The 57,671-nt window shown below is 52.8% G+C and carries 55 protein-coding genes; 19 read left to right on the top strand and 36 right to left on the bottom strand.

Translation table 11 applies throughout. The annotated features are described in order from the left end of the window. Positions 1-312 precede the first annotated feature (312 nt). The 3 genes from carA to NT140_05520 all read left to right on the top strand — a co-directional run bounded on the left by carA (position 313) and on the right by NT140_05520 (position 3,834). Entirely contained in the window at positions 313-1,455 is a 1,143-nt protein-coding gene (gene carA / locus NT140_05530; GenBank protein MCX5831335.1) for a glutamine-hydrolyzing carbamoyl-phosphate synthase small subunit, read from the top strand. Between the two features lie 142 nt (positions 1,456-1,597). Continuing rightward, the gene (guaA, locus tag NT140_05525) at positions 1,598-3,127 is read left to right on the top strand and encodes a glutamine-hydrolyzing GMP synthase (protein MCX5831334.1); all 1,530 of its coding nucleotides are present in this window, start codon (positions 1,598-1,600) and stop codon (positions 3,125-3,127) included. 11 nt (positions 3,128-3,138) lie between these two features. Then, positions 3,139-3,834 carry a TVP38/TMEM64 family protein gene (locus tag NT140_05520; GenBank protein MCX5831333.1) on the top strand — a complete coding sequence of 232 codons (696 nt, stop codon included), beginning with the start codon at positions 3,139-3,141 and terminating at the stop codon, positions 3,832-3,834. A gap of 59 nt (positions 3,835-3,893) precedes the next feature. On the opposite strand, the gene NT140_05515 is transcribed toward NT140_05520, so the two are convergent. The 11 genes from NT140_05515 to NT140_05465 all read right to left on the bottom strand — a co-directional run bounded on the left by NT140_05515 (position 3,894) and on the right by NT140_05465 (position 13,690). Next, entirely contained in the window at positions 3,894-4,805 is a 912-nt protein-coding gene (locus NT140_05515) for a radical SAM protein (GenBank protein ID MCX5831332.1), read from the bottom strand. Next, a complete protein-coding gene (gene bioD / locus NT140_05510) occupies positions 4,802-5,527 on the bottom strand; it encodes a dethiobiotin synthase (protein MCX5831331.1) in 726 nt (241 codons plus the stop codon). Before bioD ends, NT140_05515 begins: the two co-directional genes overlap by 4 nt. Beyond that, a complete protein-coding gene (locus NT140_05505; protein ID MCX5831330.1) occupies positions 5,496-6,689 on the bottom strand; it encodes a pyridoxal phosphate-dependent aminotransferase family protein in 1,194 nt (397 codons plus the stop codon). The genes bioD and NT140_05505 overlap by 32 nt, the downstream gene beginning before the upstream one ends. After that, positions 6,617-7,117 (bottom strand): hypothetical protein, encoded by a 501-nt coding sequence (locus NT140_05500; protein ID MCX5831329.1) that lies wholly within the window; start codon positions 7,115-7,117, stop codon positions 6,617-6,619. Before NT140_05500 ends, NT140_05505 begins: the two co-directional genes overlap by 73 nt. 12 nt (positions 7,118-7,129) lie before the next feature. Further along, complete coding sequence (locus NT140_05495) at positions 7,130-8,386, bottom strand: beta-ketoacyl-[acyl-carrier-protein] synthase family protein (GenBank protein ID MCX5831328.1); 1,257 nt, start codon at positions 8,384-8,386, stop codon at positions 7,130-7,132. Beyond that, on the bottom strand, positions 8,383-9,015 hold the full coding sequence (locus tag NT140_05490) for a nitroreductase family protein (GenBank protein MCX5831327.1): 633 nt from the start codon (positions 9,013-9,015) through the stop codon (positions 8,383-8,385). The genes NT140_05495 and NT140_05490 overlap by 4 nt, the downstream gene beginning before the upstream one ends. Next, positions 9,002-9,349, bottom strand: coding sequence for a phosphopantetheine-binding protein (locus tag NT140_05485; GenBank protein MCX5831326.1), 348 nt, complete (start codon positions 9,347-9,349; stop codon positions 9,002-9,004). Before NT140_05485 ends, NT140_05490 begins: the two co-directional genes overlap by 14 nt. A 4-nt stretch (positions 9,350-9,353) precedes the next feature. After that, positions 9,354-9,644 (bottom strand): hypothetical protein, encoded by a 291-nt coding sequence (locus tag NT140_05480; protein ID MCX5831325.1) that lies wholly within the window; start codon positions 9,642-9,644, stop codon positions 9,354-9,356. Between the two features lie 5 nt (positions 9,645-9,649). Then, on the bottom strand, positions 9,650-10,999 hold the full coding sequence (gene bioA / locus NT140_05475) for an adenosylmethionine--8-amino-7-oxononanoate transaminase (GenBank protein MCX5831324.1): 1,350 nt from the start codon (positions 10,997-10,999) through the stop codon (positions 9,650-9,652). A gap of 8 nt (positions 11,000-11,007) precedes the next feature. After that, positions 11,008-12,024 carry a biotin synthase BioB gene (bioB, locus tag NT140_05470; protein MCX5831323.1) on the bottom strand — a complete coding sequence of 339 codons (1,017 nt, stop codon included), beginning with the start codon at positions 12,022-12,024 and terminating at the stop codon, positions 11,008-11,010. A gap of 172 nt (positions 12,025-12,196) precedes the next feature. Then, complete coding sequence (locus tag NT140_05465; protein ID MCX5831322.1) at positions 12,197-13,690, bottom strand: PEP-utilizing enzyme; 1,494 nt, start codon at positions 13,688-13,690, stop codon at positions 12,197-12,199. Positions 13,691-14,395: 705 nt separating this feature from the next. Here NT140_05465 and NT140_05460 point away from each other — a divergent pair. From NT140_05460 to NT140_05445, 4 genes are all read left to right on the top strand, one after another. Beyond that, positions 14,396-16,240, top strand: coding sequence for an FAD-binding protein (locus NT140_05460; protein MCX5831321.1), 1,845 nt, complete (start codon positions 14,396-14,398; stop codon positions 16,238-16,240). A gap of 63 nt (positions 16,241-16,303) precedes the next feature. Further along, entirely contained in the window at positions 16,304-17,713 is a 1,410-nt protein-coding gene (locus NT140_05455; GenBank protein MCX5831320.1) for a glutamate synthase-related protein, read from the top strand. Next, positions 17,710-19,191, top strand: a complete 1,482-nt coding sequence (locus NT140_05450; GenBank protein ID MCX5831319.1) for a glutamate synthase-related protein — start codon at positions 17,710-17,712, stop codon at positions 19,189-19,191. The genes NT140_05455 and NT140_05450 overlap by 4 nt, the downstream gene beginning before the upstream one ends. 17 nt (positions 19,192-19,208) lie before the next feature. Further along, complete coding sequence (locus NT140_05445; protein ID MCX5831318.1) at positions 19,209-21,842, top strand: glutamate synthase; 2,634 nt, start codon at positions 19,209-19,211, stop codon at positions 21,840-21,842. 21 nt (positions 21,843-21,863) lie between these two features. Here the strand turns inward: NT140_05445 and NT140_05440 are convergent, their stop codons facing one another. Further along, complete coding sequence (locus tag NT140_05440) at positions 21,864-22,169, bottom strand: hypothetical protein (GenBank protein ID MCX5831317.1); 306 nt, start codon at positions 22,167-22,169, stop codon at positions 21,864-21,866. A gap of 191 nt (positions 22,170-22,360) precedes the next feature. Here NT140_05440 and NT140_05435 point away from each other — a divergent pair, with 191 nt between their 5' ends. After that, positions 22,361-22,657 (top strand): helix-turn-helix domain-containing protein, encoded by a 297-nt coding sequence (locus NT140_05435; GenBank protein ID MCX5831316.1) that lies wholly within the window; start codon positions 22,361-22,363, stop codon positions 22,655-22,657. Here NT140_05435 and NT140_05430 read toward each other — a convergent pair. The 17 genes from NT140_05430 to clpS form a co-directional block, all read right to left on the bottom strand. Next, positions 22,598-23,188: a DNA-deoxyinosine glycosylase gene (locus NT140_05430; GenBank protein MCX5831315.1), complete on the bottom strand. Its 591-nt coding sequence runs from the start codon at positions 23,186-23,188 to the stop codon at positions 22,598-22,600. The genes NT140_05435 and NT140_05430 overlap by 60 nt on opposite strands. A 7-nt stretch (positions 23,189-23,195) precedes the next feature. Further along, positions 23,196-24,263 (bottom strand): ribosome small subunit-dependent GTPase A, encoded by a 1,068-nt coding sequence (gene rsgA, locus NT140_05425; GenBank protein MCX5831314.1) that lies wholly within the window; start codon positions 24,261-24,263, stop codon positions 23,196-23,198. 101 nt (positions 24,264-24,364) lie between these two features. Then, positions 24,365-25,411 carry a Fic family protein gene (locus NT140_05420; GenBank protein MCX5831313.1) on the bottom strand — a complete coding sequence of 349 codons (1,047 nt, stop codon included), beginning with the start codon at positions 25,409-25,411 and terminating at the stop codon, positions 24,365-24,367. A 10-nt stretch (positions 25,412-25,421) separates the two neighbouring features. Next, positions 25,422-25,589 (bottom strand): hypothetical protein, encoded by a 168-nt coding sequence (locus NT140_05415; GenBank protein MCX5831312.1) that lies wholly within the window; start codon positions 25,587-25,589, stop codon positions 25,422-25,424. A gap of 116 nt (positions 25,590-25,705) precedes the next feature. Then, positions 25,706-25,960, bottom strand: coding sequence for a hypothetical protein (locus NT140_05410; protein ID MCX5831311.1), 255 nt, complete (start codon positions 25,958-25,960; stop codon positions 25,706-25,708). Further along, a complete protein-coding gene (locus NT140_05405; protein ID MCX5831310.1) occupies positions 25,950-26,219 on the bottom strand; it encodes a BrnT family toxin in 270 nt (89 codons plus the stop codon). Before NT140_05405 ends, NT140_05410 begins: the two co-directional genes overlap by 11 nt. A 69-nt stretch (positions 26,220-26,288) precedes the next feature. Further along, positions 26,289-28,049, bottom strand: a complete 1,761-nt coding sequence (locus NT140_05400; GenBank protein ID MCX5831309.1) for a DGQHR domain-containing protein — start codon at positions 28,047-28,049, stop codon at positions 26,289-26,291. Positions 28,050-28,058: 9 nt separating this feature from the next. Then, the gene (locus NT140_05395; protein MCX5831308.1) at positions 28,059-29,333 is read right to left on the bottom strand and encodes a site-specific DNA-methyltransferase; all 1,275 of its coding nucleotides are present in this window, start codon (positions 29,331-29,333) and stop codon (positions 28,059-28,061) included. Between the two features lie 456 nt (positions 29,334-29,789). After that, positions 29,790-31,268: a class I SAM-dependent DNA methyltransferase gene (locus NT140_05390; protein ID MCX5831307.1), complete on the bottom strand. Its 1,479-nt coding sequence runs from the start codon at positions 31,266-31,268 to the stop codon at positions 29,790-29,792. 90 nt (positions 31,269-31,358) lie between these two features. Beyond that, on the bottom strand, positions 31,359-32,243 hold the full coding sequence (locus NT140_05385; protein ID MCX5831306.1) for a nucleotidyl transferase AbiEii/AbiGii toxin family protein: 885 nt from the start codon (positions 32,241-32,243) through the stop codon (positions 31,359-31,361). Position 32,244: 1 nt separating this feature from the next. After that, positions 32,245-33,045, bottom strand: coding sequence for a hypothetical protein (locus NT140_05380; protein ID MCX5831305.1), 801 nt, complete (start codon positions 33,043-33,045; stop codon positions 32,245-32,247). Between the two features lie 156 nt (positions 33,046-33,201). Next, positions 33,202-34,479, bottom strand: coding sequence for a restriction endonuclease subunit S (locus tag NT140_05375; protein MCX5831304.1), 1,278 nt, complete (start codon positions 34,477-34,479; stop codon positions 33,202-33,204). A gap of 58 nt (positions 34,480-34,537) precedes the next feature. Continuing rightward, the gene (locus NT140_05370) at positions 34,538-37,285 is read right to left on the bottom strand and encodes a DEAD/DEAH box helicase family protein (GenBank protein MCX5831303.1); all 2,748 of its coding nucleotides are present in this window, start codon (positions 37,283-37,285) and stop codon (positions 34,538-34,540) included. A 169-nt stretch (positions 37,286-37,454) separates the two neighbouring features. Next, a complete protein-coding gene (locus NT140_05365) occupies positions 37,455-37,805 on the bottom strand; it encodes a cupin domain-containing protein (GenBank protein ID MCX5831302.1) in 351 nt (116 codons plus the stop codon). Positions 37,806-37,895: 90 nt separating this feature from the next. Continuing rightward, the gene (aat, locus tag NT140_05360; GenBank protein ID MCX5831301.1) at positions 37,896-38,579 is read right to left on the bottom strand and encodes a leucyl/phenylalanyl-tRNA--protein transferase; all 684 of its coding nucleotides are present in this window, start codon (positions 38,577-38,579) and stop codon (positions 37,896-37,898) included. Further along, complete coding sequence (clpA, locus tag NT140_05355) at positions 38,580-40,832, bottom strand: ATP-dependent Clp protease ATP-binding subunit ClpA (protein ID MCX5831300.1); 2,253 nt, start codon at positions 40,830-40,832, stop codon at positions 38,580-38,582. It abuts the gene before it with no gap. Positions 40,833-40,856: 24 nt separating this feature from the next. Next, positions 40,857-41,180, bottom strand: a complete 324-nt coding sequence (gene clpS / locus NT140_05350; protein ID MCX5831299.1) for an ATP-dependent Clp protease adapter ClpS — start codon at positions 41,178-41,180, stop codon at positions 40,857-40,859. A gap of 198 nt (positions 41,181-41,378) precedes the next feature. Between clpS and NT140_05345 the strand changes: the two genes are divergently transcribed. From NT140_05345 to trxA, 3 genes are all read left to right on the top strand, one after another. Further along, entirely contained in the window at positions 41,379-42,056 is a 678-nt protein-coding gene (locus NT140_05345; protein ID MCX5831298.1) for a TMEM165/GDT1 family protein, read from the top strand. 69 nt (positions 42,057-42,125) lie between these two features. After that, the gene (locus NT140_05340; protein ID MCX5831297.1) at positions 42,126-42,512 is read left to right on the top strand and encodes a helix-hairpin-helix domain-containing protein; all 387 of its coding nucleotides are present in this window, start codon (positions 42,126-42,128) and stop codon (positions 42,510-42,512) included. Between the two features lie 239 nt (positions 42,513-42,751). After that, complete coding sequence (gene trxA / locus NT140_05335; GenBank protein MCX5831296.1) at positions 42,752-43,315, top strand: thioredoxin; 564 nt, start codon at positions 42,752-42,754, stop codon at positions 43,313-43,315. Positions 43,316-43,333: 18 nt separating this feature from the next. On the opposite strand, the gene NT140_05330 is transcribed toward trxA, so the two are convergent. The 3 genes from NT140_05330 to NT140_05320 are packed head-to-tail and all read right to left on the bottom strand — an operon-like array spanning position 43,334 to position 46,999. Next, positions 43,334-43,936 (bottom strand): hypothetical protein, encoded by a 603-nt coding sequence (locus NT140_05330; protein MCX5831295.1) that lies wholly within the window; start codon positions 43,934-43,936, stop codon positions 43,334-43,336. Then, complete coding sequence (locus NT140_05325; GenBank protein MCX5831294.1) at positions 43,929-45,293, bottom strand: diguanylate cyclase; 1,365 nt, start codon at positions 45,291-45,293, stop codon at positions 43,929-43,931. The genes NT140_05330 and NT140_05325 overlap by 8 nt, the downstream gene beginning before the upstream one ends. Continuing rightward, a complete protein-coding gene (locus tag NT140_05320; GenBank protein ID MCX5831293.1) occupies positions 45,290-46,999 on the bottom strand; it encodes a transglutaminase-like domain-containing protein in 1,710 nt (569 codons plus the stop codon). The genes NT140_05325 and NT140_05320 overlap by 4 nt, the downstream gene beginning before the upstream one ends. A gap of 542 nt (positions 47,000-47,541) precedes the next feature. Here NT140_05320 and NT140_05315 point away from each other — a divergent pair. The 7 genes from NT140_05315 to NT140_05285 all read left to right on the top strand — a co-directional run bounded on the left by NT140_05315 (position 47,542) and on the right by NT140_05285 (position 53,766). Continuing rightward, complete coding sequence (locus NT140_05315) at positions 47,542-48,708, top strand: ABC transporter substrate-binding protein (GenBank protein ID MCX5831292.1); 1,167 nt, start codon at positions 47,542-47,544, stop codon at positions 48,706-48,708. 72 nt (positions 48,709-48,780) lie between these two features. Next, the gene (locus NT140_05310) at positions 48,781-49,662 is read left to right on the top strand and encodes a branched-chain amino acid ABC transporter permease (protein ID MCX5831291.1); all 882 of its coding nucleotides are present in this window, start codon (positions 48,781-48,783) and stop codon (positions 49,660-49,662) included. 25 nt (positions 49,663-49,687) lie between these two features. Beyond that, entirely contained in the window at positions 49,688-50,545 is an 858-nt protein-coding gene (locus NT140_05305) for a branched-chain amino acid ABC transporter permease (protein MCX5831290.1), read from the top strand. Beyond that, positions 50,545-51,300, top strand: a complete 756-nt coding sequence (locus NT140_05300) for an ABC transporter ATP-binding protein (protein ID MCX5831289.1) — start codon at positions 50,545-50,547, stop codon at positions 51,298-51,300. The genes NT140_05305 and NT140_05300 overlap by 1 nt, the downstream gene beginning before the upstream one ends. Continuing rightward, positions 51,293-52,021 carry an ABC transporter ATP-binding protein gene (locus tag NT140_05295; protein ID MCX5831288.1) on the top strand — a complete coding sequence of 243 codons (729 nt, stop codon included), beginning with the start codon at positions 51,293-51,295 and terminating at the stop codon, positions 52,019-52,021. Before NT140_05300 ends, NT140_05295 begins: the two co-directional genes overlap by 8 nt. Positions 52,022-52,099: 78 nt before the next feature. Then, positions 52,100-52,984 (top strand): ATP-binding cassette domain-containing protein, encoded by an 885-nt coding sequence (locus NT140_05290; GenBank protein ID MCX5831287.1) that lies wholly within the window; start codon positions 52,100-52,102, stop codon positions 52,982-52,984. Further along, positions 52,981-53,766, top strand: coding sequence for an ABC transporter permease (locus NT140_05285; protein ID MCX5831286.1), 786 nt, complete (start codon positions 52,981-52,983; stop codon positions 53,764-53,766). The genes NT140_05290 and NT140_05285 overlap by 4 nt, the downstream gene beginning before the upstream one ends. Before the next feature lie 107 nt (positions 53,767-53,873). On the opposite strand, the gene NT140_05280 is transcribed toward NT140_05285, so the two are convergent. From NT140_05280 to NT140_05265, 4 genes are all read right to left on the bottom strand, one after another. After that, positions 53,874-55,178: a pyridoxal phosphate-dependent aminotransferase gene (locus NT140_05280; GenBank protein ID MCX5831285.1), complete on the bottom strand. Its 1,305-nt coding sequence runs from the start codon at positions 55,176-55,178 to the stop codon at positions 53,874-53,876. Between the two features lie 96 nt (positions 55,179-55,274). Next, a complete protein-coding gene (locus NT140_05275) occupies positions 55,275-55,547 on the bottom strand; it encodes an HU family DNA-binding protein (GenBank protein MCX5831284.1) in 273 nt (90 codons plus the stop codon). A 102-nt stretch (positions 55,548-55,649) separates the two neighbouring features. Further along, complete coding sequence (locus NT140_05270; GenBank protein ID MCX5831283.1) at positions 55,650-56,192, bottom strand: hydrolase; 543 nt, start codon at positions 56,190-56,192, stop codon at positions 55,650-55,652. Between the two features lie 211 nt (positions 56,193-56,403). Beyond that, entirely contained in the window at positions 56,404-57,021 is a 618-nt protein-coding gene (locus NT140_05265) for a hypothetical protein (protein ID MCX5831282.1), read from the bottom strand. A 102-nt stretch (positions 57,022-57,123) separates the two neighbouring features. Here NT140_05265 and NT140_05260 point away from each other — a divergent pair, with 102 nt between their 5' ends. Beyond that, on the top strand, positions 57,124-57,498 hold the full coding sequence (locus NT140_05260) for a hypothetical protein (protein MCX5831281.1): 375 nt from the start codon (positions 57,124-57,126) through the stop codon (positions 57,496-57,498). Positions 57,499-57,671: the final 173 nt, after the last annotated feature.

Here is a 57,671-nt window from a genome sequence, read left to right as displayed (position 1 = left end):
ACGAATTTGCTTTCCACCGGACAGCAAATTCTAACTCACTAATAAGTTTACGTCCCGGCTCGCTTGCGAGCCGGGACTAACTTACTAAATCTCCCTTTACAAAAAGGAGATTTGGGGATAGAACTTCCCTGCCATTACTATTATCCAAGCTACGAGAACTTTGAATTTGTCTTAAGCCTGATAAATCGTCATTCCGGTGAAAACCGGAATCCAGTATTTTCAATACCTTCTGGATTCCGGATCAAGTCCGGAATGACAAAATGAAAACAGTTCCAAATATCTCGCTACTTACATCACTCTTGGGGAGGCAGCATGTCGCTCTTGCGACGACAAAATCCGGCCCTGCTGGTCCTGGAAGACGGAAGCATTTACCGCGGGTTTGCGTTTGCCAGCCAGGGGGAGTTTCTCGGCGAAGTCGTTTTCAATACGGGCATGACGGGCTATCAGGAAATCATTACCGATCCTTCGTACAAGGAACAGATCGTAACCATGACTTATCCCCTGATCGGCAATTACGGGATCAATGAGGAAGACATGGAGTCGGAAGGCGTCCATCTATCAGGGCTGATAGTTAAGGAATATCAGGACTTCCCAAGTAATTGGCGCAGCCGGAAAAGCCTTAAGGCCTTTCTGGAGGAGCGCGGAAAACTGGGGATAGAGGGTATAGATACCAGGTCCTTGACCCGCCGCCTCCGCATTGCCGGCGCCATGCGCGGCATCCTCTCCACGGAAACCAACGATGTGGGAAAACTCCTGGAACGCGTGCGAGCATATCCGGGCCTGGTGGGCAGAGATCTGGTGCAGTCCGTCACCTGCCGTGCGCCCTATGCCTGGCGGGATGATGCGCCGCAGCCGATAACCACTGAAAATCAGAGCAAAGACGAGCGCCTGCGGGTCGTTGTTCTTGATTGTGGAGTCAAATACAATATCCTGCGCCATCTGGATAACCGGGGTTGTGAAGTTATAGTGGTGCCGGCCGCCGCGACGGAGGGTGAAGTTTCTGCCTACCACCCCGACGGGGTTCTCCTTTCCAATGGTCCGGGAGATCCGGCGGCCTTGCCTTATATAGTCGAGACGGTGCGGCAGCTTTTGGGCAAGCTGCCTGTATTCGGGATCTGCCTGGGTCATCAGATCCTGGGGCAGGCCTTGGGAGGCAGAACCGCCAAACTGAAATTCGGTCATCACGGCATAAATCAACCCGTCAAGAATATAACCACCCAACGCGTCGAAATTACGTCACAAAATCATGGTTTTGTGGTGCTGCCGGAGTCGCTGCCCGGTGGACAGGAACAGACATACCAGAATCTGAACGATAGCACATCCGAAGGGCTACGCACGTCGGCAAAGCTGGCCTTCAGCGTCCAATACCATCCGGAGGCGGCGCCTGGTCCTCACGACGCCACATACCTTTTTGATGAATTCATAACCATGATGACACAGGTGAAAAGCGTATGACGGTGACGGTACGCCGGCACAAACGATAACGAAAATCTCCCCTAACCCCTCTTTGCCAAAGAGGGGAACAACAAATTCCCCCTTTAGAAAAGGGGGATGAAGGGGGATTTGAGGAGTATTTTCGAGTGAAAGGAGCAACCCGGTGATCCTGATCGTTGATTTCGGTTCCCAGTACAACCAGCTCATTGCCCGGCGGGTGCGGGAGCACCATGTTTACTGCCAGATTGAGCCCCCGGAAATTACTGCCGACCGGATAAAAGCACTGCATCCCGAAGGCATCATCCTTTCGGGAGGACCGGCCAGCATCTATGAGAAGGGGAGTCCCCGGGCGGATAAAGGAATTTTGACCCTCGGCATCCCGATTCTCGGCATATGCTACGGTCTGCAGTTCATGGTGGATGCCTTGGGCGGGCAGGTCGTCCGCTCGGAAAAGAGAGAGTACGGTTTTGCCGAGCTGACGATTCGGGAAGGCGGGGCAATCTTTAGCGATATCGCGAGTCCTACCCGCTGCTGGATGAGCCATGGGGACTCGATCGGCAAACTTCCCGTTGGCTTTCATAGTACGGCGTCCACTGCCAATACTAAAGTAGCGGCCGCCGAGAACAAGGCCCAGCGCCTCTATGGTCTGCAATTTCACCCGGAAGTCGCCCATACGGCGGAGGGCAGCCGGATGTTGAAAAATTTCCTTTTTGACGTCTGCAACTGTCGCAAAGCATGGACGATGAAGTCGTTTGAGAAGGAAACTACCAAAGAAATCAGGGCAATAGTGGGTAAAAAGTCCGTCCTTTTGGGCTTGAGCGGCGGCGTGGATTCGTCCGTAGCGGCCCTCCTCATCCATCGGGCCCTGGGCGACCAACTGACTTGCGTGTTCGTGGATAACGGCGTCTTGCGCCAGGGCGAGGCGGAACGGGTCCGGGAAGTGTTCAAGAAAAATTTTCAGATCAACCTGCGTTTTATCCGGGCCCGGAAAATATTTTTGGATAAATTAAAAGGGGCCACCGATCCGGAGAAAAAAAGAAAGATCATCGGCCATACCTTCATTCAGGTTTTTGAGAAAGAAGCCCGCCGGATCAAAGGTATGGAATATCTGGCCCAGGGGACGCTTTACCCGGATCTGATTGAATCGCGTTCCGCTTTCGGGGGGCCCAGCGCCGTGATTAAATCCCATCATAATGTAGGCGGACTGCCGAAGAAAATGAATCTGAAGCTCCTGGAGCCGCTGAAGCACCTTTTCAAGGACGAGGTGCGGCTGCTGGGCAAAGAGATGGGCCTGCCCGACGATGTCGTCTGGCGGCAGCCGTTCCCCGGCCCGGGACTCGCGATCCGCATCATCGGCGAGGTAACTGCCGGCCGCCTGACTATCCTGCGCCGGGCTGATGCCATTCTCCAGGAAGAAATCCGGGCCCATAATTTATACCGAAAGCTCTGGCAGGCCTTTGCCGTGCTCCTGCCGCTCAAGAGCGTGGGCATCATGGGCGACCAGCGGACTTATGAGTACATAATTGCCATCCGGGCGGTGACAAGCGACGACGCCATGACGGCCGACTGGGCGAGGCTGCCGCAGGAGCTGCTCGGCATCATTTCCAACCGTATCATCAACGAGGTGCGCGGCGTCAACCGGGTGGTCTATGATATCAGCTCCAAACCGCCGAGCACGATAGAGTGGGAGTGAGGAGAATTGCCGTGCTAAACCGGATAGATCGCCAGATTGTTATCAACTTCATCTTGATCCTCCTCTTGCTGGCGACGGGAACCTACGCATTTATCCATTATGATCTCTCCGCCTATTTTCTCCAGAAGGAACGGGCCATTGCGTTAATCCGCTCTTATCATCCCTATGATGAGGTTGTATTCATTACCCTGCAAATCCTGCAAGTTGTCCTGGCTCCCATACCGGGGGAATTCACGGGCATTATTGGCGGCTATCTGTTCGGTCCTCTGCTGGGTACCATCTACTCCACTATCGGACTCACAATCGGTTCCTGGCTGGCCTTTGTTATCGCCAGAATCTTTGGCCTGCCACTGGTGGAACGTGTTGTAAAACAGGAAACCATCCGGAAGTATGACTACATCCTGGAGCATCAGGGGGTAATGATTTCCTTTGTCCTTTTTCTCATCCCCGGTTTTCCCAAAGACTGCCTCTGTTATATTCTGGGCCTGAGCCACATGAAGACGTGGAAATTTCTCGCAATTTCAACGATCGGGAGATTACTGGGCACGGTTATGCTTTCCGTCGGCGGTGGATTGGCACGCAACGACCACTACAAGACGGTGTTGGTCATAAGTATTGTCTGCGTTGCATTCGTGGTCTTAAGTTACATATATCGCGATAAGTGGATGGAAAGTCTGAAAAATGGTAAAGCAAAGGGACAAGACTAGCGAAATACGGGGACACCATACTAATTATTTCAGAAACCAGTAGATTCTAGTACATCCCGTTACAGAAAAACCAGGCAGCCGGCCAGCAGGGAGCCGGGGTACAGGTCAAGGGCGCCGGAGGCTTCTGCCACGGCGGTGAAGCCGCAGTCGGGGCAACTGACGGGGCCGCGACTCTTGGCATAGCAGCCCCTGGTAATCTTGCCGTCCGGGTCCACATTGATGAGGATATCGTCATGGCAGCGCCAGTCGTTGGCGATCATCGCCTGCAGACTGCGACGGGAATTCAGGATCGGGTACTTGCTTTTAAGCCGCAGGACGTTTTGCAGGGCGGCACGACGGTCTGCCGGCGGGAGACTGAGAGGCGCCTCCCCCTGCCCGTAAGGATAGAAGAGCTGCACGGTTACGCCCCGGACAATCGGCAACTCAGCCAGCATAACCAGCAGTTCCTCCAGGTCCCGCCAGTTTTCACTGTTCAGCGTGAAATGGATAAAAATCCCGGGATGGTGCGCCGTTTTCAGATTTTGCCAGACCCGGGCAAAGGAATCGCTGCGCAGACGGTTCTGGATTGCCGGTGGACCGTCCAGACTGATCCACAGAATGTCGGCCGGGACATCAAGGGGCAGGGTGCCGTTGGTCGTGACGGCCACGGTGGAGAAACGCTGTTTCGCGTAAAGGACGAGCTCATTCAGGGTATGCCCGCCATCGCTCCAGAGCAGGGGTTCGCCTCCTTCGAAAACGACGATGCGCGTGCCTCTCTCCTTGAGAATAGCGAGGGCAGCCAGCGCCTGTTCCCATGTAATGTGGGAATCGGCATCCTGGGCTCGCAGGTGGAAAGGGCAGGCTTGGCAGTTTATGTTGCACCGGTAGGTCAACTTGAAACTGGCCAAAAGCGGAATTTTTCGCCTGAAGACTTTTCTTTGCCAGAAAAAATTGCAGAGATCGAGGCCCCTGATAATTCTTCTTCCCGTCACGTAAATGATATTCCTTTCGTCTGGAGAAGAAATTTCAGGATACTAAAACATTCCTCGGACGGATGGTTGAAATCATGCACTTTCCCAATCACACCGGCCACGGCAATCCCGGAGTATCGCTGCACCGCTTCCATATTTTCGGCAATCATGTCCTCACGCGTACCGACAGCATCGAGGAACACAATCCCCGCCGGCTCCACGTCCCTGGCGCGCAGGGCCTCCACGGAAAGCAAGGTATGGTTGATCGTTCCGAGGCCGGCCCGGGCGGCAAGCAACACCCGGGCGCCGCTTGTCTTGATGATATCCACCATCAGTGTTTCTTCTGTGACCGGCACCAGGAGACCTCCTGCTGCTTCCAGAATCAATGGATTATGGCGATGTCGCTTCCCGGCCACGATCTCATCAATGCGCCGCAGGTCAATTTCCTGGCCTTCGTCACGGGCGGCAAAGAACGGTGCCTTGGGATTCCGGAAACAGTAAATGACCGAGTCCGCCGGGTCCTGATTTATCAAAGAAGTCACATGCCGGTAAACGAAGGCCGCATCGCTGTCCTGGTCATAGGCATCCTGACAGCCCGTTTGCAGGGGTTTCAGGTAAAAGGGCCGATAGCTGCGGGCCTCAAAAAACTGCATCAAAAGCAAAGAAAGCACCGTTTTCCCCACGCCCGTATCCGTGCCGACTATGTAGATGTCAGCGATTTTCTCCGATTTTGTTTCCGGCATTTTCTCCAACCTTTGGTCCGACCTCATGTCTGCTTATGTCCCTTACTGCATTGATAAAAATTGTGACGTCCTCCTCCGTATGCAGAGCAGTCATCCCGAGGCGCAGCACCGCCCGGCCCAGCGGCACCGTAGGATAACGGGCGGCAAAGGCGAAGATATCCCGGGCCAGCAGTTGCTGTGACATGGCGACGGCACGCTTTTCATCCCCGATTTCCCAGGCAATAATATGGGCGTCGCCTGTCGCATGGAGACCATCGGCCAGCAGGGCAGACTTCATGAGGCCGCTTATTTCCCGCAGGTGATCTCGCTCTTTATCGGCAGCCGCTAAGGTCGCCAGGATGTCTAAGGCCGAGGCGGCGTGGGCTTCCGGCAGGGCGGTGCTGTAGATGAGGGGCGAAGAATAATTACCCAGATATTCCTTCAAGAGCGCCGGCAAGAGGACAAAGGCGCCGAAGAGCCCCAGGGCCTTGCCGAATGTTCCCACGGCGATATCCGCCACCGACCGGGCCAGGCCGCGGCCCTGTTCGCCCAAGACACCGAAGGCATGGGCCTCGTCAACAACGCTGAAAAAGCCGAACTCTTTTTTGAGACTGTCGAATCCCTGGATAGCGAGGAAATCACCGTCCATGCTGAAGAGCGACTCCGTCAGAACGGCCGCCTGTTCCTGCCTGGCGCCTGCCAGCCGCTTGCGTAGGTGGGACATGGAGTTGTGGTTGTAACCATGACAGTCCGCGCCGCTTAAGGCCATCCCCTTGACGCTGCTGGCGTGCAGGTGTTTGTCGAAAAGCACTACGTCGCCCTTGGCAAAAAGCGTCGAGATGAGGCCGACATTGGCCTGGTAACCGCTCGGGAAAAAAAGCGCGGCCTCATAACCAAAGTAGCGCGCATAGGCCTCTTCGGCACGGACGATGGTCGCGAGGTTGCCGGCAACCAGCCGCGAGGAGGATGACGATGTCCCGTATTTCTGAAAATTCCTGGCTACCTGTTGGCGCAGCGGCGCGGAAACACCGAGCCCCAAATAGTCATTGGAGGAAAAATTCAGCACCCGGCGGCCACCGATCAGGAGGTATTTCCCCTCTCTGCCGGCAATTAAAGGAGGGGTGCGGAGGAGCCCGCCCTCTTGCCGGCGCCGGAGCCGTTCCCCGTAGCGTTCTGCAAACATCTGAATATCCTCAGGTAATGATTACGCAGCCTTGACTCGGTAAATGTATCATCATAGTCCACCGCTGCATATAGGAAATTGCCGCTAAACTCAAGCATCTTCCCCTTTATCGCCTGCAACTCGTAAACAAAGGCCGCCCTGCTGCGGCTGACGAGTGTACCCTGAAGAATATAGCCCCCCTGCAGGGTCACTGATGGTGGCAGAAGAAAGCGGTTTATTTTTAATAAGAAGGCATGTTTTTGAAAATTCGTGCGCTCACGCACATGGAAGGCGCCCAACTGGGCCAGGGATTCGATCCCCAACCAGGGGAAATCCTGGTAGAATTCCCGGGCGCCGACAATGGTGTTTTCCTCCACGCTCGTAATGGCATCAAGAAGCAAAAAATCCGGAAGTCCCGAATTTATTTTAATAACCTGCTTTTCTCCCACGCTTAACCTTTTTTAAGTTGCGCGCTGTGCCTGCACAATCAGCGCACAATTCTGGCCGCCGAAGCCGAAATTTTCCAGCAGGACCGTCCCCGGCGAGGCGGTCTTACTTTCGGTGACGAAGTTTATACCGGTCTGGCAGGGATTAGTCAGGTTCCGGATCTCCGGCAGATAGCCGTTTTGCATCAAGATGAGGCAGAGGGCCAGTTCTACGGCGCCGCAAGCTACGGAAAGATGGCCGATCCATGACTTCAAGGCAATCACGGTCGGTGTCTGGCCACCGTAAATGCGGGCCAGGAGCTTCGCTTCCATGGCATCGTTAAGAATCGTACCCGTGCCGTGCGCAGCCACGAGGCCGATCTCCGCCGGCGTCAGTCCTGCTTCTTTCAAGGCCGCCCGTACGGCTGCTTCCTGCCACCGGCCGGACGGATCGGGGGCCGTCAGGCTGTGTCCATCCAAAGAAGTTCCAAACCCGCGAACCTCGCCGTAGATTTTGGCGCCGCGGCGCTTAGCATGCTCCCGTTCCTCAAGCAGAAAAAAAGCGCCGCCCTCACCCGGAACAAAGCCTTTTCTATCCTGGTCAAAAGGACGGCTGGCCCGAGTTGGATCGCCCTCACCCACAAAAATGGCCTTGGCCTTCTTGTACGCCAGGATGCTTCCCTTGTTCATCCGCGAATCGCCGCCGCCGGCAAAGGCCAGATCCAGATGCCCATCCCTGATCTTCCGGAAGGCCTCCCCTATGGCCTGGAGCGTGGCCGTACAGGCCGTGGCGACGGTCAGGTTTTCACCATGCGCACCGATCAACAGGGAAATCGTGGAAGCGGCCGTATTGGGCAGAAACCTCAATATCCAGAGGGCCATGAGGTCTTCCTCGTCAATGACTCCGTTGTCAATGCGGCTAAATTCACCGCCCACATCCAGATTCGGTCCGGCGCCGACAAAGAGACCGGCGCGGGCGGCCGTCTCCGTATCGAGGCCGCCTGCTTGCCGGGCAGCAACGGCAGCGGCACCAGAGAACTGGGCGCCACGATTCAGGTAGCGCCTTTCTTTGCAGGAACCCGTAAAATCCCGCAGGTCGAATCCTCTTACCGGGGCCGTGACGACGTTTTCATCAAAGTCCGGTCGGCAGAAGGTGGTACGCCCTGATTTAAACCCGGCCATGATCTCCTCGGGCGTGGAACCCAAGGCGCAGATCAGACCCATTGCAGTAATAACCACCCTTCGATGTTGCTCAGGACATGCTTCTCTCGGCCTGATCTCGTCTTTTTTCATAGGACACGGTAAAGCTGCGGAAGATCTTTTTTAGGCGGCGTGGGGGGCTTTTCATCGGCAAAACCCAAGGTAAGGAAGCATTTAATTTTCACATCCTCGACACCGAGAATATTTTCCACTCCGGCGATGAAGGCCAGCGGCGCCGTCAGAACACAGGAAGCGATGCCCAGCTCCTGCCCTTTCAGGATGACGGCCTGCAGGACCATACCGAGGGCGATATCGGCGTCTGTTTCCCAGCGATTATCGGTAGCAGCTACACCCGCCTCGGCCAGAATGCGGGTAAAACCCGCCGGGGCGGCGATAGTGCCTATGGCCAAAAGCCAGGGGGCGCCGAACATGAAAGCGGAATAGCGGTAGTAGGTGTTGATCCAGTTGCGCAGATTTTTAGGGTTTTCGGCCTTGGCGGCCAGTTGCAAAAATCGCTCGTGTCCCGCCTCCATGGCCTTCTGCAGGGATGCCTTGATGTTCGGGGAAGCGATCCTCATGAGCCGAACGGGCTGACGATTACTCGAAGACGGCGTCATCGCGGCCAGGCGGAGCATCTGTTCCAGCCATGCTTCCGGTGGCGTTTCGGTTTGATATTTTCTGATACTCCGGCGTTCGATCAAAAGTTGATCAAGGATGGACATGATTCTCTGCCTCCTTTTGCTGCCAGGCCACGTAACTCACCAGGTCTTTTACCTTGACCGCCGGACCGTCGTTATGATCGGCCGCAATTTCCCTTAAACGCTGTCCCGTCAGGAAGGGATAGGATTCTCCTAACCGGGTCCCGATGTCTTGAAGAAAGATATCCTCTTCGCGGACCTCGATCTTGAATCTGGCGTTCAAGGCCGCAGCCAGTTCCAGAAGGTCAATTGACTCGACACCGAGTTCCTGCATCAAGAGACTCTCCGGCGTTACCGTCTGGCCTTCCAGATCGAGAATTTCCATGAGGATTTTTTTAATTTCCGTAAAGATATCCATTTATTCACACTGCCGGCAGCAAAAGACCGGACACCACCGTTATTCCTTCATGGTAAAGGCGACATTGCCAACCCTTTTCAATATCCTCTATCGAGAAGGCATACGTTCCGGGGGCGACAAATTCCTTAAAACGGAAATTTTCCATCCCCCCCCCGGCACTGCTGAATCCAATCGCCTTCCCCGCCTCCAGGAAGGCCTGGACAATCAGGCTTCCCGGCACTACGGCCCGGCCCGGAAAATGATCCTCATAAATCCGGTCTTGAGGATCAAAGAAAAAAGTGCCCTTGATGGACATAGGATTTAGCCCCGCACTCCATCAGTAACTTCCCGGATCGAGGCGCTCGTGATATCGCAAAGCCGGTCCAGCTCTTCCTTGGTTATGCTTAGCGGCGGCATGAGGACAATCACGTTTCCGAGCGGCCGGATGATCAGACCGCGCCTTCTGGCCGCCAATATGACTCTGTGGCCGATTTTTGCCTCCGGCGGGAACTCTGCCCTGCTATCTCTATCAGGCACGAGCTCGATGCCGACCATGAATCCCCGCTGCCGTATCTCGCCTACATGCCTCAGTAAACTTATTGCTCCCAATCGTTTCTGCAAATGGACAATCTTACCCGCCAATTTATCAAGCGTGCCTTCAGCGGCAAAAATTTCCATATTGGCGATGGCCGCCGCACAGGCCAGCGGATTGCCCGTATAGGTATGTCCATGAAAGAGTGTCTTGAATTCCTCATAGCGACCCAGAAAACCCTCATATATCTTTTCCGTGGTCAGCGTGGCCGCCAGCGGTAGATAACCGCCCGTGATGCCCTTGGCCACAGCCATGATATCGGGTCGCACATCCTCATGCTCGCAGGCGAACATCCGGCCTGTTCGACCGAAACCAACCGCCACCTCATCGGCAATCATGATGATGTTGTGCTGCGTGCAGAGTTCCCGCACTCTCTTTAAATAACCCGGTGGCTGGACGATCATGCCGGCCGCCCCCTGCACCAGGGGTTCGATCACGAGAGCCGCCACCTCGGGTGCATGCTCCTCCATAAGCGCTTCCACCTGACGCAGACAGGCCAGTCCGCAGTCCGGGTAGGTCTGACCGAAGCTGCAGCGATAACAGTAAGGCGATGCAGCCTTGAGGGAGGTAAAAAGAAGCTGCCGGTAAGTGGCATGAAAAAGATCAATGCCGCCCAGACTTACAGAACCGATCGTATCGCCGTGATAGGCATTGGTCAGGGAGATGAATTGCGTGCGCTGCGGGCTCCCCTCCCGCGCCTGTCGCTGGTACTGGAAGGCCATCTTGAGGGCAACTTCCACGGCGGTGGAGCCGCTGTCGGAATAAAAAACCCTGGTTAAACCCTCCGGGGCGATGGCCACCAGCTTTTTGGCACACCTGATAGCCGGCACATTGGAGAGGCCCAGCAGGGTCGAATGGGCAATTTTCCCGAGTTGTTCCGTAATCGCCGCGTCTATTTCTGCCTTGCGGTGACCGTGGACGTTGGTCCAGAGGGAAGAGACGCCGTCGAGATATTCTTTCCCCCCAATGTCCTTGAGCGTACAACCGCGGCCGGATTCGATGATAAGCGGCTCTTCCTGAGCATAATCCTGCATCTGGGTAAAGGGATGCCAGAGGTAACGATGATCGTCGTTGGCCAGCGCCCGGTTTAGTGTTGCCGTGGTGTCCGTACTGAAACTCCCTCCACGGCAGTAAACCCCAAGTCCTTAATCATTGCCATGTCGGCCTTGATATCTCTGCCCTGAGTAGTCAGATAATTGCCGACGAGCATGCCGTTGGCGCCCGCCGCAAATATCCAGGACTGCAGGTCGCGCAGGGTGATCTCGCGGCCGCCACAGATCGTAATATCCTTCCGGGGATTGATCAGGCGGAAAAGGGCAATACATTTGAGCGCTTCCATGGGTGACAAGAGCGGCCGACCGGCCATCCGGGTGCCGGCAATGGGATTGAGAAAGTTGATGGGAATCGAATCCACGTCCAGATCCCGCAAGGTAATGGCCAGTTCCACCCGCTGTTCCCAGCTCTCGCCCAGCCCCAGAATACCGCCGCAGCACGTCTTGAGCCCCGCCGCCTTGGCTATTTTTACCGTCTCCACATCGTCTTCGTAGGGGTGGGTCGTGCAGACCTGGTCAAAAAAACTCCGGGCGGTTTCCAAATTGTGATGGTAGGCGGAGACGCCGCTTTCCTTGAGCTGCGCGGCCCGCGACTCCGTCAGAACTCCCAGGGAGGAACAGATCGCCAGGTCGGTTTGCTTCCTGATCTGGTTCGCTGCCCGCCCGATCGTGGCCATCTCTGCATCCGTCAGCATATAACCGCTGGTGACCATGGAAAATTCCGTGGCGCCGCTTTCGTAGAGACTGACAGCATCTTCCACCAGCCGCTCTGCACTGAGCAGGTCATGGGAGGCGATATCCGTTTCATGATAGGCTGATTGCGCGCAGAAGGCGCAGTCCTCCGTACAGCAGCCCGACTTGGCGTTGGTGATGGAACAGTTTACAATGTGGTTTTGTTTGAATTTATGACGAACCTTGTTGGCGCACATGATGAGGTCGGTTGTTTCATCTTCCGGCAGGGCGGCCAGACGGCAGGCATCTTCATAGGAAATCCGGAAACTATCATCGGCCAGAATTTTTTCCGTCACATCAATTAACAGCTTGTTGAACATATTTGATATCTTCTTTCACCGTTGCAGAGATATTTCGCCCTGTTACTCTCATCTGCAGGAGACACGCGGTAATCGCGCCAGGCTTAGGGGTTATTAACGTTAGTTATGCTACCTCGGAGTACGAATGCCCGGACGCGATAAGTCCGGGCATTCGTGCCTCTCGGAAAACCTTTTACAACTTAAATACTAATCCCCTGGTTCCGTCGATCCTGATCATGTCTCCGTCCTTGATCAACTGCGTTCCAGTGATACAGTTCGCTACCACAGGGATGTCCCATTCCCTTCCGACAATCGGACCATGGGACAGACTGCCTCCGCCATTGCATACGACACCCTTAAGCAACGGGAATACCGGTGTGTATGATGACTGGGACGATGGACAAACCATGATGTCCCCAACTCTCAGCTTCTTCAGGTCGGCAGAGGTAATAACGATACACGCAGGTCCCTCGGCCACGCCGGGGCTTCCAGGGTTACCATAGCAGAGCGCACCCAACGACGTATCCGGCTGTATGAATTCACCAATCGTGATCTTCGCGATGATCGGATCTTTAGCTGCTACCATAAAGGCGCCTGCCTCGGGGGGCGTCATGTTGGGATCTCTCGGCATTATCGGTGGGCGCGTCAGGTATTCCTTATTGGCAGTCCACTCTGCCCTCCTATCCCTGGCGATGAATCCGCTCTGGTAGTTCTCGGGCATAGCAATCATGGTCTGAAGCTCTTCCGGGATGAAGAAGAAGATGTCATCTGCATTATCAATTGTCCCAACCTTGGCAAGACGCTCGCCAATCTTCAGCATGGCAAATCTGAATGCCGAGAAGCATCTGTGTTCATACAGGAAGTCATGGCCCTCGCTGAAGGAGCTCGTCCTCTGAGAAAGTCTCATGAGGGACTTGAACCATTCCATATCCTTGCATCCAGCGGCCTCAGCCTTCGCCACAATCTCCTTCTCCACTACCGCTCTGTCTTTAGCAAGACGCTCTCGTATAGCATCCAGCGGGAACGGCTTAATAACCCTGTCTTCCAACAGGTACTGCTTCACATGCAGGATAGCGTTTTCCGGCGCTTCCCACCACGTCGGTTCTACAAACTCCATCATACGGATCATACGCCAGCCGTAGCCCAGCTCATGCATAAAATGGTAGAGATCTACATCAACCCACTTTTTACCCTGGGGTGTCTTGTTCAGCTCCTCAACCACCTTTGCCGACGGGTTGTTGAAGATGATGTTGTCAATCCCATACTCGATCGCCTTATTCCGGAGTTCCCACATGACCTTGTCCTGCCGGAAAAGCATATTATCAAACCCTCGGATCAGCCGGTGCCAATCCGTTGACGTTTCCTTAATCCCAACGTACTGCTTGCAGAGGTCCTCAAAATACCAGTATGCCCCATATAGCGCATACATAAATAAGAAATGGTCTTCCCACATCCTCTTATGCGTCTCGATAGCAAAATTAAACTGTTTGTACAGCTCGTAGAACGTCGCTTTATCATAATCAAAATCCTTCAGCGTGTCATAACGGCCGAGCATCTCGCTTTTACTCTTCTCCCAGTATTTGTCGTAATTCGGTTCGAAATCGTTCTTGGTGCGATCGTAAAATTTCGCATACCTGAAATCACGCTCTTCCTTGGTGGGAACCGGTGTAGCTACACACACAGCCATACCATCAATCTCCCTCCAGTCGGAAGACCTCGTATCGGGAATCCACGCCTCATTGCAACCGTAGATGTGACCATTGACCAGATTGAAGACCCACGACCATTCAAATAGCGGCGTCCATGCCGGATAGGAATGAGAAAAGTCCACAAACCTAGTGTTTCTAACATCTGGAACTACCTCAGTCCGGGTTACATGAAACCTTACCTACGCCGCCTTAATTAAACAATCTAGTTATGATTTTTTACAACAATACGTTTATTTTCTTGCCATCCCCCCTTTCATTTATCAAATATGATAGCCTCGTTAAAGTCGAAAATGGGCCTTTTCCACAATTATCGCCTAATTATTGCAACAGGTTACAAAACGGCTTGGGCAAATTTTAGCTTCCACGAGTTTTCGCGACGATAGCGAAAATTTTTCCATGTGTCAAGCCTTATCATGCTCGGCCGCTCTGGGCAGCTTCTGCTATTCAACCAGCGACAAATCGCTGATTAAATGGCAGAGATTTATGGAGGCGTGGTGGTGGATTTTTTAACATCATGACCGGCAATTTGAAAAATATGCTGCGTTCGTCTGCCGAAGTTTTCGTCGAATTTGAATTTCATCCAAATATGGATCCAAATATGGATTGACAAATAAAAACAGTCCCCCTATACTCCGGCCCGTCAAAAGCAATTACTTATAAAGAACTGAAGAGAAGTATAACACATGCAGTCAGTAGATGAATTCAGAAAGATCGCGGGCGATATAAAAATACTCGGCAAAATGGCTGAAAGAGAGATGTACAGCCATGATATTGGTGATGTTCCCGATATCATGACCAAAGCATTTTTTAAAACACAACCCGATTTTATCATTCAGCCTAAAAACGCGGACGAGATAAAAAAGGTCCTGGCGTTTGCCAATGACTGGAAAATCCCCGTGATACCGAGAGGCGCCGCATCGTGGGGCTTCGGCGGCGTCATCCCGACCAATGCCGGGATCGTCATTGACCTGTCTCCTTTCCGGAAAATCCTGGAGCTCAACACCGCAGCCAAGACCGTCACCGTTGAAGCGGGCGCCCGGTGGAGCGATATTGATATCATGGCCAAGAAAGAGGGCCTGTGTCTGATGACCTACCCCTCAAGCAAGTTTTCCACGGTTGCCGGTTGGATTTCGACGGGCGGCTACGGGATTAACAGCTTCAAATACGGCCACTTATCAAAGCAGATCGTGTCCCTGAAGGTTATCACAGGCGTCGGCGAACTTAAAATGTTATCCCCTTCCGACCCTGATTTCGCCTTTTTTGTATCCACCGAGGAGGAGTTTGGCATCGTGGTTGAGGCCACCCTCAAACTTCGTGATATGCCCGAGGCGTCATACGCCCATCTTCTGTATTTCCATGGCGACAGTGAGGCTTTCGCGTTCATCGCCCGGTTCGTAAAAAGCAGAATCTCAGAGAACCTCAACCCCAACGTCATCCGGTTTTTGGATGCAAATCATCTGCAGGACACAAACGCAGTCATGCGGGCCGGCATATTCAGGAAGAGCGCCGGCGTTTTCATGGAGTTCGGCAGCGCCAAAGATGAAGAGTGTTTTGTGAAATTCATGTCACAGACTGGCAACATTGAAGAAGCGCCGCGTTATGCCGCAAGTTACCTGTGGAACGAGCGCCTGTTCGGGATGAAGACAAAGCGACTGGGACCGACCATCCTGGCAAGCGAAATTATTATCCCGATTACAGCCGCCCCCGCCTTTATTGAAAAAGCAAAGATACTGGGCATCCGTTTCGGCGTTGAAATATGCATAGACTCTTATATCCTCGACGAGAAACAGGCACTCATCATGGCCACCTTCCTTTGCGACTCCAGGAATATAAAATATTATATCAATATGCCCCTGGTTTCCATGCTTACCAAGACGGCTGTTACATTGGGCGCCGAGCCCTATGGACTTGGCCTCTGGAATGCCGCTTTTATCAATGCCCTATACAGCGGTGAAAAACAGCGTGAGCTTAAGGCATACAAGGCCAAGGTAGATCCGAACAATATCCTGAATCCGGGGAAATTCTTCGGTGTTAATTCAACGGGATTCTCCGCCCTTGTCTTCCATCCGGCTGTTTTTGGCTTTTCTATGAATATCATGACGCTGCTGTCACCGATCATCGGTAAGGTGGCCACATCGCTCCTTGGAAAGGATGAAAAAATCGCCAGCCTCGATTTCGAGCTAAGCATCCATGCCTGCGCCAAGTGCGGAAACTGCATGGCCGTATGCCCCGCCTATCTTATCACGAAAGATGAAGGGGTAACTGCAAAAGGGAAGATAGCGCTGGCCAAGAAACTCATTACCGGCAAAGAAGTGACACGGGAAGAAGCAGCAAACGCTTTTATGTGCATGCACTGCAAGGCCTGTGAGGAGATATGCCAGACCAATCTCGAACTCATGATGTTCTGGGATGCGCTGGAAAAAAGGATTGAAGACAAGTTCGGCCGTCCGGAAGCTCAGATTACGGAATTCCTGCAGCAGGTTGACGACAGCAGGGAATACTGGGACATGGTGGAACGGAATAACTAAAACAGCACCCTTGGCTACGCCGCGTGGGGGCACGCGGCCTACTAATAAAGATGAATAGCGACTATGCCGAAGAAATATCACATTCACGCGAAAACGACGCCCCTTGATCTGGAGTACATATTCAAGTTCAAGATTGTGCGGGGTGAAAACTGCATTAACTGCGGTAAGTGCGCCAAAGTATGCATTTATGAAGCACATGAACGGCAGAAAGGCGATCCGCGCAAGATGGCGGACCCGAACACGGTGTTATGCAGAAACTGCTTCCGGTGCATCCAGGAGTGCCCCCGGGGAGCCCTGGAGAAATCGCTGGAACGCAACTTTATGGATATCGGCGGTTCTTACTGGAAGCCTGATATGTTCATCACCCTCTGGAAGCAGGCAGAGGACGGAAAGGTGCCGGTTACCGGCGCCGGATACAGGGGACCGTTTACCGGAACGGGGTTCGATAGCATGTGGACGGACATGTCTGAAATCGTCCGCCCGACCCGGGACGGAATCCACGGACGGGAGTATATCAGTACCTCTGTTGAACTGGGCAGAAAACTCAATCATCTGGCCTTTGATGCCAACGGGCAGTTATTATCGCCGATTCACGACACGGTTGATCTTCCCATTCCCATTCTCTTTGATATCCCGGCGGATAGCCTGAGCGGGAATGTCAAGCTTGCCCTAATCAAGGCGGCGGCGGCGATCAACACGTGCATCATCATGCCGACTGCCAGTATAACACCGGATGTTGAAAAATACACCCCCAACATCATCCCCTGCATAAATCATAAAGAAATCGCCCAACACCAGGCCTTACTCAAAAAAGCGCGGTTTGTGGCCGTCGAGTATGACGGTGAACTTCTGAACAATTTCCCGGTCGTGAAAGACAAAATTAAGAGCATCAGCAGCGCCCTGACAATCATTAGAATTCCGGCAGTGAAAGACGTGGAGACCATAGTTGCCAAGCTTGCGCACAGCGGCGCGGAGATTATCCACGTCGTTGCCGACTACCGCGGCCTGGAAGTCAACGGCCCTCCCTCCCCAAGTCCGAGACTGATAACTGACATAATCCGGGCCGTCCACCTGCGGCTTATTGATGAACGGATTCGCGACGAGGTCACCCTTATCTTCTCCGGCGGTATCGCCATGGCGGAACATGTCCCCAAGGCCATGCTCTGTGGTGCCGACTTAACGGCCATAGACTTGCCACTGCTCATTGCCATCGGCGCCCGGTTATACGAAGAGCCGGAAAAGCTGCTGGTTCTCCCGGCAGGATTGGAAAAAATCCCGGTGGAAATCGTCACCCAGAGAATCATAAACCTCATGGGCGCGTGGCATTCGCAGCTCCTTGAGGTGATGGGCGCCATGGGTATCCGTGAAGCCCGTCGTCTGCGGGGTGAAACGGGCCGGGCAATCTTCTTTGATGAAATTGACAAAGACACCTTTGGAAAACTATTTAAAAAAAGAGAAGCAGCGAGCGTATGAAACCATCAACGGTAATAATCAGAAAGATGCCTTCGCGATTCAAGCACCAGGTGCCGAAGTACAAGATCACCCGGTCGGATGCCTGCATCAACTGCGGTACGTGTGCCAAGACATGCCCATACGGCGTCCATGAAAGGGTTGAGGGGCACAACAAGGTAAACCCGCCCATAGACTACAAATGCATCGGCTTTGAGTGTCAGAGTGAGGATTTCTGCTGCCTTGCCAAATGCCCGCGCCAGGCGTTGAGTCTGTCTCTCAATCCCATGTATGACACGCTGGGAGATTTTCGCTGGACAGCGGACATTATCACCGGGACATGGATCATGGCCGAGACGGGTTATCCGCCAAAGCGAACGGACCTCGAATATAATGTGGGCAATTCCGGCGGCGGCTTTGACAAGCTACGGTTCAAATTTCCCACCCATCCGCCGCAGGTTGACAAGTCTGAAATCTCCACGGCCATTGAACTGAACCGGAGAAATGACGGACGGGCCGCTGTATTCATCTCAACCCCGGTCTATGGCGGCGGCATGTCCTTCGGATCCGTCAGCCTCACCACCATGGTTTCCAAGGCGCGGAATGCGGCGATATGGAATACCTTTACCTGCACCGGTGAAGGCGGCTACCCGGAGATGCTCAAACCTTATGATGACCACGTGATCACCCAGATCGCCACCGGTCTGTTCGGTGTGAGCGAGGAAAGCGTCCAGCGGGTAAAAATCATCGAGTTTAAATACGCCCAGGGCGCAAAACCAGGCCTCGGCGGACACCTTCTCGGAGAGAAAAATACGGAAAGTGTTGCCCGAATGCGCGAGGCCGTCGAAGGCACATCCCTGTTTTCGCCCTTCCCGTTTCACTCTGTCTATTCCATCGAAGATCATAAGAAGCACATTGACTGGATAAAGGAGATGAATCCGCAGGCCCTGGTTTCCGTTAAGGTTTCCACACCCAATGACGTGGACATGGTTGCCGTCGGTTCATACTATGCCGGCGCGCATATTATCCACATTGACGGCGGTTACGGCGGCACCGGCGCCGCCCCGGATATTGCCAAGAAGAACATTGCCATGCCCATCGAGTACGCCATCGTCAAGGTTCATGGTTTCCTGAAGGATGAGGGCGTCCGGGATGCCGTGACGCTCATCGCCTCCGGCGGCATCCGGACCGCCCATGACCTGGCCAAAGCGATCTGCCTTGGCGCCGACGGGGCTGTCATCGGTACGGCGGAGTTGGTCTCCCTGGAATGTGTCCGCTGCGGCAATTGTGAATCGGGACGAGGCTGCGCCCGGGGTATCGCCTCGACGGACTCCGAACTGGCAGACCTGTTCGGCGAGGAATGGGCGACACAGCGTCTGACCAATATGTACCATGCATGGAATGTCCAGCTGGTCGAGATCCTCCAGAAGTTCGGCATGAAAAGTGTCAAAGAGCTTGTCGGACGGACGGATCTGCTTGAGCATATAGATTACAGCAATTGAAGCGGAGCTTGCTAATAATGGATAACGCTGAAAAAATATTACTTTCACGCACTGAGCTGTGCAGCCAAGTGCCGATCCTCGCCCCGAATACCGAAGAGGAAGGGGGCTGCGGCGTCACCGGATTTATCAGTTCCATTCCCGTCACCGGGAAGAATATCTTTGAGCCGTCCGTACAGATGCACAACAGAGGCAACGGGAAAGGCGGCGGCATTGGCGCCGTCGGATTTGTTCCCGAAGCCCTGGGCGTCTCCCGGCAGGTCCTGGACGAGGATTACATGTTCCACATCGCCCTCCTGGATGCCGGTGTTGCCGATGAGATTGAAGACACTTTCATCAAACCTTACTTTCAAATTGACAAGTCCGAGAAGCTGGACACGATTGATGACTACCGCAGTATCGGTCTTGACGTCAGGCCCCCGGACATCATGCGTTATTTCGTTCGCGTCAAGAACGACGTCCTGGACAAATACATTCTCGCTAACAATTTCTCCTCCCTGGACCGGCGGGATGCCGAGGACGAGTTTGTCTATCAGAACAGCTTCCGCATCAACTCCAAGTATTATGCTTCCCTCGGTGAAAAAAAGGCCTTTGTCATGTCCCATGGCCGGAACATGATGATTCTGAAAATTGTCGGTTATGCGGAGAATGTGGTCCGTTACTACAAGCTGGACGACTTCAAGGCGCATGCCTGGCTTGCCCACCAGCGATATCCGACCCGCGGTCGCGTCTGGCATCCCGGTGGTTGCCACCCGTTCAGCGCGCTCCATGAGGCGCTGGTACACAACGGTGATTTCGCAAACTATCAAGCCGTTTACGAATATCTCAAACAGCGGAACTACTACCCCCTGTTTCTGACCGATACGGAGGAGGCGGCATGCCTTCTCGATCTGTGGAGCCGTGTTTACAAATATCCCCTGGAGTACCTGATTGAGGCGATGGCGCCGACCTCGGAAATGGATTTTGACATGCTTCCTGCGGAAAAACAGAAGCTGTATAAGGCCATTCAGACCCATCACGTCAATGCGTCGCCCGACGGACCGTGGTTCTTCATTATCGCCCGAAATGACTGGAAGAATGATCAGTTCCAACTGATCGGCATTACGGATACGGCCATGCTCCGCCCCCAGGTGTTTGCCCTGCAGGAGGGCGAGGTGCAGATCGGCCTGATCTGCTCGGAAAAGCAGGCCATTGATGCCACGCTCATATCTCTGGAAAGGGAAGATCCGCGGTTCGGACCCATTGCCGATAAATACTGGAATGCCCGCGGCGGCAGCTATACGGATGGCGGCGCTTTCATCTTCAGCCTCAGGGATGCCGGCGACGGTTCGGGAAACAAGAAACTCATCTGCACCGACAAATTCGGGAAAGTAATTGAAACTCCCAAAGATAAGCTCGTCTGCGACATCTCAAAACAGATCACCGTGACGGATGAATGTAAGACGATAGAAAAAAAACTGGCCGGATTGTTTGCAGAAAATGATACCGCGGCGACCGCGCAAAAAATATTTGCCTATATCCGGGACAATATCGCGGGATTTGATACCGACAGGCTCAGGTTCGCGATTGAAACCATCAAGGGGTATGCCGTGGAAAAGGATGACTTCCAGCAAACGGCTACCGATGCCCTGACAATGTTAAACGACCGGCGGTACAACACCGGCAGAATAAAAAGAAGCTCCGTTCAGCATGTCCTGAAGATCAACCTGGATGAGATTTTTTCCGCTACCCCCCTGATCACGGCAAAGTCTGATGCCGGTTTCAGCCGGATCAACTTTGCCACCCGTGCTCAACTGCGTGCGCCCCAAAAGAACGAAAGGACCCTCATCATTGATGCGGAACGTTTTGATCCGGAAGGCGACAACTGCGATGCGGTGATGATCGTGGCCGCCCACAAACTCGGCTGGAAGAGGTTCATTGTTTACAAATACCGCGGCCAGCGTTTTACCGGCTGCGGGTTTGGCCCCGCAACAAACGATGTGCGGATTGACGTCTATGGCGCTTCGGGCGATTACCTGGCATCGGGTATTGACGGTATGGAGATATATGTTCATGGTAATGCCCAGGATCAGCTTTGCCAGATCATGAAAGATGGGAAGCTGGTAGTATTCGGCGATGTCGGCCAGACCTTCATGTACGGCGCCAAAGGAGGCGCTGCCTACATCATGGGCAACGCAGCGGGACGGCCCTTGATTAACGCCGTCGGCAAGCCGCGGGTGGTCATCAACGGAACAGCTCTGGACTATCTTGCGGAATCGTTCATGGCCGGTGATCCGCTCAACGGCGGCGGCTTTGTTGTTCTAAACGGTATCGGATTCGATGATAACGACGGGGCGATCCGCGAATATGAATCACCCTACCCAGGATCCAATATTTTTTCCCTGGCTTCCGGCGGTGCGATTTACGTGCGAGATCCCCACAGAAAACTGGTCGCTGAACAGCTCAACGGCGGGGAGTTTGTAGCCATGACCGATGCAGACTGGAAATTGATCCTGCCCTATCTTGAAGAGAATGAAAAACTTTTCGATATTTCTATCGCCAGACTTTTAACCGTTACCGCTGAAACAAGATCACCGCAAGAAGTCTACAGAAAAATCGTCCCCCAAAAGACCGGAGCCCCTGCAAAAAACGACGACGGTTTGGATGAACTTTGAATGATTTAGCAGGGGGTTAATTTATGACCAGTTTATCCAGCGGCCCGGGTTCGCTGGCGGTTGCCGGGCCGTGGTCAGGAGGTTTAAAAAGATTTTTCTCGGCAGCAGTTCGGCGCCCAGGCTTTGCAGATGGGGGGAATCAACCTGGCAGTCAATGAGCCGGAAACCCCGTGCCTGTAAAGCACGGGTCAGCGTGATCAACGCAGCCTTGGAGGCGTTACTGATCTTCGTGAACATTGATTCGCCGAAATATACGGCCCCCCCGGCCTGGCTATCGGGGCAGGCGACGCCAACCGGCGGATCGAGATAGCGAGAGACATCAAGCAGGTCTTCTGATTCCGCTCACCTCGGGGAGCTTCATCTCGCTCCCCGTTATTTTTTAAAATTCTCCCTTGCGCTAACTGCGTCAATGACGTATAGTTGTCCCATGGTCATCATCGAAACTCCAATATTTACCAGGCAGCTTTTATCCACTCTCTCCGACGAGGAATATCGCCTGTTTCAGGAGGAGGAATACCATGAAAGATGAACTTTTTCAGGAACTACTGGAAAGCGTAAAACAAGGCGCGGCGATCATGAAGGGCACTATGCAGCCCTCTCGGTCGTTTGAATTCCCGGAAACAGAGGTTCGCGCTCTACGTGAGCAGTTCGGCCTTTCTCAAGATAAGTTTGCTGACCTTGTAGGAATAAGCGTAGGAACATTGAGGAACTGGGAACAAGGCCGCCGTAAACCAGAAGGCCCGGCACGTGTGCTTTTACGCGTGGCCTCCCGTCACCCTGAGGCGCTTCTGGACATTGGAAGGGGATCTCAATGATAAGTAGTAATGTGTCCCCGGAATTCCTGCCGCCAGCGCTTCCGGAATGGCGCGCCAGGCCGCGAGCTTGCCCTCCCGCGAGAGCCGGGCGTTGGCCGGGCTCGTGGACGGCAGACGGATGAGTCGCAAAGCAGCCGCCGGTGACAGCGTGCCCGGCACGTGCCTGGCAAACAGGGATTGAGCCTTCGCGCCGTTGAATAAAATAGTGTGGATCGAGGGATGCCTGACGAAGAAGCCGGCCAAGTCATTCGGCGTCTCCGACCCGGGAGAGATGGCGGAGTCGAGACTGCCGATGCGGTCCGCCGCCTGGAGGACATCCCAAAGGGCCACCTGCGCACCGAGGAGCAGCGCGGTCCTTGCCGCATAGTCCATTCCGGTCCGCGCCGCAAACAGACTCTCCATGATGAACCAGAAGGCGTTTTGCGGATGAGCGTAGTACTCGCCGGCTTCCAGGGACCGCCGTCCCGGTATAGTGCCGAGGACCAGCACCCTGGCATCAGGCGCCGCTATGGGATCGAAGCTGTGGATCATTGCTGCACTATAACGCCGCTTTCAAATTCTTCTTTGCTGTCTTAACGAAGCGTCCGAATGCCCTGTCCTTTTTACGTTTGTCCAAGTACGACATCTCGTAGTGCTCTGACTCTTTCCTGAGTTTTAAATAGCCAGAATAGCGCTCTTCACTCAACTCGCCGTTTGCAATTGCAGTAAGAACTGCACAGTCTGATTCCCGAGTATGGCTGCAATCGGCATAGCGACAGGCCAGGGAAAGCTCAATAATATCTTCAAATCCTTGGTTTACTCCGTCACTGGCGCCCAGAAGGCCCAGTTCTCTCATCCCGGGTGTATCAATAAACATCATGCCTTTATCAAGAACAATGAGTTGCCGACGCGATGTTGTGTGGGTACCTTCTCCTGTTCCACTGACAGCTTTTGTATCAAGAGCATCCCGTCCAATCAAATGGTTGATCAGTGTAGACTTGCCGACTCCGGATGACCCAAGCAGACAATAGGTTCGCCCCGGCATTAATACCTGCTGGAATTCGTCAAATCCGGAGCCAGTTATGTTGCTCAGGGCAATAACCCTGGTCGTGATGCCGGCCTGTCTAATAGCAGCAAGCTTCTGTTGCAGCTCATCGGGGGAGATCAAGTCCGTCTTGGCAAGAATGACAATCGGTTCAACATGACCGTCAGCCGCCATTACTAAATACCGATTCATTCTCGGTAGATTAAAGTCAAAGTGACATGACTGGACAATGAAAGCGATGTCAATGTTGGCGGCAATCATCTGGTAGTCCACTTCTACGCCAGCACGTTTGCGGCGTAAAAACGTCCTGCGGGGAAAGACTCCATGGATGATTGCCGAGGCGCCATCATTGTGATACTGCACGGTGACCCAATCACCGACACAGGGCAGTTTATCCGAGGATTCAACACGGAAATAGAACTTCCCCGCAAGTTCAGCGGAAATATCTCTGAGTTCATCCCTGATAATGTACGAGTTGCGGTCAACTGCTGACACACGGGCAATGCCTTGATCCTCTTGGCGCATGTCATCGGCATGTGCTTCAAACCAGGGATCAAAACCTAGATCAATCAATTTCATCATATCTTGTCACCGAACGGAAAGATCAGCCAGATCCGGGTTCCCCGGCGATTGGCTGGATTCAACTTGTTACCTAATTTATTACCTATATTATCTGTTATTACCTAATTCCCGGTTTTATGCCATTTTGCATTTCTGCCGCGGTCCAGACATTCGACAACCTCTTGAACCTGAAGGTCTTTGAGCACCCTGCGGATCATATCAATGCCGATACCGGGACATTTCCCCTGGATATCGGCAACACTGAAATTACCGGGAAAACTTCTCACTGCGTCCTGTATCATTGCTGTCTTCTCACCCCTTGGTTGTGGCAAACGGGCCAGCCTTTCTTCAAATTCTGTGTAAGCGCTCTTAAGGATGAAACAGACAAAGTTGATATAATGCCACGGGTCGTGTCTGCCTTCGTGCCAGCCTTCTGAGCTCAGCCTTAATGTTTCGTAGTATCTTTCTTTGTTCTGCTCGATGAGACGTTCAAGGCTGATATATCTTCCGACCCCGATGTCCAGATGGTAGCACTGTAGAAGCATCAGCAGCCTGGAGACTCTGCCGTTTCCGTCACGGAACGGATGGATGCACAGAAAATCCAGGTTGAATGCCGCCAGCGTAATGAGAGGATGAACCTTTGCTTCGCTAATGCATTCCTGCCATGAATCAATCAGTTGTTTCATATAGAAAGAAGTTTTACCGGCAGGAACAGTCCGAAATCTTATGCTGGACGTCCCATCCTGACGTTTTTCGATGATGTCGCTGTCTTTTTCCTTGTATTTGCCGGCATCCCATATTTCGCCGCGCATCAGACGGTGTAGCTTCCGGCAGGTATCTTCCGTAATGGACAATTTTGCCCCGCTATCATGGATGAGATTGAGAGCTTCACGATAACCCCGAATCTCCTCCTCTGATCGATCGTGAAGAAGTGACTTGCCAAAGATGACGGTACCGATACGTTTTTTCTCGACCTCAACACCTTCGATGCGGTTGGATGAAACCGCACTTTCAATAAGGGCATGCTCTTTAAGTGATTTCAACCGCTGCGGCGACTGCTTTGTATAAAGCCCCTGCCTGCCTTTCGCTTCACCGATGTCGGCCAGATACCATGAGGTCGTCGCGGGTATAGTATCAAGACCCGAAATGAACTGTTTTAGTGTCATCATACCAACAATATCACTCCTTTGATTTTCCATCAGAATCAGTTACCGGTTTTGATTCATTCTTGTCGGCCTCCCGCCGCACCCGGTTGGATTCCTTCTTGGCCGCTTGCTTCCGGCCCCAGTAAGCGCCGCGCCCTTTCTTTGGGCCGGTGTGCTCTGTTTTTTGAGCTTCATAAACCATGTGGGTGCCTCCCGGTTTTTCCCGCGGGCTTGGTTTGCATCCTAAGATTGATTTATGAAGCAAACAATGATGCAAACCGAGTGAGGCTAGTTCTTTTTCAGTACACAACGACAAAGCTAAAGGGCGCGCATTTTTTTAGCGCGTCCGGTTGAGTGCTTCGTTAGGCGCTGTGTTGATCTTGTAATTTCAAGGAGAGACCTTAAGGCATCATTCACAGCAGTCGAGCTGGTAAACACCTTGGCTATTTCAGGTTCGAGGACGGCTACATTCGCGCCTTCCTCCAGCAGTCGCTTGAAATACTTACCACGAACGGCCTTCGAATAATCGAATTCATATTCGGGACGCAGTTCCTCTATAGTTTTAGTTTTCATGTCTTTTCCTCTCTAAAATAGTTGCAGGACGTGCACTGATAATCCGTATCGCCTCGCCTCGTTCCGTGTGCGATATAACGAACAGGCGTCCTTGGGATGAATAACCAATAGTGATTAATCGGACCTCTTCGATGGAGTGGTCCGGGTCAGCAATCGTTGCCGATAAGGGGTCATAGAACACGGTGACGGCTTCGTCAAAAGAAATTGCGTGTTTTCTTATGTTCCTTCTCTCTTTATCTTTGTCCCACTCAAATTTCATGATACCTTCCTATGAAAGTCAGGGATACTTCCTATACCAAGTAATCTTTATAAAATGGAGGAAGTGTCCCTATATTTTCCCATCATTGAAGAATTGCCGATATATTTCTTCGCCCATTTTTCTGTATTGACTGGATTTGTAATCCTTGAAAGGAAACTCCGCAATACCTTTGAGTTTTTTCTTGTAATAATCCATATCTTCGGTTTTGTCATTCTCAATTAGTAGGCGGAGGCAATTGATGATGCCATTAATAGCAGTGACTCTAAGAATGCCATTGGGATTCAATCGTTCTGATGTCCATGAGTCACCATCAACGTTGTTTTTGAAGCCAATGAAAATCTTCCTAATTTCGTCGACGCAAAATTCTTTATATGCATTTAATAGAACATAATTATTATGATTTATAAGGCTGCTTTTGTCGGGATGGGTCCAAATCTTATATAGGCTATCGTCACCATCAAATTTGACAAGAGGCTTCAAGCCATAGCTGATTATAGAAGCGGTCTTCAACCTACCTTTTTCATAGAAATGCTGCTCAAACAAGTTCTCTAATGGACCAGACTCGTTCAATGCATTTAGAATTGACTTTGCGACCGAAATTGAAGAGAAAGGAGCTATCATCAATTCTATCTCCTGTTTAAGTTCTGAGCCCGCATTTGTCTGATTAGAATTGATTTCCAGAAACAATTCCGCTTCAAATTTCAGTTTTTCTTCCTTATTTTCAGTCTCAGGGTATAGAATTCCAGTGACTAGAAGGTTCTGAACCTTTCGCAGCCGCGCTATTTTCTCTTCAAATTTATCGGTACCTTCATGATAAGAATAGAGTCTATGCTGGCCGTCAACAATTCCAATTATATTCGTATCATTGTCAATCTCTACCAGGGTCGGTTGCACACTTGTTGTGTCGGTGTTTATGAAGTTACCATCCTTCCCCACTGAGATTTCTTTTTTGTTTTCACCGTACAATTTTATTTTTTCTCTTGGCAAAACAGCGATGATATTATTAACAAATACTCTATCTTTTTCATACAGATAGCTTCTCATTTTGGAGATCTTATCTGCTGAAAACATACGCTGGTAAAACCCAATTGTACCAACATTATTCCAACCATCTCTCCTGAGCACGTATGCGCGCTGCATCAGTGAAGCGGCATCGATATAGAAAGAAATGATCTTGTATCCCTCTTTGTATTTACTGTGTTCTTCTGGCAGTATGTGACCGGAAAACTTTGTATTACTGCCAAGGTGTCCCCTTGTAATATTCTCACTGAATTTATTATAATCAGTTTTCAAGAATTGAAAGAACTCATATCTCGCTGACCTCTTAATTGCCTTGGCAATTCTCTCAAAATACTTCACGATCGGGTAATTCAACAAGCATACACCATTAATCTGATCCCGATGCTCTTTGGAAATAGGGTGTCTTGAACAATACACTGTCCTGACTTGAATCTGCTTTGTGGTGTAATTCTTTAGAACGGAGTTATTGAAATACTCGGCAAAGTTTTTAAACTTATTATCTTTAAGTAAGAACTCAATGAAATTGACATGAGAAAGATTGATCTTGTCATATATAATCTTTTTACCAATCAAATGATTTCCAGGCTTAGCCTGCGTCGTATATTCAATTAGCAACAAGATATTTTCATAATGAAAGGCATCATCAATTTCTGATGTCCTTTCGTCGTACACAAATTCTTTACCGGAGATTCCGGTGACCCTACTAAAACCTATATTGTGTAGTAGCCTTCGAATTTCCTGTTTTTGTAGTCTTTGTTCTTTCTCTTGTTCCGTCAGTTTTTTCTTGGATCTCTTCTTAGCTTTTGCCATAAGATTCCTTCATTCAAAATCACTTTCGACTACTGCAACTTTTATATGACTAAGAATATGTGCTTTTGGAGGGATAGCGCCTATGTTCACCTCTCCAATTGTGTTATTTGTATTACTGCTTGTATATCCATACAACGATTTACCACCATGAATGTCCTCCACATGGCTTTTTAGCTCTATTACGGGCTCAATTCCAAATTTGGAAAGAGGGGTAACAGTGCTCATCCCATGCAATATTGAGATGAATTCATTACTACATATAAGGTTATGGTTATAAATGATGGAATATCGCACTTTCTTCAGTTTATTCGTTTCCTGACTATAACCGAGATCGTCAACGACAATATATTTGATTGGATTTGTGTCAAAAAGCTTTCCTGTCTTGTTGTATAAGACTCGTGCGTATTTCAAACAACGAAGTTTCAGGATTATATTTTCGAAGTCGTCTTGCTTAGAAGTATCAGCTTGTAATTGTTCGTATTTTTTGGTGCCACTTGCTAAGGTTTTCTGCCGATAAGTCTTAAACATTTGAATATATTTCGTATTTATCTCAAAACCCACATATTTCCTTTTCATGTAGGCTGCTTGTACTAAAACCGAACCACTTCCAGAAAACGGGTCCAAAACAATATCACCTTCATCCGTTGTAAGTTGTATTATATTTCCAATCATGTCAGTAGGCAGAGGACAAAAATGTCTGATGTACTTATCACCCCAAGATCCCTGTGTTGGAATGGAAAATTCCCAGACTTCATCCAATGCTTTACCCTTTGGGTTATACCGCTCAGGATACCTAACCCACCATTTTTTAAGGTGTTTCGTGTCATAGATTCGTACTCTATCGCGATGGTACTTGAAGTTTTTCGATTTCGAGAAAAACAAAATGTACTCAAATTTTCGCTGAACAAATCCTGCTGATGACCAAGGTACAGTTTTGTCCTTTTTCCAGATGATAATGTCCTGAAGCATCCAGCCAATTTCTTTTAACTTTGAGGCCAAATCGAAAGGTAGGAGGACCACCCCATTTTTGTCCTTGAATGTATCGATAATAATCCATAATGTTCCATCATTCTTTGTAACCTTGTAGATACTTGAAAAGACTATCTTTAAGTCTTCCAAGTACTGATGATAGCTTTGACCAAAACCTATTTGATCGTCTGCTCCGTAATCTTTCATATCAAAATACGGGGGGGAAGTGATCGATGTTGTAATCAATTCTCCGTAAATGTAGTCAGCCACGTTTCGAGCATCAGCGTTGTGAATATCAAATAAAGTGTTTTTCATTGTATTCCGTTGTATTCTTGAGACCACTCATTAAATTTTATCACCTATCCTGTGCCAGATAACGGCGAGTTGAGCGGTTCGCGCAACTTGCCCGATTACAGTGCTATTCAGTCAAAAATATTACAAGTATTATCATTGGACAATTTCCAATTTCACTTAATGCTACATCTGTAATATCAGATCATGCGCAATATATCTATTCCGGGAAAGGATTTATCAAGCCAAAATGGCTCCTACAGCAACCATGAATATCGGCAATGGCAGTGCGCTTCAATCAATCCTATACACCAAAATGATAGCCCTTAGACCGGCCCCCATCGGGAGGCCAGTTCAGCGCGCTGAACTAACTTATCAACATGATATAATTAATAATACTCCGACATTGCCGATCATTTTCATGCAAATTATTCCTCTCATTTGACGCCCCGGCGCGGACCTCCTTTCACTCGCCTGCCTCTAAATTCTCTGCGCAATTTCTTTAAAACTGGCAACTGCTGCTTCGAGGTTTTCGATAATGTCGTTGGCCAGTACGTCGGGGTCCGGCAGATTGTCCAAGTCGGCCAGGCTTTTGTCTCTCAGCCAGAAGATGTCCAGGCTGGTTTTGTCGCGGTTGACGATTTCGTCATAGGTGAACTTGCGCCACTGGCCTTCGGGATTGGCTTCCGGGTGCCATGTTTCCTTGCGGGTATGGCGGTTTTCGGGCTGGTAGCATTCAATAAAATCCCGCAAATCCTCCAATTTCAGGGGATTCTTTTTCAGGGTGTGATGGATGTTTGTGCGGTAATCGTAATACCAGATCTCCTTTGTCCAGGGTTCCTTGGCGGCGGGTTGGGCATCGAAGAACAGGACATTCGCCTTGACGCCCTGAGCATAGAAAATACCTGTCGGCAGGCGCAGGATGGTATGGAGATCCATGGTTTCGAGCAGCCGTTTCCGGACCGTTTCCCCGGCCCCGCCTTCGAAGAGGACATTGTCGGGGACGACCACGGCGGCCTTGCCCGTTGTTTTAAGCATTGTGCGGATGTGCTGGACAAAGTTGAGTTGCTTGTTGCTCGTCGTCGCCCAGAAGTCCTGGCGGTTATAGGTGAGGTCTTCCTTCTCCTGCTCGCCTTCCTCGTTCGTGAAGGTCATGCTGCTCTTCTTCCCGAAAGGCGGATTGGTCAGAACGTAATCCACGCGCAGGCCCGAGTCGGCCACGAGGGAATCGGTGGGCGAAATGAAGGTTTCCGAGTCGATATCGCCGATATTGTGGAGAAACATATTCATGAGGGCCAGCCGGCGGGCGCCCGCCACGATCTCGTTGCCGTAGAAGGTCTGGTATTTCAGAAATCCTTTATCTTCTTTGTCGATTCCTTTATGAGCCGCGATATAGTCGTAGGCGGCCAGGAAAAACCCGCCCGTGCCGCAGGCCGGATCGGCAATGGTCTTCAGGGGTTCGGGCCGGAGGCATTCCACCATCGCCTTGATCAGCGGCCGTGGCGTGAAGTACTGCCCGGCGCCGCTCTTGGTGTCTTCGGCGTTTTTCTCCAGGAGGCCTTCGTAAATCTTGCCTTTGACGTCCGTCCCCATCGTGCTCCACTGCTCCTTGTCGATCATGTCGATGAGCCGGGAGAGCTTGGCCGGGTCCTGGATCTTGTTCTGGGATTTCGTGAAGATCTGCCCGAGGATGCCCTTTTGCTGCCCCAACTCCCGCAGCAACTTGCTGTAATGCAGCTCCAGCTCCGCGCCCTTTCTTGAAGTGAGACTTTCCCAATCATAGGTCTTCGGCATCAGTAACGGGCGGTTGTAGGGCGGCCGGGAAAACTCATCGGCCAGTTTCAGAAAGAGGAGGTACGTGAGCTGTTCCAGATAATCGCCGTAGCCCACGCCATCATCGCGCAGGGTGTTGCAGAAGCTCCAGACCTTGGAGATGATGCTTGATGCGTTGTCGTTCATAGGAGTGATGCCTCGTTAAAACTTATTCCATTAATCTTCCGATGGAAGGTGGTTTGTCATTATGCAACACCATACAGTGTCATTATGACATCATGCAGAGTTGTTTTTTGCCAGCAGGGAGGCCACCGCCCCCACTTCCTGGAAAACGGATTCGAGATCGAATGCCTGGAAGTCCTGCTCGCGCAGGACGGGCTTCAACTGAGAAACGAGTTGCAGCCGAAGCTCCGCCAGACGACTGTCGGATACATCGACCGGATCGTTGCCAGGAACGGAGAGCTTCCGGTGGACCATCGCGATGAAGGACCGTTCCCGGGGATCCAGATCCATCTTTCGGACAGCATGGTCGATATCGTAGAAATCGCGGATCGCCACGTCGCGCCGTGACAGGGCCGCCCGCAACTTTTCAGCCATCGCCTCTTCCCTGGAGATGCAGGAAACGGGAAAGGCCGGCACCATCGGCTGGCCCGAGATGGGGTTAAGCAAGAGCGTCCTCGCCATGCTGTTGGAGACAGGCATCAGCAAAGGCTCGCGGAGCCCTACCTCGATCTTGATGGTCTCCTCCTGCCCGCTGAGTAGCGATTGATAACCGATGCAGGCGACGTATTGGGTCGAGTTGTTCGCACCTCTCAGCGGCTCGACGATCCGGAAGGGCTTCAGGTCCGCTTCGATCCTTCCGGCCGCCTCTTTCAGGCGGGTCGCCAGGGCACGCCGTTGGGACCGGGGGGCGTCGCAGGGCGCGGGAATGACGAAGTCCAGGTCTTCGCTGAGGCGGTAGAATTCGGCATGCACCTTGGCCAGGCATGTCCCGCCCTTGAAAATCAGCGTAGCATCCGCCGCGGCCAGATAGTTGAGCAGGAGCGTGCAAAAATAATCCTTTTCGATCAGGCGGGGCAGAAACCTGGTCTGGGTCGCCGTGAAGTTCATGTCCTCCCGGAACAGTAAGGGGTCTTCATGCATCTGGATGGGTGCATTCATCTCACGCCTCCTCGTTTACAACGACGCCCCAGCGGCGACTGATCGTCCCCCGCTTCGGTCTTCCGGGAATCCACGGGATCAGACCGGTGGACGGTGTCAGTACCCCTTCGAGCTTCTGCAGCAGATCCGTAGCCGCCCCTTGCCGCTCCAGCAGCAGCCCGATCCGCCGGATCGTCCCCTTGTCTCCGTAACGCAAGGTGGCATCGACCAGTACGGAGTCGGAAATACGGGAAGCGGCCAGATCCCCGCGAATCCAGTCGTAGGCACGGGGTAGGCTGTTGAAACGCGCCCAGTCGTAGACGGCGTCCACGAGGGTCCGGACGCGGGAGCTGTAGACGGCGGAACGGCCTTCAGGAGTCCGCACCTCCTCTGTATCGCCCAGTCGTTCGTCAGCCACCTTGATCAGGGTCAGGCTAACCGCACCGATGGTCCGCTCCCCCGAGATCCGGTTGTTGTAAGCGTAGACACGGGTCGGGATCTGTTCGTCGAAGCCGTACCGGTTGAAGGCGTTGGGCCCGCAGATCTGGTAGCGCCCCTGCCGGTCCTCCATCAGGGCATTGAGCGCCAGGGTCTCGTCGGGGCTCCAGGCGCCGCCGAGGGGAAGCTGGGCAGGCACGAGGTAGAAGCCATTGCGGACCCGGGCGATCAGGCCGCCCCGGGCCAGCCGGCTAAAGAGCTTACGTTCCTGATCGCGGCTCAGTTGAAGGGGCTCGGTCAGCTCTCCCGACCTGACGGTCTGTCGCTTGCGCATCTGCAGGTACGCGAGCAGTTGCGTCTCCTGTTTTCCGAGAGTGGTTTTCATGGGTGCATTGTATTTTTTATTTATACCTTGTCAAGCTATTTATGGGAAATAGAATGCACCATGCCTTGGCGCATCCTATTGAACAAAATCTGTCATGTCCCGCCCCTGCCTGCGCGAGGGTAAACTGCGGCGGGAATCCATCTGAATCTAAAAAAATCATGGATCCCCGACAGAAGCACTCGGGGATGACAGCATCTTTTTGCCTCTTCCTCTAACGCTTCCCTTTATCGTTGCTTGCCTAGCCTTCTCTGTCTTGATGCGCTCCAGGAGCTTTGACGCCGGTTCGTCGCTGGGGTCTTGCGGGACCAGCTGGCCTGCAAAGGCCTTCTTCAAAATGCTATGGCGCAGGGCTTCGGCCTGCTGGAGGCTTTGGGAGATGGTTTCTTCGAGCTTGTCGGCCACGGAGAGGCGGGTTTCGATGGATTGATTTACCTTTTGTTGAATATCTATGCTCGGGATTTTACACTTAATTGGATAAACCTTACTTCCAGAAATTACGGGTTGAGCTGTTGAACTAGAAAGTTGATTAAGATTTAAGTTCTTAACGAGATAGAAGAGAAAATGAATATTTATCTTGTTGCTATTAAAATAAACGACAAAAGCGTTATCAGTAATCCAGCTTTTGAGCTTTGTTATATGAGTATTCCCACAATGAACGCCAACCCGTCCAATAATCAATTGAGGTTCTGCAAACATAAATTCGGAATGATTCCCTGTCACCCCATTACCACCATAAACTAAATATTGACCATCATCATTTCTTGTAGACTTGGTCAATCCATTACCTGAACTAATTTTTAAAATACTACCAAGTGTCGTATGTTCCCAATTTTCAAGGCCTCCAGTAAAACTACCTTCGAATGCCCATTTGAGGACGGCCTGACGGTAAACCTTGAGTTGCTGCTGGACGGCCTTGAGGGCTTCCACGCCTTTGTCCAGCTCGCTGAAGAGTTCTTCTACCTTGGCGACGATGCGGTTTTGTTCAAGGAGGGGAGGGAGGGGCAAATCAACATTTCTTACAATGTCACCTGATATTGCTTTGAAAGTAGTACCCGTTCCTTTTTTGTCCAGTTCTTTTTCAATGCTCTGCAAATAATAAAACAAAAACTTGTAATTATGAAAACGCAGTGCCGCCAAACCTCTTCCGATACAGCATTTTCTGTCGGCAATATTTGTATTGCCAACAGGCGCACGCACTGAAAGCAAAATATCATTTTGTTCCGCAATTTTACCGGGGACGCTGCACCATTTTTCGGCTACAGGATGAAGCTCTGTAAACTCCGCTTTACCCTGAAAAAAAGGTAACCCATTTCCAACAGTATTATAGGTTTCAGAGGGAGGCGATTGTCCTAAAATGATTTCACAAACATCTTTAAGATGAATTTGTTCCCAGCCTACGGGAAGATCATCAATGCTTATGCAGCGTTCTTCCATCTTACCCCTTTAAAATTCCTGGATTCCCGCCTGCGCGGGAATGACGACGAGGGCGGTCCTACGCCGCCAATGCCTCGTTGATCTCGTCAATCATTTCTTCGGTCTTATCACCGAATAGCTGCCACATTTTCCCTAGGCCACCCTGGGCGTCAAAGGGCGCGAAGTCCAGATCGTCTTTGCCGATATGGATCGACGTGGCGATATGCTCTTTCATCATGCGCAGCCAGGCCATCTGTTCATTGGTGAACTTGAGCGGCCCGGCCTGTTTCTGGAAGACCCAGGCCTGAAAATTCCTGTCCACGGTCTTGTCGTAAGGCGTCAGGGCCGCGTCAATACCCGTGATCCGGCGGATGAGGGAGACCAGAGCCACCAGTTCGTTGACCGGGTTCGTGCCCGTGACCGCCTCCAATCGCTCATAGGCCTTCCAGATGCGCAGAGGCGCCAGGGCCGGTTTATCAAGTTTCAGGCGTTCCAGGAGTTCCTTGATCATGGCGTAGGTCAGTTCCTTGCGCCGGTAGGGCTGGTTGTAAAAGATCTGGAGGGCCGTGATTTCATCCTTGTTGGTCTCCAGGTAGGTCTTGAAATTCTGCACGAGTTCCGCCGCCTGGTCCTTGGCCTGCCCATCCCACCCGGCAAACTCGACGGTATCGGGATTGATGATGTCGATAATCTGTTCGTGAAGCTTGCGGACATTTTCGATGAACGTATTCAGTTCGCCCGTAAAGGGGCGTGCTGCCTGGGTGATCAGTTTTTCCTGGGCATCGCCCAGTTGCGCCGGGGTGGGCGTATCATCGGCCGTCAGGTTGAATTGCTTCCGGGCGGTCGCTTCAATCTGGTCGGGATCGTAGGCATGGAGGAGTTTTTTGACGACTTCGCCAATCGAGCTTCCTTGCGCTTTGGCCTGGAACTGTCCCGCTTCCTTCGCCGTGATGATCTTTGCCAGGCGGCCCAGGCGGCCGGCCAGGGTGGTGAAGAGGTCTTCATCGTGGGCGCCCACGGCCACGGCGGCCAGCAGATCTTTGAGGGAGACGGTGGGTTTGCGTTCCAGGGGGCGGCTGTCCGTCTTCAGGGATTTCGTGACGCCCACGGCATCGATGATGATGAAATGATCTTTTGTATATTGGGCCGAGGGCGTGACCTTGCGCAGGTCGTCCAGGTTGATCGTCCGGGTGCCCCGACCCTTCATCTGCTCGAAATAGTTGCGGCTTTTCACATCGCGCATAAAGATGAGGCATTCCAGGGGCTTTACGTCCGTGCCCGTGGCGATCATATCGACGGTAACGGCAATGCGCGGATGGTAGTCATTGCGGAACTGGGCCAGGACCGACTTCGGGTCTTCCTCGGCCAGATAGGTCACCTTTTTACAGAAGGCGTTGCCTTCCGCGAATTCCTCCCGGACGATCTGGATGATGTCGTCGGCATGGCTGTCGGTCTTGGCAAAAATGAGCGTTTTCGGCACTTCTTTTCTCTGCGGGAAGATCTGCGGCCAATGCTCTTTAAACGTGCGGATAATGGCGCGGATCTGATTGGGGTTCACCACGTCATCGTCCAGACTTTTGGCGGAATAGGCCACGTCTTCATCCAACTGCTGCCAGCGCTTCTTGCGGGAGAGTTTTTCCCGGACATCGACGTATTCGCCCTTCCAGACGACAGAGCCCTTTTTCGAAATTGTGGTTTCGATCAGATAGACATTGTAGCCCACATTGACCCCATCGGCCACGGCCTCTTCATGGGTATATTCGCTCACGATATTCTGGTTGAAAAAGCCGAAGGTCCGCTGATCCGGCGTGGCCGTGAGCCCGATGAGAAAGGCATCGAAATATTCCAAAACCTGCTTCCAGAGGTTGTAAATGCTGCGGTGGCATTCATCGATCACGATGAAATCGAAAAACTCGATTGGGAGTTTGGCGTTGTACACCACAGGCAGGGGTTCGCGCTTGCCCCAGTTCACCTCGCCGGGATTGGTTTCTTCGGCCGTATCGTCCAGCTCTTCGCCTTTCAGGATGGAATAGAGGCGCTGGATCGTGCTGATGCAGACCTGGCTGTCCGTGGCGACATAACTCGATTTCAGGCGCTGGACGTTGTAGAGTTCCGTGAATTTGCGGTTGTCGTCATTGGGCAGGTAGGCCATGAATCCCTGTTCCGCCTGCTCGCCCAGGTTGCGGGTGTCCACGAGAAACAGAATCCGCTTGGCGTCGGCAAATTTCAGGAGGCGGTAGATGGCGGTGATGGCGGCAAAGGTCTTGCCCGAACCCGTGGCCATCTGGATGAGGGCGCGGGGCTGGTTGGCCTTGAAGGAGGCTTCGAGATTGGTCGTGGCCTTGATCTGGCAGTCGCGCAGACCTTGCGTGGGCAGGGCGGGCAGGGAAAGAAGCCGCTCTCGCAGGGACTTAGGCTTTTTCAGGCCTTCCCGGAACGTCTCGGGCCGATGAAATCGGAAGACCGGGCGCGATCTTGGTTTCGGATCGCGATAATCCGTAAAGCGGGTCAGGGCGCCCGTGCTTTCATACACGAAGGGAAGAGGAGAATTGTTCAGGTATTTCAGCCGGCTCGCGGCATATTCGGCGGATTGTTCTTCCACTACGGTCAGGCGGACGCCCTCTTCCTCTTTCTTGGCTTCGATGACGCCGATCGGTTTCCGGTCCACAAAGAGGATGTAATCGGCCGGTCCGACCTCCGTCTGATACTCCCGCACGGCGACGCCAGCACCGGCATCAAGGTTGAGTTCGTTCCGATCCTGAACCTCCCATCCTGCCTCTCCAAGCAGATGATCGATCTTTTGCCGCGCCTTCTCTTCCGGTTTCACATGACCACCTGGGGTTAAACACTAACGATTCCTGAATGGTGCTTGTGGAAGAAGATACAGAAATATTGAGGGGATATCAAGGAGAAAGAATATCGGTCGCGGCAATCTGGCGTCCATGTCGGAGAAGACGGTGGCGATTCCGAGCAGACCTATCCATCACGAGGGTCTGTCATTCATAGCCCTTGGGCACTCCACAGATCATAACCATCGGCTCCTGCGCCGATGTGTTTTTATACTGATGTTTTTCATCCGGCAGTACCAATACAAAGTCCCCCTTCTTGACAGGCCGCTCTTCACCGCTTTCAACTATAACAGCCCCCTCACCGTCCATGATATAGTTCAAATGTTCAAATGGATGGATATGATACGGGGTATATCCTCCCGGCATGATCGTAAAGACACGCAGAGAAACATTCGGCGTGCCGTCGGCTTTCGATATAGGCACCTGCTTCAACACATCTTTTGCTCCCTCCATCACCATCCTTGTTTTTTCAGTGTCCTCAATTCTTGTGATCTTCATGGTTATCTCCGTTAAATATTTTATTAACTTGATTTTATTATGAATTATACGATTAAGCGGAAGCATAAGTCAACAGGTTCGTTTCCGGATTTATGACCAGTCTATCCATCGGCCGGGGTTCGCTGGCTGTTGCAGGGCCGCGGTCATGAGGTTTAAAAAGATTTTTCTCGGCAGCAGTTCGGCACCCAGGCTTTGCAGATGGGGAGAATCAACCTGGCAGTCAATGAGCCGGAAGCCCCGTGCCTGTAAAGCACGGGTCAGCGTAATCAAAGCAGCTTTGGAGGCGTTACTGATCTTCGTGAACATTGATTCGCCGAAAAAGCAGGCCCCCAGCGCTACACCATAGAGACCGCCGGCCAGCTCGCCATTATACCAGGCCTCGACGGAATGGGCGATGCCCTGATCGTACAGGCGGCAGTAGGCGTCCACCATGGCCTCGGTAATCCATGTCTCTCCCTCTTCACGCCGCGAGACTCGGCAGGCCGTGATTATTTCCCGGAAGCAGCGGTCGTAGGTAATCGAAAATCTTCCCTGATGTAACGTCTGCCTCATACTGCGGGAAACATGCAGTTTGGCGGGAAAAAGGACCAGGCGGGGATCGGGAGACCACCAGAGGATGGGCTCATCTTCCCCGAACCAGGGGAAAATGCCGTTGGTGTAGGCCATGATCAGCCGCTCCGGCGCCAGATCGCCGCCTATGGCTAATAATCCATTGGCTTCGCTCAGTTCCACGGGCGGAAAGATCAGTGCCTCATTCAACTGAAAGACGGGCATTTACTCAGCGCTCTCCAGCACGGCCAGAATCAAGGCGTCATTTTCCACGGCTACGCTGACCCGTCCGCCTTTCACGAGACGGCCGAACAGGACTTCATCCACAAAAAAGTTTTTAATCTTGTCCTGGATCAGGCGGCTGATCTCCCGGGCGCCGAATTCACGGGAATAACCATGTTCCGCAACCCAGCCATACACCTCGTCCTGAACGGTAAGGAGGATATTTTTTTCTTCTAATTGCAGATGAAATTCCCGAATCTGCTTTTTCACGATGTCAACGATGACCTGCTGGTCCAAATCATTGAAGATAACCATGCCATCCAGGCGATTGCGGAATTCGGGAGTAAAGATTTTTTTCAACGCTTCGTCAATGGCCCCGAAGGTTACCCGTCTTTCCCCGAAGCCAATTTTCGACTTGCCCACGTCGCGGGCCCCGGCATTGGAGGTCATAATGATGATGACGTTCCGGAAATCGGCCTGGCGGCCCGTATTATCCGTCAACGTCGCGTAATCCATCACCTGCAGCAGCGTATTAAAGATATCGGGATGGGCCTTCTCAATCTCGTCGAGCAGGAGCACGCAGTGCGGCGTCTTGCGGATGGTCTCGGTCAGCAGGCCGCCTTCCTCGTAGCCAACATAGCCCGGCGGGGCGCCCACGAGCCTCGATACGGTATGCTTCTCCTGATATTCGGACATGTCATAGCGGTGCAGCGGAATACCCATCGTCTGGGACAACTGCCGCGCGAGCTCCGTCTTGCCGACACCCGTCGGTCCGGCAAAGAGCAGTGAGGCCACGGGTTTGTTGGCGTCACGGAATCCGGCCCGTGCCCGGCGGATGGCCTGCACGACGGCCTGGATGGCTTCGTTTTGACCGAAAATCCATCCTTGCAGCGTGATTTCCAGATCCTGCAAGCGGATGGCCTCGGATGAAGATACGGATTTCTCGGGAATTCTGGCCATTTTGGCGACCACATATTCTATCTCGCCCGGCGTAATGGTCGGCGTCTCCGGATTTTCGTCCCGGGCAATTGCCATCCTTGCCCCGGCCTCATCCATCACATCAATGGCCTTATCGGGCAAGTAGCGGTCGTTGATGTGCTTCGCCGCCAGTTCTGCGGCCGCGCGCAGGGCATCATCACTATATACTACGCTATGAAAGCTCTCGTATTTCTCCCGCAAGCCTTGCAGGATTTGCACGGTCTCGGCAACGGTTGGTTCGGGGATCTCAATCGGCTGGAAGCGGCGGGAGAGGGCCCGGTCTTTTTCGAAGGCCTTTCTGTATTCGTCATGGGTGGTCGAACCAATACAGCGGATATGGCCGGACGTCAACGCCGGCTTGAGAATGTTGCTTGCATCCAGCGAACCGCCCGAAACGGCGCCGGCCCCGACAAGCGTATGGATCTCGTCAATGAAAAGGATCACATTTTTCTTCTTTTCCAGCTCGGTGACGACCTGCGTCATCCGTTCTTCAAAATCTCCGCGGTAACGGGTTCCCGAGACTATGGCCCCCATGTCGAGAGAATAAATCGAGGCGCCTTTCAAGGGTTTGGGTACTTTGTCCCGGGCGATAAGCTGAGCCAGACCCTCGGTAATGGCGGTTTTGCCCACCCCGGCCGCGCCGACATGAACGGGATTATTCTTGAAACGGCGACAGAGCACCTGCACCGTCCGTTCCAGAATATCCTCGCGCCCGATCAGCGGTTCCAATTCCCCGGCCAGGGCCTTGGCCACCAATTCGGTGGTAAACAAGGCCAATGCCTTGCTTTCTTTGGCAACAGCTTTTTTTTCGCCTTCCTCGACGTTCTGGTCCGGTGGCCTTTCCTCGGGAATGACCGAAGTGCCATGAGAAATATAATTCAGCAGATTCAGCCTCGTTAAGCCTTCACCCTGCAAAATAAACGAGGCGTGGGAATCCTTTTCGTCAAAAATGGCAATCAACACATCCCCAATATCCAGCTCCGCCTTTTGCGCCGACATCGTATGATAAACTGCCCGGTTCATCACATTCTGAAAACTCAGGCTATGGACGGGTTCCTGCTTGGCGACTCTGGGCGGTATCTTGCTCTGGAAAAAAGCCTCAATTTTCTTTTTCAGATCATCTATGTTGCCGCCGCACCGACGGAGAATCTCTTTGGCTTCCTCGAAAAACAGCGAGGCAAAGAGGATGTGCTCCGGCGTCAGATACTCATGCTCCCGGGACTGGGCCTCCGCATAGGCGGCCAGCAATATATTGTTCAGCTCTTCAGTCACTCTCATAATGAATCCTCAATACTTGATAAGTTACGCCTCTTCACAACTGCACTTGAGCGGATATTCATGTTCTTTCGCGAGCTTGGCAACTTGCGCCACCTTGGTCATGGCGATATCGCAGGTGTAGATGCCACACAATCCCTTCCCTTTTTTATGGACGTCCAGCATGATCTTCGTCGCCTCGGCCGCCGATTTATGAAAGATTTTCATGAGCACGGCCACGACAAACTCCATCGTCGTATAATGGTCGTTGTGCAGGATCACCCGGTACATTTTCGGCTCGTCAAGCTGCGGATCACCGTCCAGGACAAAACCAGGTTCATATTTGCTTTCTTGATCAGGATGATTGCTCACGGCTATCCCTTTTCGTCAAAGTAGCTACCCTCAAACAATATAGGAGCATCAGACGAAGATGTCAATAATCGGACCAGGGCACCAGAAGAAATGCAGGCAGCGTTGGTATAGCTGACGATGAAAGTAATTGAAAATTATTGAATATATATGATACCATACGCCATAAGTTGAGTGAATTCAGTAATAAAGGCATGAAGTATGATCACGGCATTTTTTTTGGCTACCGTAGCGGTGGTGCTGGCGGAAATGGGCGACAAGACTCAATTGCTGGCGATGGCCTTTGCCAGCCGCTTCCGTTGGCAAACTGTGCTCTGGGCGGTGTTGGCGGCGACGCTCGTCAATCATCTGCTGGCGGTGGCGGTGGGCAATGTCATCACGCAGTTTCTGCCCATGGTCTGGATAAAACTTGCCGCGGCAACGTCATTCATTGTTTTTGCCTTATGGACCATCCGCGGCGACACCCTGGATGGAGAAGACCAAGGCCAGGGACGCAGTCCATTCTGGACAATAGCGATCGCCTTTTTCATCGCGGAGATGGGCGACAAGACCCAACTGATGACGATTGCCCTGGCCGCTGAGGAGGCAGTCAAGGTCGGGGGGACCGGATGGATAGCCAAGGCCAGGCAGATTGTGCCGGTCTGGATGGGCACCACCTGCGGCATGATGATTGCCGACGCCTTCGGCATCTGTGTGGGCATTGTCCTTAATAAACATATCCCGGAAAAATTGGTCAAGTGGTTTGCCGCCGCTTGTTTCGCCGCCTTTGGTCTGGCAGGATTGTACGAAGCCCTGGGTCAGCTTCTACCGCCGGATGCGTATCATAACCTTTGGCTCATGCTGGGAAATACCTTTGACAAGGTTTATAGACTCTGGTAAAAATCAGTCATGTAAGCTGCATTGTCCGATGCAGACAAAACTTTACTCTGCTAAAAATAAGGAGGCGCTATGTTGAAAAAAGCAAGTAGTATCTTGGTGAAACAAGTTTGTTTATTTCTTTTGATGGGACTTATCAGCGTCGCATTTATTCCCGAGTCTGGTGCAGCTCCGACAAAAGCTCCGGCTGCTGCCACCGATATGACTAAAGCAACGCCGGATATAAAGCCCGCTGCCAAATCTACTCCTTCAGTTGCCGCAAAACCAGCGCCGGCAACGAAAATAAATATTAATACTGCGGACAAGGCAACGCTGGAAAAGCTTTCCGGAATCGGACCGGTCAAAGCCCAGGCGATTATTGATGGCAGGCCCTACAAGACCATTGAAGACGTGATGAGGGTCAGCGGCATCAAAGGCAAGACGTTTGAAGGCATCAAGGACAATATTACTGTAAAATAAATAGCACAGACGCTTAAATGACGACCTCGTCAAAAGCCGTCATACCGGCGAAAGCCGGTATCCAGTGTTTTTGTAGCGTGTTGAAATCTCTGGATACCGGTTTTCACCGGTATGACGATTCTTGGGCATTTTCGACTTTGGACGGGTTCATATTTAATTATGTACCAACTTTTGACGAGGAAAGGTACGGGCGACGCATGCGTCGCCCCAACAGCGCGGTTGAGGGTTGAGGGGCAGGCATGGAGCAGGAAGACATCATCATCAGGTGCCTCAACTGTGACGCCAGGAATCGCATTCCTCAGGCGCGGATGCAGGAACGTCCAGTGTGCGGGCGCTGTGGCGCTAACCTGGATGAGATGATTATCCGGTGCCTGAGCTGCGGCAAGAAAAACCGCATGCCGGAGAACAGGCTTTCCGATCGTCCCTTATGCGGCCATTGCGGTTTACCGCTGGTCAACATGGGGGCGCAGTTTACGCCCGTAGAGATCAGCGACGGCATTTTCCACCGGGAGGTGCTGGCCCATCGTGGCCCTGTCCTGGTTGATTGCTGGGCGCCCTGGTGTGGTCCCTGCAAGCAGGCGGCCCCTATTTTCGACGAGTTGGCATCCCAATATGCAGGTGCCGTCAAGATCGCCAAGCTAAATGTGGATGACAATCCTTTAACGGCGTCAAAATACGAAATCCGCAATATTCCCACTATGTTGTTTTTCAAGGATGGCCGCCTGATCAACAGGCTGGTAGGATTAAAACCCAAAGAAGAGATAGCGAGGTACCTGCACGCCATGATTGATGGCCAAGGTTAAGGTATCCGTAACAGACCCTCAGCGCAGCATCTTTTCCCGTTTGTCCAATTGTATCTCCAGATTTTTAAGCAGTTGCAGATCATTTTTCAACTGTTCGTTCTCCTGCTGCAGCTCGGCCAGTTCCGCCTGGTATTTTTCACTCAAAAGGCGCACTTCTTTTTTTAATTGCTCATTTTCCCGTAGAGTTTTGCTCCTGTCGGTCGCCAGCTTCTGTACCATATTTTGTTCGGCGGGAAGTAGGGGCGCCGCATGCGCCGCCCCTACACGGTAAGTATCCAGTTCCCCTATCAGGCGGAGAATCGCACGGGCGGCGGCGCTCCATTTGCTCTGCGGGTAGCCGCTCAGCAGCGCTTCCAGTGTTTGCTTAGCCGTGGCGAATGCATCTTGATTGAACGGACCGGCAATTTGATTCAACGCCTGGGAAAAAAGCTCCTCGTCACTTTTTTTGCCGGTGCTGTAAAGAGAGCCCGCTGGGCCTGATTGGGCCTCGTCACCCGGTACGATTGCCGACGTCACCGTTTGTGGCGGCCTGGCCTGGTCGGCAACCGGCGGCAGAGAAGCTGTACAGGCGCTTATCAGGGCGACCAGGCAGTAAAGAACGATCCAGAGTTTCTTATCCATTTTTTTCCCCACGGTTGAAAAGGTGTTCCACGTCTTCCTGTTTTACGTAGTTGCTGCCCGGCAGGGTTTTGGCATATTCTTTCAAATTTGCTGCCATGGCGGACATTTCCAGGGGATTCTGGAAGCGGCTGCCATTGTCGGTGGCAATAGCGATGGTCATTGTGATGAGGGGGAAATTACGCCTGATCCCGCTGCGGTCATTGCCTGTTAAAAAGCCCTTTTCCCGGTCTTCCTCGGTATAGAATTTTAAGCTGCGTTGGTCGAACTCCTCCAGAATGGCCTGGCACATTGCCTCGGCCGGATGTGGTTCCGTGATGAGCACAAAATCATCCCCGCCGATATGACCGATAAAAACATCTGGACCATCAGTGTTTTTTGCTTGTTGCATGATGATCTGCCCTACCTCTTTAATGACTTCACTACCCCAAGCGTAGCCGTAATTGTCGGCGAAAGGCTTGAAGTTGTCCAGATCCAGATGGCAGAGAGAAAAGGGCCGTTTTGCCGCCAGGCGCATTTCAATATGCTTTTCGATGGCCAGATTGCCGGGAAGCCCCGTCAAAGGGCTCGCGTCACGGTGGGATGCTTCCAGTACCTTGAGCCGTTCGGCCATGACGATGAAGGCGCTGGCCAGGCTGCCGATCGCGTCTCCGCGGTTCATGTTGAGATCGTTGTCGAACCTGCCTTCGGCAATTAGTGCGGTGGCCTTTTCCAATTTTTTGAGAGGTCGGGCGATGTTGTAAGTAACGAGCATGGCCAGGGTAAAGCCGACAATCAGACTGATAATACTCAAGGCGATGGTTATTCGTGATGCCTGCAGGCTTTCATCCTTGAACAACCGGACATTGCTGTCTATACCCTGCTCCGCCTTTTTCCCGATATAACGCACGCTGCTTGCCATCTCATCAATAAATTGCTTTCCTTCCTTTTCCGAGAGAAGCAGGGCCTCGTCCAGGCGGTTTTCCTGCATCAGGGCCAGTTCCCTTTGAAAAAGCGTATCGTACTGCTCCTGCAGGGAAGATAACCGGGCCAGCTTGGCGTTGAAATCGGCGAGATGATATTTATTGATATTCTCGACGCCTTTTTTGAATTCCTGGCTTCTGGTCCGGAATATTGTTGCAAAAGAAGGATCTTTAAATATCAGGGCTTTTTTTTCTGTGCTTTCCTGGGTCAGCAGGGCGTCCACCATCTGCTTGCAGTTATCCAGTATGACATAGTCCTGGTTAGTGATGTCATGGGCCAATTTGTTGAGATTCTGCAAACTAACGACCGCGTAGGCGCTGGATAACACTGTCAGCAAGGCCATGCTCAGATAACTTAAAAGCAGTTTCCTGTTGATCGTTAATTTGGGCAGTTTCATTTTGTCGTCAAACCTGTGAGCCGGTAATTGAATTCGTAATTCAGGGCGCCACTCCAGTCCTCGGTGAAGATGTTCTTGTAGCGGGTGCCATCGGCCGGGCCAACCGGTTTGCCGTAAGTGTAAAACCAGTTGACTATCGGGCTGCCGCTGAAGCCCAGCGCGATCCAGTAATTGCCGGGCATGAGGGTAATTTTTTCCTGGGTGAAGGCGAAATCTGTCCAGCGGTATCCCGGTTTGAGGGACAGTTGCTCCAGGCTGATGAAATCGCTGGTGGCGATGGGCGTGCCGGGCTTGCCCTCATTGTCCTTATACAGCTCTACCCACAACAAGCCCTCGCCTCCGAAGTTATGCAGGGCCAGGGCAACTTTTTTCAGAGATACCGGTTTGGACAACACAACCACCTGAGCGTACTGGGTCAGCTTGGTCGTGACATATTCGGCAGTTTCCACGAGAAAATTGCGGGACATCTCAAATTGTCCGGCCGTGGTGGCCTTAGCCGTCCGTGGAAAGGCAAAGTCCAAATCTTCGGGAAACTCGAGGTTGCCGAAGGTAAAGGGCACCTGATAGACAAGCTTACTTTGGTCCGTAGCCGTGATGGTGACGGGCGGCGGCGGCGTTTTCAGGGCGAGCTGTTTGAACTGGGCCTTGACGTTGGGAGAAAGCAGAATATTTTTGGGACCATAGGCCTCACGATCGCCTGTTACCTTCACCACGTCACTGTTGAAATCGGCGCTGATCGTTTCCTGGAGTTTCGGCTTGGATTGAGCATCGCGATTTTGCGCCCAGCGCAGCATACCGTCGTTTTTGGTTTCGTTGTTGTCAATTCCTACCTCTATCCGGACAAAACGATTCGAAACAAAAAGCTGCGTGTTCTGGGGGTCGCAGGGAACCCAGCCCTGGTCGGGGAACCAGACTTCAATCCAGGAATGGCGACCTTGTCCCATTTTAAAGGTTAAAGTGCCCTTCTGCCAGGAAACGTCGAAGGGTTGGTTCAGGGTGACGCCATTCACGATGCGCACCGGAATACCCACGGAGCGCAGCAGGGCGGCGCTCAAATGCGAGAAGTTCTGACAGTTTCCCTTGCCCGAGGTGAAGGCATAAAGCGCGTCATACTGGACAGGGGGATTAACGTAATGCACGTGGTCCACCACCCAGGAAATTACCCGCTGCACGGCATCGAATTCTGTTTTGACTTCCGCGGTCAGTTGGACCGCCAGTTCTCGAATGCGAGGGTCCTGGGACTGCACCTGCTCCGTGGCTTTCAGATAATCCAGCATGGCCGGCTCCGGCTTGGCCAGAGGAAAGGGGGCCTGCGTCTCCAATGTTTTCAGGCCGGTCTTGTTGACGGCATTACAGGAGAGGCTGACGTCTATCAGAGAGGGTACTTTTGTCCAGGTGGCAAGCACGATGCTGTTGCCGCGACCATCAGTCGTGGTTTTTTTCTCCTGCGGCTCCGGCTTCAGAACGAGCTTGAAGTCGCTGATTTCCTGACTATACGTTGGAGATTGAAAGGTTTGGGGCACCACAAAGCTAAGCGACATTTGTCTCATGCCGTCGCCCGGCGTAACTTGGTGCTGAAGTTCATACCGGATGGTTGATGCCATCTCGCCCTTGACGGTATAGTTTTCCGCCCAGCCGTGCCTGGCAAGCAAGAAATTACTGAGCAGGCAAAGGATGCAGAGGATAAAAATTGTGATTTTCTTCATAGTTCCCTCGCTTCAAGTTTCATGGTTCAGCGCATTAAATATGGCAGTTTTCCTCAACTGATTAGCAAGATAGCCTAAAGTATTGTTTTTGTAAATACCGGTGATGCATAGTGGGCAATATTTTTTTGCTTGCGGGGTCTGTAATGGAATAACTTGCACAAAGTTATCGGTGGTGAAACTACGGGTGTCAACAGAAATGGGCAAATCAGTTATTGACCGAAGCCGGGCAGGTTAAAGATTCCTGTCTCCTCCCGGCAATCGGGGCAAAGAGCGTTTTCTCTATACGATTTTACAGTATTATCAACCATTTTTCACATAGGTGATCGCCGTCGCTTTGCAGCGGCGTTCCTTCTTATAATCAGATACACAGACTGTCAAGGAAGAAGGAAAAGGATAATTCAATATCTCATTGACATACAAGTCCGTTGCTGCTTATAATTATCCCGTCAAAAACAAAGCCTTATTAAACATCACGCCTGCAGAGGGGCACGGCAGCCCGGCCCGTTTCTCTGCATCGGAGACTTGGACTCGGGCTTAATATGATGGAGGTTTGCATGTCAAGAAAGATTGTCGGTGCGTTATGCAGTCTCGTGGTAGCGCTGGTGGTAGGGGCGACGGCTCAAGCGGCTGAGGTTAGGCTCGGCGTAGCGGCGGCGCTTACAGGGCCCGTTGCGAAGTATGGCGTGCCGATCAGGAATGGCTTCACCCTCGCTGCCGAAGAGGTCAACGCCAAGGGAGGGGTAAACGGCCATCTGCTTGTTCTCGTCGTTGAAGACGAGCAGGCGAAGAAGGAAGAGGCCATCAACGTTTTCAAGAAGCTCATCTTCCAGGACAAGGTGTTGGCCATCTTCGGCCCCACCCTCTCAAACTCGGCTTTTGCGGCGGATCCGATCGCCAACCAGGCGAAGGTCGTGGTCTTTGGCACGAGCAACACTGCCAATGGCATTACCGACATGGGACCCTGGACCTTCCGGAATTCCATTATGGAGGCCGACGTTCTTCCCGTTACGGTGCGCGAGGCGGTAAAGAAGTTCAAAATCAAGAAGGTCGCGGTCCTCTACGGTAATGACGACGCCTTCACCAAGGGAGGCTACGATGTCTTCAAGGTCGTCCTGGAGGCCCAAAATATCCCGGTCACCAACACCGAGACGTTTGCCAGAGGCGACGTGGATTTTCGCGCCCAACTCACGAAGATAAAGGCCCAAAACCCCGATGCCATCGTCTGCTCGGCCCTGGCGGAGGAGGCGGCCAACATTATCCTCCAGGCGCGCAACCTCGGGATTACCGTTCCCTTTGTCGGCGGCAACGGCTTTAACTCGGCCAAACTCTTCGAGATCGCCAAGGCGGCGGCCGATAATACCATTATGGGCGGCCCCTGGGCAGCCGAGAGCAACAGTGCCAGAAACAAGGGCTTCGTCGCCGCCTACACCAGGAAGTACGGCGCCGAACCGGATCAGTTTGCCGCTCAGGCTTACGACGCCTTGTACATCGTGGCCCAGGCCCTCAAGACAGTTAAACTGACGGGCAGCCTGGAGAAGGATCGCCAGTCCCTGAGAGACGCACTCCCCTTGGTTAAGCTTGAAGGGGCCACCGGCTCCTTCACCTTCCGGAAGGCGCCCGCCAAGGCAGGCGTTGAGACGGGCTATGATGCCCGGCAGGACGCACATATCTTTATCGCCAAGGGTGGCAAGTTCGTTTTAATGAAGTAACGTACCGACTTCCGTTGAATCCAGGACCCAGGCCAGGATTGTTCTGCCTGGGTCTTTTGCAAGAGTTTCCTGATGATCGCTCAACAGCTCGTCAACGCCTTGACGCTCGGAAGCGTCTATGCCCTGTTCGCCCTTGGCTTTACCCTTGTGTTCGGGGTGCTGGAGGTGATCAACCTCTCCCACGGCGCCGTGTTCATGGTGGGGGCTTACGTGGCGCTGCTGCTGGTGACCAAGGCGAATCTCGGCATTTGGGTGGCGTTGCCCTTAGCTATGCTCCTCTCCGGCGTCCTGGGGCTGCTCATAGACCAGGTCGTCCTGAAACCCCTGCGGGCCCGGCGGGCCCACCACCTCATGCCCATGATCGCAACCATCGGCGCGGCCACCCTGACGACCAACGCGGTCCAGGGGATCTTTGGCGCGGAGACCTCCCGCTTCCCTTTTGGAACCATTCCCGAAGAGAGCTTCCAGGTGGGCGCGATCCTGGTTACCGAGCTCCAGATGGCCATAGTGATCATCTCGTTCCTGCTTATGGTTCTGCTGGTGGCAATCCTGCAGCGCACCCGGCTCGGGAAGGCCGTGCGCGCCGTAGCCGAGAACCCCCAGACCTCCTACCTGCTGGGAATAAACGTGGAAGGGATTTTTCGGCTCGTATCCTTTACGGCTGCGGCGCTTGGGGGTGGAGCGGGGGTTCTCATCGGGCTCTCTTTTAACGCCATTTACCCCTTTATGGGCCAAACACTGCTGCCCAAGGGGGTGGCCGTGATCATCCTGGGAGGCATGGGCGATGTGCGGGGCGCCATGGTGGGAGGACTCTTCCTGGGGGTGGCCGAGGTGATGAGCGTGGCTTATCTTTCCAGCGACTATCGGGACGCAGTCGCTTTCGGGCTCCTCTTTCTGATTCTCCTGGTGCGCCCCTCGGGCCTCTTCGGCCGGGTCGTGGAAAGGAAGGCGTGAGGCGGCGTGAGACGGAGGAAAGCGCGTGACTGACGATTTGCAGGTCTTTTGGGCCACATACAACACGCTTGTCTACACCGTGGGCGTGCATTCGATGCTCGCCCTCTCGATCTACCTCACGCTCTCCTGCGGGCTGCTTTCACTTGGCAACGCGGCCTTCATGGGCATCGGGGCCTACACGGCGGCTCTGGGAACGCTGCGTCTCGGACTTCCTTTCGGAGCGGCCTTGGCGCTCGGCGGGCTCCTGCCCGGTCTGGTGGCCCTGGTGATCGGGATACCGACGCTGCGGCTTTCGGGGGTGTACTTAGCCATGGCTACCCTGGGCTTCGGAGAGGTGGTACGGGTGATCTTTTTGAATCTGGAGATCACCGGCGGCTCCATGGGCTTGAACGGCATCCCCATGAAAACCCAGCTCTGGCACATTGTGGCAATTCTCGCCGTCCTCGTTTACGGATTCGTGCGGCTGCGGCACTCCAAGATCGGCCGCTCCTTCGAAGCCATCAAGGAGGATGAGACTGCCGCTAAGGCGATGGGCATCAATACCACCTTATACAAGCTGCTGGCCTTCGTTTTGGGCGCCTGCATCGCCGGGGTTGCGGGAGGCTTGAACGCCCATTTTACCTTCTTCGTTTCTCCCCGCGAGTACGGATTCGACCCGGCGGTAGACATCCTGACCGGCGCCATTTTCGGCGGCACCGGCAGCTTTGTGGGCCCCATGGTCGGCAGTTCAATCCTGGCCGTCTTGCCGGAACTCCTGCGGTTCCTCAAAGCTTTTCGCTTGTCGGTAAACGGGCTTATTCTCATCCTCGTGGTCATCTATCTGCCCAACGGGATCTGGGATCGGAAACTCTTCGCCAGGTTCCGGAGAAAGGGGGCCACCTGATGCTGCGGATCCATGGTCTCACCAAGCAGTTTGGGGGCCTGCTGGTTCTGGACGATGTTTCGTTCCAGATGCCCGAGGGGGTCATTTACGGTCTCATCGGTCCCAACGGATCCGGCAAAACCACGTTGTTCAATCTGATCACCGGCATCCTCACGTCCACCGCCGGTACCGTACACTTGGGCAACGAGCTGCTTACCGGCCGCCTGCCTCACATGGTTACACGGGCGGGCATCGGCCGCACTTTCCAGAACATCCGGATCTTCCGGGAGATGACCCTTTTGGAGAACGTGATGGTGGGAATGCACGGCCACTTGCGTTACGGCCTCGCCGGCACCCTCCTCAGGCTGCCTTCCCAACGTAGCGAGGAAAAACGCGGGAGGGAAAGGGCCCGGGAACTTCTTTCCTGGGTAAGTCTGGATACAAAGGCCACGCTCGAGGCGGGAAGCCTCTCCTACGGCGAGCAGCGGAAGCTTGAACTCGCCCGTGCGCTGGCTACCGAACCTAAGGTGCTCCTGATTGATGAGCCGGCGGCCGGCATGAATCCGGCCGAAACCGAAGAGCTCATGGCTGAGATCACTTGTATCAGCCGGCGCGGATACACCATCCTCTTGATCGAGCATGACATGCGGCTGGTGATGGGACTCTGCCAGAGGATAGCCGTCTTGAACTTCGGGAAGCTCATCGCCGAGGGGCCTCCGGGGGAGATCCGGCAGCATCCCGAGGTGATCGAAGCCTACCTGGGGAGGGATGTGTGAGGCCATGAACGAACCCCTCCTCGAGATCACCGGACTCGCGGTCAACTATGGCCACATTCGGGCCGTCCACCAGGTGGATTTGACGCTTCAGCCAGGGGAGATTGTTGCCCTGATCGGCGCCAATGGAGCCGGGAAGACGACAACCCTGCTGGCCGTTTCCGGGCTTCTCAAACCGTCTGCCGGGGCCATCTTCTTCGCGGGTCAGGATGTCGGACGGCTTCGCCCGCAGGAGATCGTGCAGCGTGGACTGGTTCAAGTTCCCGAAGGGAGGGCCATCCTGACGACCCTTACCGTCCGGGAAAACCTGGAACTCGGTGCATACAGCAGACGGAATCGGCACGAGGCGACACTCGACCTGGGAAAAGTGATGGACCGCTTCCCGATCCTGCGTACCAGGGAGAACCTCCCGGCTGGGAACTTGAGCGGCGGGGAACAGCAGATGCTGGCGATCGGCAGGGCGCTCATGGCAAGACCGCGCCTCCTGCTTCTGGACGAGCCTTCCATGGGCCTTGCTCCCCTGATTGTCCAGGAGATCTTCGCGATCCTGCAGGAGATCAATCAAGAGGGAACATCGGTCCTTCTTGTGGAGCAAAACGCCCGGCAAGCCCTGCGGGTTGCCCACCGGGGGTACGTGTTGGAGACCGGGAGGGTCGTCCTCACCGATACTGGCCACAACCTGCTTATAAACCAAAAGGTAATCGAGGCCTATCTTGGAGGGTGAGGGGGGTATGGTGTCCCCATAATGATGGCATCACAAGGAGTGTAATTTCGCTTGAAAACCAGTATAAACGCCCATAACATGCGCAAGACCTACGGCGATCTCGTGGCCGTGGATGATGTCTCTTTCTCGGTGCTGCCGGGAGAATGTTTCGGGATTCTCGGTCCTAACGGGGCAGGGAAAACGTCCATTATCCATATGATCTATGGCTTTTCTTTGATGACCGGGGGCGCCTTGCAGATCTTTGGGCTGGATGCCCGGGAACATCTGCGCGCCATCAAGGCGCGTCTCGGCGTCTGCCAGCAGGATAACAGCCTGGACCCCGACCTGACGGTGCGGCAGAATCTGGAGGTATTTGCCCGCTATTTCAATATTCCGCGCCCGATTGCTCAGGAAAGAACGCAAAAACTGCTCAAATTCATGGCCTTAGACCACCGCCAGGATGCCCGCGCGATTGATCTTTCGGGGGGCATGATGCGCCGGCTGATAATCGCCCGCGCCCTCATCAATGAACCGGATTTGCTGATCCTCGATGAACCGACGACCGGTCTTGATCCCCAGTCGCGGCATCAGGTCTGGGAGCGGTTGGAAGAGCTGCGGGCGGGCGGACTTTCAATCCTCCTGACGACGCATTATATGGACGAAGCGTCCCGGCTCTGCGACCGCGTGGTGATCATGGATCACGGTCGCATCCTGGTAACGGGCGAGCCGGCGGCATTGGTAAAGCAGCATATCGGCCAGGACATCATCGAGGCAGATGCTCCCTCGGCTGAGCTCCGGGCCTATATCCGGGACCGAAAATGGCGACATGAAGACCTGGGGCACCGGCTGATTATTTATGTGGAAGAGGGCAACGATATGTTCCACGAAATAAGTAAGCTATGCAGCAAAGAAGGCTGCCTGCTGCGCATGGCCACCCTGGAGGACGTTTTTTTGAAATTAACGGGGAGGGACCTGCGGGAATGAAAACACCCTACAACCTCTCTCTACTCTTCTGGCGTGTCTGGCAGCGGAATTTCACCGTTTACCGGGAAAACTGGAAGGTGAGCTTTGTCCCGCCCCTGCTGGAACCACTGCTGTACCTGCTGGCCTTTGGCGTAGGCTTCAGCGCCCTGTTGGGAAGTTTCCAGTTTCAGGGCAGCAATATGTCCTATCTCAGCTTCATCGCCCCGGGGCTGATTGCCATCAACATTATGAACAACGCTTTTTTCGAAAACACCTATGCCTCCTTTGTCCGGATGTACTATCAGAAGACATTCGATGCCATGATGGCCACCCCGCTGACGCTGGAAGAGATCATTACAGGGGAAATCATCTGGGGCGCCACGAAGGCGGCTATTGCCACCACCATTATGCTGGCCGTCGTCAGCCTCTTCGGTCTGATCGCCTATCCGTCCGGCCTGCTGCTCATCCCGCTCGCGTTCCTGGGCGGGCTGGCCTTCGGGTCCATCGGCATGTTTTTTACGGGGATTGTCAAGAATATTGAGCTCTTCAACCTGCCGGTCTTTCTCTTCATTACGCCGATGTTTCTGTTCAGCGGCACTTTTTTTCCTGTGGAGAATCTGCCCCGGTGGGCGGAGTGGCTGGCCTTTATCCTGCCGCTCACGCATCTTGTCAAAATCTGCCGGGCCCTGGCCTGGGGACAATACCACCTGTCATTGCTCTGGGAAGGCGCCTATTTTGTCGTCTTCGGCCTGATCTTTTTCCCGCTGGCCATAGCCAAGATGCGTAAACGACTTATGAAATAGATAGTCATACCGGCGTAGGCCGGTATCCGTGCGCCTGGATTCCGGATCGGGTCCGGAATGACGAATGGTATTTTTACACTTCGTTGTGCCCGCGACGGGCATAGGGGTTATTTAGCCGATTCGATGTACTGGACGACCTTTTCGGCGATGGTCTTTACGACGCGTTCAAACTTGGCCTCGTCCTTGTCCAGCAGGGTCATGCGGAAGCCGGGCACAGAGGTAAAGAACGATGTCAGCGGTACGACACAGATCCCGGTACAACCCAGGAGATAGTAAACGAAACGCTTGTCGAATTCGACATTGTCTTCTACGAGCCCTTCTATGTACTGCGTGATCTCGGGCTGTTGGATAGGTAATGTCTGCCTCCCGTTCAGAACCGCATCGTTGAACACGGCCGTCATGTAAAAGGCGCCGTTGGTCCGGTTCACAATCAGATAGGGCACGTCCTTCAAGATGTTGTAGGCAATATTGGAAAGTCTTTCATAATGGCGCACCCGCTCATTGAGATAATTGCCATACTCGGGATGGGTCATGATCTTGGGGATGGACATCTGCGGCAGCGTCGTGGAACAAACCTCCGACATCTTCTGGTTCAGGATCGTATCAATATAGCGGGCAAATTTTTCATCTTTATCGGCATTGTAAACCTCCATCCAGCCGCAGCGCGAGCCCGGCCAGGGGAATTCCTTGGAAATGCCCTTCATGCTGATACCCGGAACGTTACCGATGATATCGGCCAGCATGGCCGTTTTTTTCCCGTTGTAGACGATGTTGTGGTAGGTCTCGTCAAAGACGACAAAAAGGTCATATTTGCGGGCAATGCCCACAATCTGCCGGAGCGTCTCCTCGGTATAGACATAGCCGGTGGGGTTATCGGGATTGATGCAAAGAATCCCGACAATGGCCTGGTGACTCTTCACCTTCTGCTCCAGCTCGCGGAGATCGGGATGCCAATGGCTGTAGGGATTGAGCCGGTAAGTGTTGGGCGGAAAAGAGGCGTGCAGCACCTCGGCCAGCAGATGGGTGGAGTAGGTCGGTTCCGGCATGATGATGCGGGCATCCACATGGATAGAGCTGTAGGCGCGGGCAATGGCATCGCCGAGGCCGTTGAAAAAGATAATATCTTCCGCGGTTATCTGGGCGCCGCCCCTTTTATTGACAAGCTCTGCCAGGAACTCCCGGGTCGCAGTGACGCCTTTCGTGGGGGAATAGGCGAAGGAAAGATCGTCCCTCAAGACATCAAAGAGGACCTCTTTCATCCAGGCGGGGATCTTCTCCCCTTTCTGCACCGGGTCGCCGATATTTTCCCAGTCGAGCTCTACCCCGTATTCCTGGAGTTTATTGGCTACTGCCACAATATGTCTTATCTCATAGATAAGACCGCTGCCACTTTTGGCGATGTCGAATCTCATACCCCCGCCTTACCTTTAACTGGATGATAGCGTCTCATTGCCGCATTGATAAAAAAAGGGCTTTTAACGTTATGCCTGTCAAAAGCCCCTTCCAAACTATTTTGCCACCGTGTCTTTGAGTTTCTTGCCGGCTACAAACTTCGGGACTTTCTTGGCCTTGATCTTGATGGCCTTGCCGGTCTGGGGGTTTCTTCCTTCCCGGGCAGCTCTTTTTACTACCGAGAACGTACCGAAACCGATGAGAGTAACCTTTTCCCCCTTTTTCAGTGATGCTGTAATTGCATCCAGGACACAACTGACTGCATCTTCTGCGGTTTTCTTTTTGCCGACCACCTTGGCAACCGCACCTACCAGATCCCCTTTGTTCATTCTTCTTCCTCCTTAAGTTAAGTTGTTATAACTACCAGCCACGACCCGTGGCACCCGAATTTTTTGCTCATTAACAAACAAATTATGCATGGTTCACTTTAGCTATTTCACAAGTTTTGATATTGCCTTGAATTGGTCTGTTCCGGCCGCACGGCACAGCTCGAACAGAATCGCCTCACAAGAAGTAATGATTATCCCCTCCTGTCGCATTCTCTTAATGGCAGTCTGTTTATCGTCCGGCTTACGGCTGGAAATACAGTCTGCGACGACAACAGGCATGTAATTATTTTCCATCAAGTCTATCGCTGTCTGCAGTACACATACATGGGCTTCAATCCCACATATTACCACCGATTTTTGACCCGTTGCAGCAAGTGCCTTGCCAATGCCCTGATCATCATAGCAGCTAAAGGACACCTTTTCCATGGGATCGAAAGGGGAAAACAAATTTTTTATCTCGGGCACCGTTATCCCCAAGCCTTTGCGATATTGCTCAGTGACGATAAGTGGGATTTCCAATGCCTTTAGCCCTTCAATCAGGACCAGCGTGTTTGCCAGCAACTGCTGATTTTCGTAGATATGGGGCAACAAGCGTTCCTGGTAATCAATCACCAGTCCCAAGGTATTTTCTCTTAATACGCGCATGATACCCTCTTGTTACACCTTTGGATGTCAACCAAAACGATATCCTGTTTCAGCACAAAAAGTGGGACCAAATAACAAGGATTTTCCAGCCGGGAGGCTATTATACAATGGCAGAGCGTGTCAAGACAAATTTTCCAGGTGAAATAGATGCTGAAAAATAGATGACGATGTTTCTTGGAGAAAGCGAAAACCCAATCCAGGCAACTAGTGCTCACTTCCACCAGCGATCCTTTCCTGCGTTGTTGAATCGTTTGCCGCACACCGGGCACTTGCCTCCGGGCGGTAGGTCGGTTTTCCTAAATTCTACGGTACAGTTCCCACAGGTGATAAACGGCGAAGTTTCGGCGGAGAGTTGGCGTTGTTCCTTTTCCGTGGTAGCTTCCCACTCTATTGTCTTTGGCGCCGTTTGAGCAAGTTTCTTGCGGCCTTCCGGGGTAAGCACACGTTGTACCGCGCTGAGCATGTGGTTGGCCATGGTTCGTGTTGCGATGCGGATGTAGGTGAAGTTGAAGCCACCCTCCGAGTCTTTCCATTGGATGCAAAGGCGGTATGCCTCGTGAAAGGTCTTCTTGGGAAACAGTAATACCAGCGGTCCAATGGTCAGAATGCGGCTCAAGGTGTAGTGTTTCTGAACCGAGGAATCATCTATCAGCGAAACATCGGCCAAACCGTCGAGGGGGATGCGACCGAGTTCTTTGTCACCAGCGTAAAGGACGAGAGCTTCGGGGGTAGGCAGACACGCAACCTTCTGGTCAGCCGGGACGGCGTCCAGCAGGTCTTGCAAATTCGGGATGCCTGCGCGATTTTTGTTGCCAAATACGTTCTTCATTATGGCATGAAGTTTATATGAAAAATGGTGTCATGTCTATTGTTTTATATGGGAATCCCCCCATCCCCCCCTTTACCGAAGGGGGGTTAAGGGGGGATTTTCATGTTTTGTTGTGCCCGCGACGAGCATGGGCCTTCTTTGGAAGATAAGCGTAAGTCAGTCGAGGAAGTAAAGGCCAAGGCTGTCGAGGTCGCACGGAAACTCGAAACCGAGAAGGCCGCCGCCATCAAGACGCTGGCCAAAGTCCCCGTGTCCGAGGGTAATGCAGTAAAGTTTCTGTCCCCTAATGCCACAAAAACCCGATTCCCGAAAAATTCCAGAGAAATTTTCAAATATATCCCTGTTTTCTTTGGTAGCTTTCGTGTACAATTGAATGAGAGTTGCAGTTTTCGGAGGGTGGTTTTTCGGATGGGCGGGGGCGAGCATATCTTCCTGAACTCAAGCATCCGGCGATTTTTCCAGGCACTCAACATTTGAAATGGTAATCGAGCCTCTTGCAAAATGAGCAGTGTTACGAGGGTTATCACGATTCCCTTGCTGTTTTTCTGCCGTTCTCACTTCAGAGAGGGTGACTGGTTATTATTTACCCGTATTTTCGCAAATAGCCCATATTGATGGGCGCACCTCTCCTGCAGAGCAGAGCATCTTCG

Source organism: Deltaproteobacteria bacterium (genome assembly GCA_026388415.1).
Classification (GTDB): domain Bacteria; phylum Desulfobacterota; class Syntrophia; order Syntrophales; family JACQWR01; genus JAPLJV01.
The sequence above is the reverse complement of the archived record's forward strand: the minus strand, read 5'-3'. Positions and strand labels throughout refer to the sequence as shown.

What these genes read in the sequence shown, in the direction of transcription:
- NT140_05265 (MCX5831282.1), bottom strand. Translation starts at nt 57,021, where the DNA reads ATGAAGAACGTATTTGGCAACAAAAATCGCGCAGGCATCCCGAATTTG.
- NT140_05325 (MCX5831294.1), bottom strand. Translation starts at nt 45,293, where the DNA reads ATGAAACTGCCCAAATTAACGATCAACAGGAAACTGCTTTTAAGTTAT.
- NT140_05485 (MCX5831326.1), bottom strand. Translation starts at nt 9,349, where the DNA reads ATGGATATCTTTACGGAAATTAAAAAAATCCTCATGGAAATTCTCGAT.
- NT140_05340 (MCX5831297.1), top strand. Translation starts at nt 42,126, where the DNA reads ATGTTGAAAAAAGCAAGTAGTATCTTGGTGAAACAAGTTTGTTTATTT.
- NT140_05320 (MCX5831293.1), bottom strand. Translation starts at nt 46,999, where the DNA reads ATGAAGAAAATCACAATTTTTATCCTCTGCATCCTTTGCCTGCTCAGT.
- NT140_05410 (MCX5831311.1), bottom strand. Translation starts at nt 25,960, where the DNA reads ATGAAAACTAAAACTATAGAGGAACTGCGTCCCGAATATGAATTCGAT.
- NT140_05480 (MCX5831325.1), bottom strand. Translation starts at nt 9,644, where the DNA reads ATGTCCATCAAGGGCACTTTTTTCTTTGATCCTCAAGACCGGATTTAT.
- NT140_05330 (MCX5831295.1), bottom strand. Translation starts at nt 43,936, where the DNA reads ATGGATAAGAAACTCTGGATCGTTCTTTACTGCCTGGTCGCCCTGATA.
- NT140_05460 (MCX5831321.1), top strand. Translation starts at nt 14,396, where the DNA reads ATGCAGTCAGTAGATGAATTCAGAAAGATCGCGGGCGATATAAAAATA.
- NT140_05375 (MCX5831304.1), bottom strand. Translation starts at nt 34,479, where the DNA reads ATGGAAGAACGCTGCATAAGCATTGATGATCTTCCCGTAGGCTGGGAA.
- NT140_05430 (MCX5831315.1), bottom strand. Translation starts at nt 23,188, where the DNA reads ATGATCCACAGCTTCGATCCCATAGCGGCGCCTGATGCCAGGGTGCTG.
- bioD (MCX5831331.1), bottom strand. Translation starts at nt 5,527, where the DNA reads ATGCCGGAAACAAAATCGGAGAAAATCGCTGACATCTACATAGTCGGC.
- carA (MCX5831335.1), top strand. Translation starts at nt 313, where the DNA reads ATGTCGCTCTTGCGACGACAAAATCCGGCCCTGCTGGTCCTGGAAGAC.
- NT140_05455 (MCX5831320.1), top strand. Translation starts at nt 16,304, where the DNA reads ATGCCGAAGAAATATCACATTCACGCGAAAACGACGCCCCTTGATCTG.
- NT140_05300 (MCX5831289.1), top strand. Translation starts at nt 50,545, where the DNA reads ATGCTGCGGATCCATGGTCTCACCAAGCAGTTTGGGGGCCTGCTGGTT.
- NT140_05495 (MCX5831328.1), bottom strand. Translation starts at nt 8,386, where the DNA reads ATGAAAAAAGACGAGATCAGGCCGAGAGAAGCATGTCCTGAGCAACAT.
- NT140_05435 (MCX5831316.1), top strand. Translation starts at nt 22,361, where the DNA reads ATGAAAGATGAACTTTTTCAGGAACTACTGGAAAGCGTAAAACAAGGC.
- NT140_05285 (MCX5831286.1), top strand. Translation starts at nt 52,981, where the DNA reads ATGAAAACACCCTACAACCTCTCTCTACTCTTCTGGCGTGTCTGGCAG.
- NT140_05490 (MCX5831327.1), bottom strand. Translation starts at nt 9,015, where the DNA reads ATGTCCATCCTTGATCAACTTTTGATCGAACGCCGGAGTATCAGAAAA.
- NT140_05445 (MCX5831318.1), top strand. Translation starts at nt 19,209, where the DNA reads ATGGATAACGCTGAAAAAATATTACTTTCACGCACTGAGCTGTGCAGC.
- NT140_05315 (MCX5831292.1), top strand. Translation starts at nt 47,542, where the DNA reads ATGGAGGTTTGCATGTCAAGAAAGATTGTCGGTGCGTTATGCAGTCTC.
- NT140_05380 (MCX5831305.1), bottom strand. Translation starts at nt 33,045, where the DNA reads ATGAAAACCACTCTCGGAAAACAGGAGACGCAACTGCTCGCGTACCTG.
- NT140_05260 (MCX5831281.1), top strand. Translation starts at nt 57,124, where the DNA reads ATGTTTTGTTGTGCCCGCGACGAGCATGGGCCTTCTTTGGAAGATAAG.
- clpA (MCX5831300.1), bottom strand. Translation starts at nt 40,832, where the DNA reads ATGAGAGTGACTGAAGAGCTGAACAATATATTGCTGGCCGCCTATGCG.
- NT140_05290 (MCX5831287.1), top strand. Translation starts at nt 52,100, where the DNA reads ATGCGCAAGACCTACGGCGATCTCGTGGCCGTGGATGATGTCTCTTTC.
- NT140_05385 (MCX5831306.1), bottom strand. Translation starts at nt 32,243, where the DNA reads ATGAATGCACCCATCCAGATGCATGAAGACCCCTTACTGTTCCGGGAG.
- NT140_05295 (MCX5831288.1), top strand. Translation starts at nt 51,293, where the DNA reads ATGTGTGAGGCCATGAACGAACCCCTCCTCGAGATCACCGGACTCGCG.
- bioB (MCX5831323.1), bottom strand. Translation starts at nt 12,024, where the DNA reads ATGTTCAACAAGCTGTTAATTGATGTGACGGAAAAAATTCTGGCCGAT.
- NT140_05405 (MCX5831310.1), bottom strand. Translation starts at nt 26,219, where the DNA reads ATGAAATTTGAGTGGGACAAAGATAAAGAGAGAAGGAACATAAGAAAA.
- NT140_05420 (MCX5831313.1), bottom strand. Translation starts at nt 25,411, where the DNA reads ATGATGACACTAAAACAGTTCATTTCGGGTCTTGATACTATACCCGCG.
- NT140_05465 (MCX5831322.1), bottom strand. Translation starts at nt 13,690, where the DNA reads ATGGCTGTGTGTGTAGCTACACCGGTTCCCACCAAGGAAGAGCGTGAT.
- NT140_05395 (MCX5831308.1), bottom strand. Translation starts at nt 29,333, where the DNA reads ATGAAAAACACTTTATTTGATATTCACAACGCTGATGCTCGAAACGTG.
- NT140_05450 (MCX5831319.1), top strand. Translation starts at nt 17,710, where the DNA reads ATGAAACCATCAACGGTAATAATCAGAAAGATGCCTTCGCGATTCAAG.
- rsgA (MCX5831314.1), bottom strand. Translation starts at nt 24,263, where the DNA reads ATGATGAAATTGATTGATCTAGGTTTTGATCCCTGGTTTGAAGCACAT.
- NT140_05345 (MCX5831298.1), top strand. Translation starts at nt 41,379, where the DNA reads ATGATCACGGCATTTTTTTTGGCTACCGTAGCGGTGGTGCTGGCGGAA.
- NT140_05270 (MCX5831283.1), bottom strand. Translation starts at nt 56,192, where the DNA reads ATGCGCGTATTAAGAGAAAATACCTTGGGACTGGTGATTGATTACCAG.
- NT140_05365 (MCX5831302.1), bottom strand. Translation starts at nt 37,805, where the DNA reads ATGAAGATCACAAGAATTGAGGACACTGAAAAAACAAGGATGGTGATG.
- NT140_05400 (MCX5831309.1), bottom strand. Translation starts at nt 28,049, where the DNA reads ATGGCAAAAGCTAAGAAGAGATCCAAGAAAAAACTGACGGAACAAGAG.
- NT140_05505 (MCX5831330.1), bottom strand. Translation starts at nt 6,689, where the DNA reads ATGTTTGCAGAACGCTACGGGGAACGGCTCCGGCGCCGGCAAGAGGGC.
- trxA (MCX5831296.1), top strand. Translation starts at nt 42,752, where the DNA reads ATGGAGCAGGAAGACATCATCATCAGGTGCCTCAACTGTGACGCCAGG.
- NT140_05280 (MCX5831285.1), bottom strand. Translation starts at nt 55,178, where the DNA reads ATGAGATTCGACATCGCCAAAAGTGGCAGCGGTCTTATCTATGAGATA.
- NT140_05390 (MCX5831307.1), bottom strand. Translation starts at nt 31,268, where the DNA reads ATGAACGACAACGCATCAAGCATCATCTCCAAGGTCTGGAGCTTCTGC.
- aat (MCX5831301.1), bottom strand. Translation starts at nt 38,579, where the DNA reads ATGCCCGTCTTTCAGTTGAATGAGGCACTGATCTTTCCGCCCGTGGAA.
- NT140_05310 (MCX5831291.1), top strand. Translation starts at nt 48,781, where the DNA reads ATGATCGCTCAACAGCTCGTCAACGCCTTGACGCTCGGAAGCGTCTAT.
- NT140_05415 (MCX5831312.1), bottom strand. Translation starts at nt 25,589, where the DNA reads ATGGTTTATGAAGCTCAAAAAACAGAGCACACCGGCCCAAAGAAAGGG.
- NT140_05275 (MCX5831284.1), bottom strand. Translation starts at nt 55,547, where the DNA reads ATGAACAAAGGGGATCTGGTAGGTGCGGTTGCCAAGGTGGTCGGCAAA.